Annotated in this window: 49 protein-coding genes and 1 riboswitch (1 of these 50 running past the window's edge); of the genes, 35 read left to right on the top strand and 14 right to left on the bottom strand. The window is 68.5% G+C overall.

What is annotated here, in order from left to right:
* From OX89_RS10865 to OX89_RS10845, 5 genes are all read right to left on the bottom strand, one after another.
* Positions 1-1,455 carry the 5' portion of a lysoplasmalogenase family protein gene (locus OX89_RS10865; protein WP_047350630.1) on the bottom strand. Its footprint begins 339 nt before the window's first position, so the window shows 1,455 of its 1,794 coding nt (coding positions 1-1,455); its start codon is at positions 1,453-1,455; its stop codon lies beyond the left edge, outside the window.
* A gap of 182 nt (positions 1,456-1,637) precedes the next feature.
* On the bottom strand, positions 1,638-2,438 hold the full coding sequence (locus OX89_RS10860) for an rRNA pseudouridine synthase (RefSeq protein ID WP_047350629.1): 801 nt from the start codon (positions 2,436-2,438) through the stop codon (positions 1,638-1,640).
* Positions 2,431-4,137 (bottom strand): MBL fold metallo-hydrolase, encoded by a 1,707-nt coding sequence (locus tag OX89_RS10855; RefSeq protein ID WP_047350628.1) that lies wholly within the window; start codon positions 4,135-4,137, stop codon positions 2,431-2,433. Before OX89_RS10855 ends, OX89_RS10860 begins: the two co-directional genes overlap by 8 nt.
* 34 nt (positions 4,138-4,171) lie before the next feature.
* Positions 4,172-4,372 carry a hypothetical protein gene (locus OX89_RS10850; RefSeq protein ID WP_047350627.1) on the bottom strand — a complete coding sequence of 67 codons (201 nt, stop codon included), beginning with the start codon at positions 4,370-4,372 and terminating at the stop codon, positions 4,172-4,174.
* An 82-nt stretch (positions 4,373-4,454) separates the two neighbouring features.
* Positions 4,455-4,652 carry a hypothetical protein gene (locus OX89_RS10845; RefSeq protein WP_015914278.1) on the bottom strand — a complete coding sequence of 66 codons (198 nt, stop codon included), beginning with the start codon at positions 4,650-4,652 and terminating at the stop codon, positions 4,455-4,457.
* A 194-nt stretch (positions 4,653-4,846) separates the two neighbouring features.
* Between OX89_RS10845 and dapF the strand changes: the two genes are divergently transcribed.
* From dapF to OX89_RS10720, 25 genes are all read left to right on the top strand, one after another.
* Complete coding sequence (gene dapF / locus OX89_RS10840; RefSeq protein ID WP_047350626.1) at positions 4,847-5,725, top strand: diaminopimelate epimerase; 879 nt, start codon at positions 4,847-4,849, stop codon at positions 5,723-5,725.
* Positions 5,722-6,414, top strand: a complete 693-nt coding sequence (locus OX89_RS10835; protein WP_011806781.1) for a DUF484 family protein — start codon at positions 5,722-5,724, stop codon at positions 6,412-6,414. Before dapF ends, OX89_RS10835 begins: the two co-directional genes overlap by 4 nt.
* Before the next feature lie 99 nt (positions 6,415-6,513).
* A complete protein-coding gene (locus OX89_RS10830; RefSeq protein WP_047350625.1) occupies positions 6,514-7,485 on the top strand; it encodes a tyrosine-type recombinase/integrase in 972 nt (323 codons plus the stop codon).
* A gap of 91 nt (positions 7,486-7,576) precedes the next feature.
* A complete protein-coding gene (locus OX89_RS10825) occupies positions 7,577-8,764 on the top strand; it encodes a class I SAM-dependent rRNA methyltransferase (RefSeq protein WP_047350624.1) in 1,188 nt (395 codons plus the stop codon).
* A gap of 107 nt (positions 8,765-8,871) precedes the next feature.
* Positions 8,872-9,981, top strand: coding sequence for a GTP-binding protein (locus tag OX89_RS10820; protein WP_047350623.1), 1,110 nt, complete (start codon positions 8,872-8,874; stop codon positions 9,979-9,981).
* 23 nt (positions 9,982-10,004) lie between these two features.
* Positions 10,005-10,850 carry an RNA polymerase-binding protein DksA gene (gene dksA, locus OX89_RS10815; RefSeq protein ID WP_369799279.1) on the top strand — a complete coding sequence of 282 codons (846 nt, stop codon included), beginning with the start codon at positions 10,005-10,007 and terminating at the stop codon, positions 10,848-10,850.
* Between the two features lie 53 nt (positions 10,851-10,903).
* On the top strand, positions 10,904-12,703 hold the full coding sequence (locus OX89_RS10810; protein ID WP_047350621.1) for an STAS domain-containing protein: 1,800 nt from the start codon (positions 10,904-10,906) through the stop codon (positions 12,701-12,703).
* Between the two features lie 93 nt (positions 12,704-12,796).
* Positions 12,797-13,342 carry an ATP-dependent protease subunit HslV gene (gene hslV / locus OX89_RS10805; RefSeq protein ID WP_047350620.1) on the top strand — a complete coding sequence of 182 codons (546 nt, stop codon included), beginning with the start codon at positions 12,797-12,799 and terminating at the stop codon, positions 13,340-13,342.
* A 95-nt stretch (positions 13,343-13,437) separates the two neighbouring features.
* Complete coding sequence (hslU, locus tag OX89_RS10800; protein WP_011806774.1) at positions 13,438-14,778, top strand: ATP-dependent protease ATPase subunit HslU; 1,341 nt, start codon at positions 13,438-13,440, stop codon at positions 14,776-14,778.
* A gap of 264 nt (positions 14,779-15,042) precedes the next feature.
* On the top strand, positions 15,043-15,471 hold the full coding sequence (gene mraZ / locus OX89_RS10795; protein WP_011806773.1) for a division/cell wall cluster transcriptional repressor MraZ: 429 nt from the start codon (positions 15,043-15,045) through the stop codon (positions 15,469-15,471).
* A gap of 9 nt (positions 15,472-15,480) precedes the next feature.
* Positions 15,481-16,407, top strand: a complete 927-nt coding sequence (gene rsmH, locus OX89_RS10790) for a 16S rRNA (cytosine(1402)-N(4))-methyltransferase RsmH (RefSeq protein WP_047350619.1) — start codon at positions 15,481-15,483, stop codon at positions 16,405-16,407.
* A gap of 109 nt (positions 16,408-16,516) precedes the next feature.
* Entirely contained in the window at positions 16,517-16,819 is a 303-nt protein-coding gene (gene ftsL / locus OX89_RS10785; protein ID WP_015914268.1) for a cell division protein FtsL, read from the top strand.
* Positions 16,816-18,564 carry a penicillin-binding protein 2 gene (locus tag OX89_RS10780; RefSeq protein WP_015914267.1) on the top strand — a complete coding sequence of 583 codons (1,749 nt, stop codon included), beginning with the start codon at positions 16,816-16,818 and terminating at the stop codon, positions 18,562-18,564. Before ftsL ends, OX89_RS10780 begins: the two co-directional genes overlap by 4 nt.
* Entirely contained in the window at positions 18,561-20,066 is a 1,506-nt protein-coding gene (locus OX89_RS10775; protein WP_047350618.1) for a UDP-N-acetylmuramoyl-L-alanyl-D-glutamate--2,6-diaminopimelate ligase, read from the top strand. The genes OX89_RS10780 and OX89_RS10775 overlap by 4 nt, the downstream gene beginning before the upstream one ends.
* Positions 20,063-21,526 carry a UDP-N-acetylmuramoyl-tripeptide--D-alanyl-D-alanine ligase gene (gene murF, locus OX89_RS10770; protein ID WP_047350617.1) on the top strand — a complete coding sequence of 488 codons (1,464 nt, stop codon included), beginning with the start codon at positions 20,063-20,065 and terminating at the stop codon, positions 21,524-21,526. The genes OX89_RS10775 and murF overlap by 4 nt, the downstream gene beginning before the upstream one ends.
* Positions 21,517-22,695, top strand: a complete 1,179-nt coding sequence (mraY, locus tag OX89_RS10765) for a phospho-N-acetylmuramoyl-pentapeptide-transferase (RefSeq protein ID WP_047350616.1) — start codon at positions 21,517-21,519, stop codon at positions 22,693-22,695. The genes murF and mraY overlap by 10 nt, the downstream gene beginning before the upstream one ends.
* Positions 22,692-24,584 carry a UDP-N-acetylmuramoyl-L-alanine--D-glutamate ligase gene (murD, locus tag OX89_RS10760; protein ID WP_157497424.1) on the top strand — a complete coding sequence of 631 codons (1,893 nt, stop codon included), beginning with the start codon at positions 22,692-22,694 and terminating at the stop codon, positions 24,582-24,584. Before mraY ends, murD begins: the two co-directional genes overlap by 4 nt.
* Positions 24,581-25,861: a putative lipid II flippase FtsW gene (ftsW, locus tag OX89_RS10755; protein ID WP_011806765.1), complete on the top strand. Its 1,281-nt coding sequence runs from the start codon at positions 24,581-24,583 to the stop codon at positions 25,859-25,861. The genes murD and ftsW overlap by 4 nt, the downstream gene beginning before the upstream one ends.
* A gap of 94 nt (positions 25,862-25,955) precedes the next feature.
* A complete protein-coding gene (gene murG / locus OX89_RS10750) occupies positions 25,956-27,155 on the top strand; it encodes an undecaprenyldiphospho-muramoylpentapeptide beta-N-acetylglucosaminyltransferase (RefSeq protein WP_011806764.1) in 1,200 nt (399 codons plus the stop codon).
* The gene (gene murC, locus OX89_RS10745) at positions 27,152-28,585 is read left to right on the top strand and encodes a UDP-N-acetylmuramate--L-alanine ligase (RefSeq protein WP_011806763.1); all 1,434 of its coding nucleotides are present in this window, start codon (positions 27,152-27,154) and stop codon (positions 28,583-28,585) included. Before murG ends, murC begins: the two co-directional genes overlap by 4 nt.
* On the top strand, positions 28,582-29,580 hold the full coding sequence (locus OX89_RS10740) for a D-alanine--D-alanine ligase (protein ID WP_015914261.1): 999 nt from the start codon (positions 28,582-28,584) through the stop codon (positions 29,578-29,580). Before murC ends, OX89_RS10740 begins: the two co-directional genes overlap by 4 nt.
* Positions 29,577-30,410: a cell division protein FtsQ/DivIB gene (locus OX89_RS10735; protein WP_015914260.1), complete on the top strand. Its 834-nt coding sequence runs from the start codon at positions 29,577-29,579 to the stop codon at positions 30,408-30,410. The genes OX89_RS10740 and OX89_RS10735 overlap by 4 nt, the downstream gene beginning before the upstream one ends.
* Before the next feature lie 17 nt (positions 30,411-30,427).
* Complete coding sequence (gene ftsA, locus OX89_RS10730) at positions 30,428-31,657, top strand: cell division protein FtsA (protein WP_047350614.1); 1,230 nt, start codon at positions 30,428-30,430, stop codon at positions 31,655-31,657.
* Positions 31,658-31,819: 162 nt separating this feature from the next.
* On the top strand, positions 31,820-33,049 hold the full coding sequence (gene ftsZ, locus OX89_RS10725; RefSeq protein ID WP_047350613.1) for a cell division protein FtsZ: 1,230 nt from the start codon (positions 31,820-31,822) through the stop codon (positions 33,047-33,049).
* Between the two features lie 67 nt (positions 33,050-33,116).
* Entirely contained in the window at positions 33,117-34,088 is a 972-nt protein-coding gene (locus OX89_RS10720) for a LysR family transcriptional regulator (RefSeq protein WP_047350612.1), read from the top strand.
* Here the strand turns inward: OX89_RS10720 and OX89_RS10715 are convergent.
* Positions 34,057-35,727 carry a thiamine pyrophosphate-binding protein gene (locus OX89_RS10715; protein WP_047350611.1) on the bottom strand — a complete coding sequence of 557 codons (1,671 nt, stop codon included), beginning with the start codon at positions 35,725-35,727 and terminating at the stop codon, positions 34,057-34,059. The two genes, OX89_RS10720 and OX89_RS10715, sit on opposite strands and share 32 nt — an antisense overlap.
* Before the next feature lie 44 nt (positions 35,728-35,771).
* Positions 35,772-36,740, bottom strand: a complete 969-nt coding sequence (locus tag OX89_RS10710; protein WP_047350610.1) for a tripartite tricarboxylate transporter substrate binding protein — start codon at positions 36,738-36,740, stop codon at positions 35,772-35,774.
* Positions 36,741-36,968: 228 nt separating this feature from the next.
* Here OX89_RS10710 and OX89_RS10705 point away from each other — a divergent pair, with 228 nt between their 5' ends.
* From OX89_RS10705 to thiC, 4 genes are all read left to right on the top strand, one after another.
* Positions 36,969-38,561, top strand: coding sequence for an aldehyde dehydrogenase (NADP(+)) (locus OX89_RS10705; protein ID WP_047350609.1), 1,593 nt, complete (start codon positions 36,969-36,971; stop codon positions 38,559-38,561).
* Between the two features lie 93 nt (positions 38,562-38,654).
* Positions 38,655-39,578, top strand: a complete 924-nt coding sequence (lpxC, locus tag OX89_RS10700; protein ID WP_047350608.1) for a UDP-3-O-acyl-N-acetylglucosamine deacetylase — start codon at positions 38,655-38,657, stop codon at positions 39,576-39,578.
* A gap of 9 nt (positions 39,579-39,587) precedes the next feature.
* Complete coding sequence (locus OX89_RS18835; RefSeq protein ID WP_013520487.1) at positions 39,588-39,764, top strand: hypothetical protein; 177 nt, start codon at positions 39,588-39,590, stop codon at positions 39,762-39,764.
* Positions 39,765-39,798: 34 nt separating this feature from the next.
* Positions 39,799-39,908: riboswitch (TPP riboswitch) on the top strand.
* Between the two features lie 101 nt (positions 39,909-40,009).
* Positions 40,010-41,854 (top strand): phosphomethylpyrimidine synthase ThiC, encoded by a 1,845-nt coding sequence (gene thiC, locus OX89_RS10695; RefSeq protein ID WP_011806755.1) that lies wholly within the window; start codon positions 40,010-40,012, stop codon positions 41,852-41,854.
* 51 nt (positions 41,855-41,905) lie between these two features.
* On the opposite strand, the gene OX89_RS10690 is transcribed toward thiC, so the two are convergent.
* A complete protein-coding gene (locus tag OX89_RS10690; protein ID WP_047350607.1) occupies positions 41,906-43,531 on the bottom strand; it encodes a methyl-accepting chemotaxis protein in 1,626 nt (541 codons plus the stop codon).
* A gap of 256 nt (positions 43,532-43,787) precedes the next feature.
* Here OX89_RS10690 and OX89_RS10685 point away from each other — a divergent pair, with 256 nt between their 5' ends.
* Positions 43,788-45,440, top strand: a complete 1,653-nt coding sequence (locus OX89_RS10685; protein ID WP_047350606.1) for a methyl-accepting chemotaxis protein — start codon at positions 43,788-43,790, stop codon at positions 45,438-45,440.
* 36 nt (positions 45,441-45,476) lie between these two features.
* On the opposite strand, the gene ruvC is transcribed toward OX89_RS10685, so the two are convergent.
* From ruvC to OX89_RS10660, 5 genes are all read right to left on the bottom strand, one after another.
* Positions 45,477-46,037: a crossover junction endodeoxyribonuclease RuvC gene (gene ruvC / locus OX89_RS10680; RefSeq protein WP_015914253.1), complete on the bottom strand. Its 561-nt coding sequence runs from the start codon at positions 46,035-46,037 to the stop codon at positions 45,477-45,479.
* A gap of 79 nt (positions 46,038-46,116) precedes the next feature.
* On the bottom strand, positions 46,117-46,839 hold the full coding sequence (gene mtgA / locus OX89_RS10675) for a monofunctional biosynthetic peptidoglycan transglycosylase (RefSeq protein WP_011806751.1): 723 nt from the start codon (positions 46,837-46,839) through the stop codon (positions 46,117-46,119).
* Positions 46,840-46,842: 3 nt separating this feature from the next.
* Complete coding sequence (gene aroE, locus OX89_RS10670; RefSeq protein ID WP_015914251.1) at positions 46,843-47,691, bottom strand: shikimate dehydrogenase; 849 nt, start codon at positions 47,689-47,691, stop codon at positions 46,843-46,845.
* A complete protein-coding gene (locus OX89_RS10665) occupies positions 47,691-48,551 on the bottom strand; it encodes an energy transducer TonB (RefSeq protein WP_047350605.1) in 861 nt (286 codons plus the stop codon). The genes aroE and OX89_RS10665 overlap by 1 nt, the downstream gene beginning before the upstream one ends.
* A gap of 79 nt (positions 48,552-48,630) precedes the next feature.
* On the bottom strand, positions 48,631-50,802 hold the full coding sequence (locus OX89_RS10660) for a ribonuclease catalytic domain-containing protein (protein ID WP_047350604.1): 2,172 nt from the start codon (positions 50,800-50,802) through the stop codon (positions 48,631-48,633).
* A 128-nt stretch (positions 50,803-50,930) separates the two neighbouring features.
* Here OX89_RS10660 and OX89_RS10655 point away from each other — a divergent pair, with 128 nt between their 5' ends.
* The 4 genes from OX89_RS10655 to OX89_RS10640 all read left to right on the top strand — a co-directional run bounded on the left by OX89_RS10655 (position 50,931) and on the right by OX89_RS10640 (position 54,796).
* On the top strand, positions 50,931-51,662 hold the full coding sequence (locus OX89_RS10655; protein ID WP_047350603.1) for an RNA polymerase sigma factor: 732 nt from the start codon (positions 50,931-50,933) through the stop codon (positions 51,660-51,662).
* A gap of 108 nt (positions 51,663-51,770) precedes the next feature.
* Complete coding sequence (locus tag OX89_RS10650) at positions 51,771-52,361, top strand: ferritin-like domain-containing protein (RefSeq protein ID WP_047350636.1); 591 nt, start codon at positions 51,771-51,773, stop codon at positions 52,359-52,361.
* Positions 52,362-52,432: 71 nt separating this feature from the next.
* Positions 52,433-52,828: a cytochrome c family protein gene (locus tag OX89_RS10645; RefSeq protein WP_047350602.1), complete on the top strand. Its 396-nt coding sequence runs from the start codon at positions 52,433-52,435 to the stop codon at positions 52,826-52,828.
* Positions 52,829-53,242: 414 nt separating this feature from the next.
* Positions 53,243-54,796 (top strand): Wzy polymerase domain-containing protein, encoded by a 1,554-nt coding sequence (locus OX89_RS10640; RefSeq protein ID WP_047350601.1) that lies wholly within the window; start codon positions 53,243-53,245, stop codon positions 54,794-54,796.
* Here the strand turns inward: OX89_RS10640 and OX89_RS10635 are convergent, their stop codons facing one another.
* Positions 54,797-55,384, bottom strand: a complete 588-nt coding sequence (locus OX89_RS10635; RefSeq protein WP_047350600.1) for a YqiA/YcfP family alpha/beta fold hydrolase — start codon at positions 55,382-55,384, stop codon at positions 54,797-54,799.
* Between the two features lie 91 nt (positions 55,385-55,475).
* On the opposite strand from OX89_RS10635, the gene OX89_RS10630 reads away from it, so the two are divergent.
* A complete protein-coding gene (locus tag OX89_RS10630) occupies positions 55,476-56,933 on the top strand; it encodes a serine/threonine protein kinase (RefSeq protein ID WP_084002048.1) in 1,458 nt (485 codons plus the stop codon).
* The last annotated feature ends 9 nt before the right edge of the window (positions 56,934-56,942 follow it).

Genomic DNA, 56,942 nt, shown 5'->3' with positions numbered 1-56,942 from the left:
GAAGGCGTACATGCCGATGCCCAGCGCCAGCGTACCCCCGAGTGCCCCGCGGTGGCCGAACCACCCCACGCCCTGCTTGAACAGCGCGATGTAGCACAGGTGCGCCAGCAGGAAGCTCACCAGCCCGGGAATGAACAGGTGCTCTGACAGCATCAGGAACACGTCGCCCGCCAGCGAACCCAGCAGCGCGCCCAGCAGCAGCCAGCATGATCGGTTCAAGCCAAAACGGCCTGTAGCGCTCATTGGATAAGCGTGATTAGCTGCATAAACAATAGCAATCGCCATGGTCAGCGGCTTGAACAGCAGGTGCCACGCCGTGAACCCCAGCGCGCTGGTCGCCGTGGCCAGCGCCCCGGCTTCGATCATCAGCGCCAACCCCATGCCAATGCGCCCCTGCATGGCCGCGCCCAGCGCCCACTGGCAGGCCAGCAGCGTGGCGAACCACACGGCGTTGGTCGCCAGCGGTGCGCCGTCGGCCTGCCACAGGAATGCCGCCACGCCCGCCAGCAGCAGCACGAACTGCACGCCGGCAAACCAGCGCAGCGGCGCGGACAGGGGTGGGTCGAACAGGGGCATGTCGTGGAGGTTGAAGGCCGGCTTGGGAAAGCGCTGCGCCACGTCGGCGGGGCGCCAGCCGGGGGCTTTCAGCCACACGCGCAGCTTGTCCGCCCAGCGGCGGGCGTGCCAGCTGTCGTGCAGCAGGCCCGCATACACCTGGGCGTTGGCCCAGAGCGGGTCCCAGCTGTTGAGCAGGCCGCGCGTGCCGTACACGCATTTCTCCCGGGGGTCCTCGTCCTTGAAGGTACCGAACAGCCGGTCCCACACGATCAGGATGCCGCCGTAGTTCTTGTCCAGGTAGCTGTCGTTCACGGCGTGGTGCACGCGGTGGTTGCTGGGGCTGCAGAACCAGCGGTCGAACCAGCCCAGCCGCCCCACCTGCTCGGTATGCACCCAGAACTGGTACAGCAGGTCGACCAGCCCCACCACCACGAACACCAGCGGCGGCACGCCCGCCAGCGCCATCGGCAGGTAGAACACCCAGCCCAGCACCGCGCCGGAACTGGTCTGGCGCAGCGCGGTGGACAGGTTGTAGTCCTGGCTCTGGTGGTGCACCGCATGCGCGGCCCACAGCACGGCCACTTCGTGCCCCATGCGGTGCAGCCAGTAGTAGCAGAAGTCGTAGAACACCAGCGCGATGAGCCAGCCGTACCAGGTGGTCCAGAACGCCTCGCTGCGCCACAGCGCCAGGTGCTCATAGGCCAGCGTGTACAGCCCCACGCGCAGCAGCACGGTGAACACCGCGCTGGTCTGGCTGAGCATGCCCAGGCTGACGCTGCTCACCACATCGGCCAGCCGCAACGCGGGCCGTCCGCGCCAACGGCCGATGGCCCATTCCAGCGCCATGAGGGCGAGGAACACCGGGGTGACGAGGACGATGATCTGGCTGCCGGACATGGGAACGATTGTGGGCTGCAGCCAAGTCCGCCGCGAGGAGGGCAACCCTTAAGCGCCTGCGCCTGAAAATCGGGTAGGTGGGCCTGGCTGCGCTGAAGGGGGCCGCGCCCTTCCACGCCGCCGTAAGGCGACCCGCGTCGCCGTCATCGCTGTCCGTTCCGGCCGCCGGGGCCCGCGTCCGCTCAGAACCGCTCCCACGGCTGCAGGTAGCGCCACTGCCCCTGGGGCACCTTGGCCAGGGGCACGCGGCCGATGCGGATGCGCTTGATGGTCCGCACGGACAGGCCCACGGCTTCGCACATGGCCGGGATCTGGCCGGGGCGGATGCCCTTGAGCGCGAAGCGCAAGCGTGTCTCGCTTTGCCAGCTGACCTTGATGGGCGGCAGCGGCCGGCCGTTGAAGCTCAGGCCGTGGCAGAGCTTTTGCAGGCCGCCGTCCGCGATCTGGCCTGCCACCTCCACGATGCACTCCTGTTCCAGCGTTTCGATGTCTTCCTGCAGCTTGCGGGCCACGCGCCGGTCCTGCGTGTAGACCACCAGGCCGCTGGCCTCGGTGGGCAGCGGCGTGAAGCATTCGAGCTGTTTGAAATGGCGCAGCAGCACGCGCGTGCCGGCGGCGTCTTCGGGCAGGTGCGACTGCGCGTTGAGCAGCGCGACGGCTTGCGGCGCACCCTGGCTGCGGCTGCCGTGCGCGCCCGGTGCGCCGTGCGTCGCGCCAGTGACCAGGCCCAGCCCCGCCTCGTAGCCCGGCGGCTTGTGCAGCAGCAGGGTGACGGGGGTGAGCTCCATCAGATTGGCGTCTGGCGCCAGCACCACGCTTTGCGCGGACGCCACGCGCGCACCGGGCAGCTCGACCACCTGGCCGTCCACCGACACCCATCCGCCCTCGATGTACTGCTCTGCCGTGGTGCGCGAGCACTGGAACTGCTGCGCCACGCGCTTGGACAGGCGCACCGCGTCCGTTGGATGACTGGACTCAGTCATTGCCGGGCTCCAGCATGCGGATGCGCTCCACATGCGCGAGCAGCGAGCGCTGCGCGATGGGCCACATGCGCGGCGGCACGTCGTCGTAGGCCAGGCGCACCCAGTCATCCATGCTGCCTTCGGGCTGGGCCTGCATGGCGGCCAGCACCTTGGCCTCGCGCGCCAGGCGGTGGGCCTTCAGGCGCGCGATGGCGGTGCGCGCCCCATCTTCCGGGCCTCCCAGCACGTAGCCGTGCGCGGGCAGGATGAAATCGGCGCCGTGCTCGGCGCACAGCGCGTCCAGCCGGTCCAGCGAATCCAGGTAGTCCGCCATGTTGCCGTCGGGCGGGTCGATGACCGTGGTGCTGCCGTTCAGGATGTGGTCGCCCGAGAACAGCAACCCGTCCTCGCGCAGCAGCAGGCATAGATGGTTGGCCGCGTGGCCGGGCGTGTGGATGACCTGCAGGGTATGGGTGATTTCGCCGTCCGGCCCTTGTCCAGCAAGCGTGAGCAGCTCATTATCTTGTAGCGAGCGGTCGGGCGTGAATTGGCTGGCCGCACGTGCCGTGGGCGCCGAGGGCAGGCCCAGAATGGGGGGCGCCGCGCGCCCGGCGCGCACGCACATCGCCTGCAGCGGCGCGGCGCCGGGGGAATGGTCGGCGTGCGAATGGGTGCACACGATCATGCGGATGTCCCCCCCCGCGGCGCGCCAGAGCTTGTCCAGGTGCTCGGTGTCGGCCGGACCGGGGTCGATGGCGATGTAGCCCGTGGCCGGGTCGCCCACCAGGTAGCTGTTGGTGCCGGGGCCGGTCATCACGCCGGGGTTGGGGGCGGTGAGGCGCTGCACGTTCTTCAGCAGCGGCACGGGCGTCTCGCTCTGCCAGTCCAGCGCATGCTCGCCGCGGCCCGTGGGCGTGACCAGCGCCAGCTCGCCGAAGGGCGCCTCATCCTCCATGAAGCGCGCCTCCTTGCCGCCCAGCAGGCCCGAGCGCGGGCTGCTGACCCACAGAGGCTGCTCGTGCGCGACGGCGGCGAGCACGGCGTCCACGTCCGCAAACTGCGCCAGGCGCTGCAGCGTGCGGATGGTGGGGAAGATCATGAAGAACTGCCCCGCCTCGTGGCGCGCCAGCGCGTCGGCCGGGCTCACCCACACGGGCTCGAACTGCTCGGACTCGTCGGCCACGGGCTCCTGCCCCTCGGGCATGCGCGCGACGAGAAAGGGCACGGCGAAGCGCTTCGGTAAATTGCGGTCGGCCGTCCAGTGGGCCAGCCAGTACACGCGGTCGGCCGCCAGGCGCAGGCCGCGCGCGGCGCATTGCGCGGCGAACGTGGTGCCGGCCGGTGCTTGGCGTGCGATGGCGGCGATGTCGTCGGCCCCGGCCCAGCGGCCGTCGCCGTGGCGCGCCAGCAGCACGCCCAACTCCTCGAAGCTTTCGCGGATGGCGGCCAGCGCGTCGGTCAGGCGCGCGGCGGTCTGCGCCGGGCGGTGGTCGGCCAGGGCGTGGGTGGCGGGGTCGGCGTCCTGCGTCTCGATGCCGCCGCCGGGGAACACGTAGGCGCCGGGCACGAAGCTGGCCTTGTCGGAGCGGCGCGTCATCAGCACCTGCAGCGTGCTGCCGCCGCCGGGTTGGGGCGCATCGCGCAGCAGCAGCACGGTGGCCGCGTGAAGGGGGGTGACCGGCTCGCGGTGGGGGTGTAGTTGTTGGCTCAGGCGTGGCATCGGCGCATTATCGGCAGGCGCACGCCGCCCGCCATCAGCCCTGCAGCGGGCGCAGCTGGGACAGGCGTTCCAGCACCGGGCCGATCAGCGGCTTGGCGCGCGGGATGCCCACGCTCCAGAGCATCTCCAGCAGCTCGATCAGCGCGGCGCTGTCGGCGCTGCGCTGCACGAGATGGGTGGCGGTGGCAACGTCTTCGGCATGCAGCCGGTCAAGTACGTCAACGGTCAGAGTCATGGTGGCCTCGCTATCTCTTTTCTGGGGCGATCAAAGGGACAACCTGCCCGTGCCGGCCGAACCGCATCCGCGGCGGACGTGTTCAATCCGTGGGACGCAGCTGCAGCAGCCGCTGGAGCACGGGCTCCAGCAACTGCGGCGCGCGCGGAATGCCGCAGTTCCACAGCATCTCCAGCAGTTCGATGAGCGCCACGGCGTCGGCGCTGTCTTGCACCAGTTCCGTCGCGGCATTCGGGTCGGCGGCATGCAGCCGGTCGAGTACATCCATCGTCAGGGTCATCGCACCTCCGTTGTCGTTATCGTGGCCCGCCGCGGCCGGCAGGGCGGCGCGGCGGGAACCCCGGATGCTCCCCATGCAGCCCAGGGGCGGGCTGATCGAAATCAATAGCCGAGCAAAAAACTCGGATGTCAGCCGTGCGGGGTTTCCCCGTGGTTGCACCCAGGCGACGCGCGCATGCGGCGGATAATCGCGCCATGCACATCCGCTTCACCAAGATGCAGGGCGCGGGCAACGACTTCGTGGTACTCGACGAGACGCAGGGACGCCTGGGGCTCACGCCCGCGCAGTACCGCTTTCTGGCCGACCGCCACTTCGGCGTGGGCGCCGACCAGATCCTCAGCGTGCGCCCCTCGCCCGGCGCGGGCATCGACTTCGAATACGTGATCCACAACGCCGACGGCGGCCAGGTGGAGCAGTGCGGCAACGGCGCGCGCTGCTTCGCGCGCTATGTGCGCGACAAGGGCCTCACCGCGCAGGACACGATCCGCGTGCAGACCATGGCCGGCGTGATCGCCCCGCACCTGACCGCCGACGGCCGTGTGACGGTGGACATGGGCCGCCCCGAGCTGGAGCCGGCGCGCGTGCCGTTCGACACCACGGGCCTCGCGCCCGTGTCGCAAGGTTCAGGCCAAAAATGGCCCCTGGCGCTTGATGGGCAGGCGTCAGCAGCTACGCTATTGGTAGCAGTGGTGTCCATGGGCAACCCGCACGCCGTCCAGTTGGTCGACGATGTGGACACTGCCCCCGTGGCGCAGACCGGCCCCTTGATCGAAAGCCACCCGCGCTTTCCCCAGCGCGTGAACGCGGGCTACCTGCAGATCGTGAACCGTGGTGAAGTGCGCCTGCGCGTGTACGAGCGCGGCGCGGGCGAGACGCTGGCCTGCGGCACGGGCGCCTGCGCCGCCGTGGTGGCCGGCATCCGCCTGGGGCTGCTGGATGCGCGCGTGCAGGTGCACACGCGGGGCGGCCTGCTCACCATCGACTGGGCCGGCGGCTTGCAAGACCCCGTGTTCATGACCGGCCCCGCTACCACCGTCTTCGAAGGCGAGATCGACATTCCGGACGCTTTATGACCTCTTCCTCTCCTGTATCCCCCATCACCGAAGACGACATCGCGCACTTCCTGGCGAACACGCCGGGCTTCTTCGAGCGCCATGCCGAGTTGCTGGCCAGTGTCACCATCGCCAGCCCCCACGGCCAGCGCGCCGTGAGCCTGCACGAGCGCCAGGCCGAGATGCTGCGCGAGAAGATCAAGGGCCTGGAACACCGCGTGATGGAGATGGTGCGCCACGGCACCGAGAACGCCGCCATCACCCAGAAGATCCACCAGTGGACGCGCGAGGTGGCCGCCGTGCGCGATGCGGCCCGCTTGCCGCGCGCCGTGGAGAACGGCCTGCGCACGCTGTTCGACGTGCCACAGGTCGCGCTGCGGGTGTGGAACGTCGCGCCCGAGCACGCGGGCCTCGTCGCCACCCAGCCGGTGAGCGAGGACCTGCGCCTGTTCGCCTCGTCGCTGACCATGCCGTTCTGCGGGCCCAACCTGGGTTTCGAGGCCACGGCCTGGCTGCCCGAGGCGGGCGAGGTGCAGTCGCTGGCGCTGCTGCCGCTGCGCGAAGGCGCGATCGACAGCGCCGACCAGCCGGCCTTCGGCCTGATCGTGCTGGGCTCGCACGACCCGCACCGCTTCGAGGCCACCATGGGCACGGAATTTCTCTCGCGCATGGCCGAGCTGGCCAGCTCGGCACTGTCGCGCATGCGATGAAAAAGTGAGCGGCTTGCGCTGGATGGATAAGGGTTTGCGTAGGTTTTTTGCCTGAAAACACCACGCATCAAGCGCAAGAAGCTCCTTATTCAGTAGCAAATGAACGACACGCCAGTTGCCGTGCACCTGCCGCCTGAGGCGTTGCAGTACCTGGAGCATGTGCGCGTGGAAAAGCGCCTGGCCGCGCGCACCCTCACGCTCTACACGCTGGACCTGCAGCGCCTGGCCGCCATGGCCGCGGGCGTGGATCTGCCGCTGCTGCGCCTGACCAGCGCGCACATCCGCCGCTTCGTCGCGCAGATGCATGCCGGCGGGCGCAGCGGGCGCGGCATCGCGCTCATCCTCTCGGGCTGGCGGGGTTTTTACACCTGGGCCGCGCGCCAGGGGCTGGTGCCGCACAACCCTGTGCAGGACGTGCGCGCGCCCAAGGCGCCCAAGCCCCTGCCCAAGGCCCTGCCCGTGGACGAAGCGGTGCGCCTGGCCGAGCACCAAGAGACGGGCGCCGACCCCTGGCTGGAGGCGCGCGACGCGGCCATCGTCGAGCTGCTCTACGGCTGCGGCCTGCGCGTGGGCGAACTGGTGGGCCTGGATGTGGCGCCCAGCCCCGCCGCGCACCAGCAGGGGCGCGGCTGGGTGGACCTGCAGGCGGGCGAGGCGCATGTCTTCGGCAAGGGCTCCAAGCGCCGCAGCGTGCCCGTGGGCCGCGCCGCGGCCGCGGCGCTGCAGGCCTGGCTGGCGCAGCGCGCGCTGCCGTTGGGTGCCGCGGGCGCGGCGCGGCTGGAGCCGGCGCTGTTCATCGGCCGGCGCGGTGCGCGGCTGACGGCGCAGTCCGTGTGGTCGCGCCTGCGCCAGCGCAGCCAGGTGGCGGGCCTGACCACACCCGTGCACCCGCACATGCTGCGCCACTCGTTCGCCAGCCACCTGCTGCAGTCCAGCGGCGACCTGCGCGCCGTGCAGGAGCTGCTGGGCCACGCCAACATCACCACCACCCAGGTCTACACGCGGCTGGATTTCCAGCACCTGGCGCGGGTGTACGACGCGGCGCACCCGCGCGCACGGCGCAAGCCCTAGGTGGCGGGCGGCGGGCGGTAGCCTGGTCCCGCACGCTCTGCGTCCGGCCGGGTGCGACAAAAGCGCTCACCCGCGCGCGCACAATCCAGGGATGAAAACCATTCGACTGAAACCCGGCAAGGAGCGTTCGCTGCAGCGCCGCCATCCCTGGATTTTTGAAGGTGCCATCGCCAAGGGCGGCGGCGACAGCGGCGAGACGGTGCGGGTGGAGTCGGCGGAGGGCCAGTTTCTTGCCTGGGCGGCGTTCAGCCCCCAGTCGCGCATCCGTGCCCGGGTGTGGAGCTTTGACGAGAAGCAGCGCATCGATGCTTCTTTTTTTATAGCTGCTTGCGCCCGATCCATAAGCGCTAGAGGCCGTTTTTCTGTTGAGAGCAATGGCGTGCGGCTGGTCCATGGCGAATCCGATGGGCTGCCGGGGCTGATCGTCGACCGCTACGAGGACACGCTGGTGGCCCAGTTCACCAGCGCGGGCACGGAGCGCTGGAAGGCCGTCATCGCCGATGCGTTGCTTCAGGCGACAGGCCTGTCGCGCCTGTACGAGCGCTCCGACGCCAGCGTGCGCCAGTTGGAAGGCCTGGCGCCCGCCACCGGCTGGCTGCGCGGGCAGGGGCCGCAAGAGCTGACGATCCGCGAGCATGGCTGGCGGCTCACGCTCGACATTGCCGAAGGGCACAAGACGGGCTTCTACCTGGACCAGCGCGACAGCCGGCACCATTTCTTTGGCACGGTGCAGCGCCTGGGCCTGCAGCGTGTACTCAACTGCTATTGCTATACGGGCGGCTTCACGGTGGCGGCGCTGGCCGGCGGCGCGGGGCAGGTCACGTCCATCGATTCTTCCGGCCCCGCGCTGGAGCGTGCGCGGGCGCACGTGCAATTGAACGGGTTTGACGCGGCGCGGGCCGAATTTCTGGATGCCGACGTGAATGGATCCCTGCGCCGCTTCCTGGCCGAAGGGCGGCGCTTTGACGCCATCGTGCTCGACCCGCCGAAGTTCGCCCCCACGGCGGCGCATGCCGAGCGTGCGGCGCGCGCGTACAAGGACATCAACCGCCTCGCGCTGCAACTGCTGGAGCCGGGCGGCGTGCTGTATACCTTTTCCTGCTCGGGCGGCATCAGCGCCGAGCTGTTTCACAAGATCGTGGCCTCGGCGGGGGCGGATGCGGGCGTGGACGGCTACGTGCTGGGGCGCCTGGCCGGCGCGCCCGACCACCCGATGACGCTGGAGTTCCCCGAGGGCGAGTACCTCAAGGGTCTGGCCATCATGCGCAAGCCGGCATGACGCTGCGGGCGCGAAGGTCTTGACAGGCTCTGTACACTGAAATTCGATTCCCATGCGGCGGTCGTCCAGGCCGCCGTTTTGCGTTTGCACTCCACGGAAAGCGACCCATGGCCCTGATTCCCGTCACCATCCTCACCGGCTTCCTCGGCTCCGGCAAGACCACGCTGCTCAAGCGCGTGCTGTCCGAAATGCACGGCCAGAAGATCGCCGTGATCGAAAACGAGTTCGGCGAGGAAAACATCGACACCGACATCCTCAAGACCGAGTCCAAAGAGCAGATTCTGCAGATGAGCAACGGCTGCATCTGCTGCACCATCCGCGAGGATCTGCGCGAAACCCTGCAGCTGTTGGCCGCCAAGCGTCGCAAGGGGCTGGTGGCGTTCGACCGCGTGGTGATCGAGACCACGGGGCTTGCCGACCCCGGCCCCGTGGCGCAGACTTTTTTCATGGACGATGAGATCGCCGAGACCTATCTCATCGATTCCATCATTACTTTGGTGGACGCCAAGCACGCCCAGCAGCAGCTGGACGACCGCCAGGAGGCACGCCGGCAGGTGGGCTTTGCCGACCAGATCTTCCTGTCCAAGACCGACCTGGTGAGCGAGGAGGAGAAGCACGACCTGATCCACCGCCTCAAGCACATGAACCCGCGCGCGCCCATCCGCGCGGTGCATTTTGGCGATGTGCCGCTGGCCGAGGTGCTGGACCTGCGTGGCTTCAATCTCAACGCCAAGCTGGACATCGACCCGGACTTCCTGAAGGAAGAAGACGCGCACGACCACAGCCATTGCGACCATGACCACGGGCACTGCGAACACGAGCACGACCATGGTCATGACCATGCGCACGGCGGCCACGACCATGGCCATGAGCACAAGCATGACGAGCACTGCAAGCACCCGCATCACCACCACCATGACGACGACGTCAAGAGCTTCGTCTACCGCGCCGACCGAGCCTTCGATCCGGCCAAGCTGGAGGACTTCCTGGGCGCCATCGTCAATATCTACGGCCCGCGCATGCTGCGCTACAAGGGCGTGCTGAATATGAAAGGCACCGACCGCAAGGTGATCTTCCAGGGCGTGCACCAGCTCATGGGCAGCGACCTGGGTTCCCAGTGGGCCGAAGGCGAGGCGCGCCAGAGCAAGATGGTGTTCATCGGCATCGACCTGCCGCAGGACATCCTGCAACAGGGGCTGGAGCAGTGCCTGGTGTGAGACCCGTGGTGGCTGGCGGTAAAGTGCACTACGCCTGTGTGGTATCCACAACGTTTTGCGCTCGGCCAGCGCAGGTCTATACAATCGCGCCCCGGCAAAAACGCCCCCTGGGGCGCGTGCCATTCGCACCGTGCTGCACGAGGGGCCCTGGGCCCCGCACGCAGGCGGAAAAAGCCCGAACTGCGAGGAGACAGGAAGTGAAAGCCCAGTCCAGCAAAGCCCAGGCTGCGGCCCAGGCCAAGCGCGCGGGCGACGAACCCGCGCCGGTAACCGCGCGGCGCCTCCGGCCTTCTCCTTCCGGTTCCGGGCAATTGACCGTACCATCCAAGGCCACCGCGGCGGCGCCCGGCGCCCCCGAAGCCAGCTTTACCCAAACTATGCCTACGACCCTGCAAACCTCTGTGGCGGCCGCCAAGAAAGATCCCAAGCTGGCCAACAACTGGAAGACCAAGTCTGCCGAAGACCTGACGGACGCCGAAGTGCTGGCCATGCCCGAGAGCGAGTACATGAATGAGAAGCAGCTGGCGTTCTTCCGCCACAAGCTGACTCAGCTCAAGCAGAACATGCACCACAACGCGGGTGAAACCACCGAGCACCTGCGCGAGGACACCGTGGTGGTCCCTGATCCGGCCGACCGCGCGACGATCGAGGAAGAGCACGCGCTGGAACTGCGCACGCGCGACCGCGAGCGCAAGCTGCTCAAGAAGATCGAGCAGTCCATCGCGCGCATCGACGCCGGCGACTACGGTTATTGCGACGAGACGGGCGAGCCCATCGGCGTAGGCCGCCTGCTGGCGCGCCCCACGGCCACGCTGTCGCTGGAGGCGCAGCAGCGCCGCGAACTCAAGCAGAAAATGTTTGGCGACTGATCCTGCGGTCGATTGCCGCGAGACGCCCGCACTGCGCACGCCCATTTGCATCCATGAGCAAGGAAGACACCACCACATCCGGCGGCCTGCTGTCCAAGATGGTGCGGTTCGTGCGCAATCCCACCGTCAACTGGTCCGATCTCGATGCGGTCGAGGCGGACCGCGAGAGCCAGTACAGCAAGCAGATGCTCAAGGAGATGATCGAGCGCAAGCGGCGCAACGATTTCGTGCGCCGCCGCGAGTTCGATCAGCTGCGCAAGCTGCGCCAGCGCGAGGCCTTGCACGGCCAGCGCCCTGAAGACATCACTGCGCGCACGTCGTTCTTCCAGACCAGCATGACCTCGCCCGATGAGCGGGCTGTCACGCTCAAGAAGATCGACGAGATCGAGGCGCAGATGTCGCAGCAATGGTGGAAGGGCAAAGGGTCGGGCGAAACCCCGGCCCCAACCCCTGCGGCGCCCGCGCCTGACGGTGCGGCGCTGCCCGCAGCCCCCGCGCCGCGACCCGCACCTGTGGCTGCCGCGGCTTTTGCCGCTGCACCCACCGCAGGACAACCGTCGCCTGCGGCCGCGGCCATGGCGGCGGCGCTGGCCTCCAGCGGACTGGCCGGCGACCCTGCGCGCGCCTTTGCGCCGACGGCGCCGATGAGCCTGCCGCCGACGCTCGACAAGGCGCCCGCCGTCGTGCCGATGTTCCACGACGCGAGCCCGGTGGTCGTACCCCCGCCGCTCGCGGAGGACGCGCCGCAACCCGCGCCGTCCCAACCGGAGAAGTTCGTGCACGAACCCGACCTGGAAGAGGCCGCGATCCGCTTTGCCAATGGCGACTATGCCGGCGCGGAGTCGGGCCTGAAGGAAGTGCTGGTCCAACACCAGCACAGTGACCCCCAGCAGCAGCATGACATCTGGATGACCCTGTTTGACCTGTACCGGGCCACGGGCCAGCAGGAGCCTTTCGACGCGCTGGCCATTGACTATGCCGCTCGTTTCGGTCGCTCGGCGCCGCTGTGGTTCTCGTTGCCCGAACAGCTGGGTTTGAAGGCCATGACGCCTGACGTGGGTGCACTCGCCATCCCGCAGAGGGAACTGAGCTGGAGTGCGCAATCCACCCTCACGCAGCAATCGATTGCGGCGCTGCAGGCCTCGCTGGCGCGTTCCGCGCCGCCCTGGACCCTGAACTGGACGCGGCTGACCGCGATCGATCTGCCGGCGGTCACCGCGCTGGCCGAGCTGTTCGAGGCCTGCGCGGAGCGGGATGTGCAGATCCACTTCGTTGGCACCGCCGCGCTGCAGGGGGTCCTGCAGGCCCACACCCAGTCGGGGGACCGCGGCGCCGATCCACAGTGGTGGCGGCTGCGCATGGCGGCACTGCGGCTCATGGGGCTGCCCGATGAATTCGAACTCGTCGCGCTGGACTACTGCGTCACCTACGAGGTCTCGCCGCCATCGTGGGTACCTCCGCGCTGCGGCTACAGCGGCGACGACGGTGCGCAGCCACCGGCCACGCCAGACGCGGCCGACAGCGCGCTGTACGCGTCGGGGTTCGCGCTGTCGCAGCCGGGCGGCGTGGACGAGGGGCCTGCCGCCACGCTCGAAGGCCACATCGAGGGGGATGCGGCCTCCGTCCTGGAGCCGCTGGAGCCTCTCGTGCGCCCCGGCGTGCCGCTGAACGTGGCCTGCGATCGGCTGATCCGCATCGATTTCGCTGCCGTGGGCTCGGTGCTGAACTGGGCGGCCACCCAGCAGGCGCAAGGGCATGTGGTGCAGTTCACCAACCTGCACCGGTTGGTCGCCGTGTTCTTCAACGTGATCGGCGTGAACGAGCACGCCTGGGTGGTGCCCCGCAAGAACTGAGGCCGCACCGGCTATTTGCCACTCCGAGGTCGTTGCCGAGAAGGTGCTCTGCCGTGCTTGCAAGGCGGCGCAGCGCCCCCATATGCACCAGCTATGGAACAGTACCACGGCACCACCATCCTCAGCGTCCGGCGCCAGACGGCGGACGGCATCCAGGTCGCCCTTGGCGGCGACGGCCAGGTCACCCTGGGCAACATCGTTGTCAAGGGCACGGCGCGCAAGGTGCGCAAGCTCTACCAGGGGCGGGTCCTGGCAGGCTTTGCCGGCGCCACGGCCGATGCGTTCACGCTGTTCGAACGTTTCGAGGCCAAGCTGGAAAAGCACCAGGGCCAACTGACGCGCGCGGCCATCGAACTCACCAAGGATTGGCGTACCGACCGCGTGCTGCGCCGCCTGGAGGCCATGCTGGCCGTGGCGGACCATTCCGCGTCCCTCATCATCACCGGCAACGGCGACGTGCTGGAGCCCGAGCTGGGCATCGTCGCCATCGGCTCGGGCGGCGCCTACGCCCACTCGGCCGCCAAGGCGCTCTTGAGCAACACCGACCTGCCCGCGGCCGAGATCGTCAAGAAGTCGCTGGAGATCGCGGGCGAGCTGTGCATCTACACCAACATGCACCACACCATCGAGACGTTGTAGGCGTCGTGTGGTTGGCTATCTTTTTTGTAGCTGTTTGCGCTTGTCTATCAAGCGCTAGCGGCTCATTTGACTCATAAAGACAGGCAGGCTGCAGCATGTCCTCCATGACTCCCCAGGAAATCGTCTCCGAACTCGACCGCCACATCGTCGGCCAGAACGGCGCCAAGCGCGCCGTGGCCATTGCACTGCGCAACCGCTGGCGCCGCCAGCAGGTGGACGCCAGCCTGCGGCACGAGATCACGCCCAAGAACATCCTCATGATCGGCCCCACGGGCGTGGGCAAGACCGAGATCGCGCGGCGCCTGGCGCGCCTGGCGGACGCGCCGTTCATCAAGGTCGAGGCCACCAAGTTCACCGAGGTGGGCTACGTGGGCAAGGACGTGGATTCCATCGTCCGCGATCTGGTGGAAGTGGCCGTGAAACAGACGCGCGAAGCCGACATGAAGAAGGTGCGCGTGCGTGCCGAAGACGCCGCCGAGGACCGCATCCTGGATGTGCTCATCCCTCCGGCGCGCGGCGCTGGCGTCGATACCGCGCGCACCGGCGAGCCCGCGGGTGACAGCACGGCGCGCCAGGTGTTCCGCAAGAAGCTGCGCGAGGGCCAGCTGGACGACAAGGAGATCGAAATCGACCTGGCCGATGCGCGGCCGCAGTTCGAAATCATGAGCCCGGCCGGCATGGAGGAGATGACCGAGCAGTTGCGTGGCATGTTCAGCCAGATGGGCCAGGAGCGGCGTCGCGCGCGCAAGCTCAAGATCGCCGAGGCCATGAAGCTGCTGGTCGAGGAAGAGGCCGCCAAGCTGGTCAATGAGGAAGAGGTCAAGACGCGGGCGCTGGCCAACGCCGAGCAGAACGGTATTGTTTTCATCGACGAGATCGACAAGGTCGCGTCGCGCCAGGAGGCCGGCGGCGCCGACGTCTCGCGCCAGGGCGTGCAGCGCGACCTGCTGCCGCTGGTGGAAGGCACCACGGTGTCCACCAAGTACGGCATGGTCAAGACCGACCACATCCTGTTCATCGCCTCGGGGGCGTTCCACCTGGCCAAGCCGAGCGACCTGATCCCCGAGCTGCAGGGGCGCTTCCCGATACGCGTGGAACTCACCTCGCTGTCTGTACAGGACTTCGAAGCCATCCTCACGCAGACCCACGCGTCGCTGGTCAAGCAGTACCAGGCGCTGCTGGAGACGGAAGGCGTCACCCTGGATTTCACGCCCGAGGGCATCACCCGTCTGGCCCACATTGCCTTCGAGGTGAACGAGCGCACCGAAAACATCGGCGCGCGCCGCCTGTCCACGGTGATGGAGCGGCTGCTGGACGAGGTGAGTTATGACGCCACGCGCCTGTCGGGGCAGACCGTGGTGGTGGATGCCGGCTACGTGAATGCACGGCTGCAGTCGCTGAGCCAGGACGAAGACTTGTCCCGATACATCCTGTGATGCCTGGTTGCGTGGGACGTCAAGCCTTCATAAACCACTTGCATACCTGCAGCTAAGTGCTTAATCAATAAGGACATTTGCCCGATTCTCACCTTGGAAATCGGCGCTAAGTCCTTGATTTCATTGCAAAATTTTGTTGCGGCGCCTCTTGCCTGGTGTTCTTTTCCTGCTACAGTGCAAAAAAGTGCAATTAAGTGGTGAAAAGTGCCCTTTGCACCCTCTCTCGGGGTGGAAAGCGGCAGTAGCGGGCAAGGGGTTCCATCGGTGTTTCAAGGGGCGTCATCGCTGAGTCTGGATGCAAAGGGGCGGCTGTCCGTGCCGACCCGGCATCGTGACGCCCTCACGGCGCAGGCGGGCGGCCAGCTCACGCTCACCAAGCACCCCGATGGCTGCCTGATGGTCTTCCCCCGTCCCGAGTGGGAGAAGTTCCGCGAGCGCATTGCCCAGCTGCCCATGTCCGCGCAATGGTGGAAGCGCATCTTCCTCGGCAACGCGATGGACGTGGAGATGGATGGCACCGGCCGGGTGCTGGTCTCGCCCGAATTGCGCGAGGCGGCCGGCCTGTCCAAAGACGCCATCCTGCTGGGCATGGGCAACCACTTCGAGCTGTGGGACAAGGCCACCTACGAGGCCAAGGAAGCCGCGGCCATGCAGGCCGAGATGCCCGATGTCTTCAAGGATTTCTCTTTCTAGGGGCCGCGTGTGAACCAGCCCTTGCAACACACCACGGTCCTGCTCGACGAGGCGGTGCACGCCTTGCTGGGCGAGGGCGATGCGCCTGCGGGCACCTTCGTGGACGGCACCTTTGGCAGGGGAGGGCATTCGCGGCTCATCCTGCAGCGGTTGGGGCCGCAAGGCCGCCTGGTGGCGTTCGACAAGGACACCGAAGCCATTCAAGCAGCGGCGCGCATCACGGATGCGCGCTTTTCCATTCGGCACCAGGGGTTCAGCCATCTCGGGGAACTGCCCGCCGCCAGCGTGTCCGGTGTACTGCTGGACCTGGGCGTGAGCTCCCCGCAGATCGACGACCCCCAGCGCGGGTTCAGTTTTCGTTTCGATGGTCCGCTGGACATGCGCATGGACACCACGCGTGGCCAGAGCGTGGCCGAGTGGCTGGCAGATGCCGAAGCGGCACAGATTGCGGAGGTGATACGTGACTACGGTGAAGAACGGTTTGCTGGCCCCATTGCAAAGGCGATTGTTGCTCGGCGCACGGAACGCGGCCCCATTGCAAGCACCGCCGAACTGGCCGACATCGTGGCTGGCGCGGTCAAGACCCGCGAGCCGGGCCAGAACCCTGCAACGCGCACATTTCAGGCTCTTCGGATTTTCATCAACGCCGAGCTTGAGGAGCTGCAGCAGGCGCTAGAGGGTAGCCTGCATGTGCTGCGGCCCGGTGGCCGGCTGGTGGTCATCAGCTTCCATTCGCTGGAGGACCGCATCGTCAAGCAGTTCATCGCACAGCACTCCAAGGAGGTCTACGACCGCCGTGCGCCGTTCGCGCCGCCCCAGCCGATGCGGCTCAGGGCGCTGGAGCGCATCAAGCCGAGCACGGACGAGGTGGCCGCCAACGCGCGTGCGCGCAGCGCCGTGATGCGCGTGGCGGAACGCACGGAGGTGCCCGCATGAGCGACGCGCGGATGTGCCATGTCGCCACGCCGCTGCACGCGCATGCGCGGGGCGCGCTCGCTTCGCGGCACAGTCCTTCGAGCGTTGCAGGGCACACGGGAGGCGGGCGATGACGCGCATCAGCCTTGTGCTGCTGCTGGCGGTGATGGCCAGCGCGCTATACCTCGTGCATACGCAATACCAGTCGCGAAGGCTGTTCACCGAACTCGATCGCGCGGTGGCTGAGTCGCGCCGCCTGGAGACCGAGCACCAGCGCCTGCAGGTGGACAAGCGCGCGCAGGCCACGCCGCTGCGCGTGGAGCGCCTGGCGCGCGACCGGCTGCAGATGCGTACCGCCACGCCGGCCATTACCGAATACGTGACCGACGGCGGTAACGTCGTCGTGCCAGCCGGCGAGGGGCGCGCGCCGTGAGCAGCCGCAGCGTCAACTACACCTCCAGCCCTCTGCTGGCCAGCAAGACACCTGTCTGGCGCAGCAAGTTCATCGTCGCCCTGGTGGCGCTGGGTTTCGTGGGCCTGGCGGGGCGCGCCGCCTACGTGCAGGTGATTGGCAACGACTTCTTTCAGCGCCAGGGCGAGGTACGTTTTGCGCGCACGCTGGAGCTGCCGGCCAACCGGGGCCGCATCCTCGACCGCAATGGCCTGATCCTCGCTTCCAGCGTTCCGGCGGCCAGCATCTGGGCTATCCCTGAAGATGTGGAAATGGCCAAGCCCGAGGTGCGCGCCAAGCTCAAGGACCTGGCGCGTCTCATGGACATGCCGCTGTCCACGCTGCAGGGCAAGCTGGCCGACGAGGACAAGACCTTCGTCTGGATCAAGCGCCAGCTCGACTGGGACGTGGGCCAGCAGATCACCGCCCTGGGGCTGAAGGGCATCTACCTGCGCAAGGAATACAAGCGCCAGTATCCCGAGGGCGAAGCCGCCGCGCACGTGGTGGGCTTCACGAACGTGGAAGACCATGGCCAGGAAGGCATGGAGCTGGCCTTCGACAAGGATCTGGCGGGCAAGCCGGGGTCGCGCCGCGTGATCAAGGATCGCCTGGGCCGCGTGGTGGAGGGCGTAGGCGCCGAAGTGCCGCCCGTGGATGGCAAGGACATGCAGCTGTCCATCGACAGCAAGGTGCAGTTCTTCGCCTACCAGAAGCTGCGCGACACCGTGCAGGCGCACAAGGCCAAGGCCGGCAGCGTGGTGGTGCTGGATGCGCGCACGGGCGAGGTGCTGGCCTTGGCCAACTACCCCAGCTATGTGCCCGACAAGCGCCAGAACCTGACGGGCGAGCAACTGCGCAACCGCGCGCTCACCGACGTGTTCGAACCCGGCTCCACCATCAAGCCCATCACGGTGGGGCTGGCGCTGGAGAGCGGCCGCTTCAAGCCCGAAACCAGCGTGGACACCACGCCAGGCCGCTTGACCATCACCGGCTCGACGATCAGCGATACGCACAACTACGGGCTGTTGACCGTGGAGGGCGTGATCCAGAAGTCCAGCAACGTGGGTACCACGAAGATCGCGATGCAGCTGCCGGCGCAGGAAATGTGGGAAACCTTCTCTGCCGTCGGCTTCGGGCAAAAGCCGCAGATCGCCTTTCCGGGGGTGGCGAGCGGGCGGCTGCGCCCCTACAAGAGCTGGCGGCCCATCGAGCAGGCCACCATGTCCTACGGCTACGGCCTGTCGGCCAGCCTGTTCCAGATGGCGCGCTCCTATACCGTGTTTTCCAACGGCGGCAAGGTGATTCCCGCCACCATGCTGAAGACCCACGAAGCGCCCGTGGGCGTGCCCGTGTTCTCCGAACGCACCGCCAACCAGGTGCGCAAGATGCTGCAGATGGCCGCGGGGCCCGGCGGCACGGGCCAGAAGGCGCAGACGGTGGGCTATTCCGTGGGCGGCAAGTCCGGCACGGCGCGCAAGCAGGTGGGCAAGAGCTACGCCTCGGGCAAGTACCGCGCCTGGTTCACCGGGCTTGCGCCCATCGACCAACCGCGCATCATCGTGGCCGTGATGGTCGACGAGCCCAGCAACGGCGTGATCTACGGCGGTGCGGTCGCGGCGCCGGTGTTCAGTGAAGTGGTGCAGCAGACCCTGCGCATGATGGGCGTGGCGCCCGACATGGCTGTCAAGCCGCTCATCGTCTCCAACGGTGTGGAGGAATCGCTGTGAACGCACTGCACACGCTCACCACCCTGCAGGAGGCCGTGGACTGGCTGCGCCAGCGCGTCACGGGTACGCTGCAGACGGACAGCCGCCTGATCCAGCCGGGCGATGGGTTCATCGCGTGGCCCGGCGCGGCCACGGACGGGCGCGCCCACGTGGGCGACGCCGTGGCGCGCGGCGCTGCCGCCTGCTTGGTGGAGTGCGAGGGCGTGGAGCCCTTCGCCCTCGCGGGAGACCACATCGCGGCGCTGCGCGGCCTCAAGGCCGCGACCGGCATGATTGCCTCCGAGTGGTTCGGCCACCCTACCCAGCGCCTGCAGGTGTTGGCCGTGACCGGCACAAACGGCAAGACCAGCACGGCCTGGTGGCTGGCGGATGCGCTCAATCAGCTATCAAAAGAAGAGCTGCCAGCGCTTGCTGGATGCGCGCTGGTGGGTACTTTGGGCATGGGCGTGCCGCCAGCGTTGCAGACCACGGGCATGACGACCCCCGACCCGGTGCGCCTGCAGCGCGCCTTCGCGCAGTTTGCGGAAGCGGGCCATCGCGCCTGCGCCATCGAGGCATCGTCTATCGGCCTGGCCGAGCACCGCCTGGACGGCACACGCATTCACGTGGCGCTGTTCACCAACTTCACGCAGGACCACCTGGACTACCACCCGGGCATGGCCGCCTACTGGCAAGCCAAGCGCGCACTGTTCGACTGGCCGGGGCTGCGCGCATCCGTGGTCAATGTGGACGACCCGCAGGGCGCCGCTCTGCATGCCGAGCTGCAGGGCAGTGACCTGGATCTGTGGAGCGTCTCCCTGCAGGGCCCCGCCCGCCTGCAGGCCAAGCACATCGTGCACACGGGTGCCGGCCTGGCCTTCACGGTGGCCGAAGGCGCGCATACCGAGGTGCTGCAAACCCAGGTCATCGGCCTGTACAACGTGTCCAACCTGCTGGGCGTGATTGCAGGCATGCGTGCGCTGGGGGTGCCCCTGGCGCAGGCGCTCCAGGCCTGTGCGCGCCTGCGGCCCGTGCCCGGGCGCATGGAGCAGTTGGCGGCCGCTGGCCAGCCGCTGGTGGCTGTGGACTATGCCCACACGCCCGATGCGCTGCACCAGGCGCTGGCCGCGCTCAAGCCCGTGGCGGCGCAGCGCGGAGGGCGGCTGTGGTGCGTGTTCGGCTGCGGTGGCAACCGCGACGCCGGCAAGCGTCCGCTGATGGGAGCCGTGGCACAGCGCGAGGCCGACGAGGTCATCGTCACCAGCGATAACCCGCGGGGTGAGGAGCCGCAATCCATCATCCACCAGATCCTGCTGGGCACGATTGCAGGCACCAGCGTGCGTGCCGAGGTCGACCGCGCCGCGGCCATCGCGCAAGCGCTGGCCGAGGCCGGCGCCAACGATGTGGTGCTGATTGCCGGCAAGGGCCATGAGGACTATCAGGAGACGGCGGGCCAGCGTGTGCCGTTCTCCGACATGGCGCACGCGCGTGCAGCGCTCGCGCGCCGAGGAGGCGTGGCATGAGCCACCACCAGAACAACTCCCCCATGATGACGCTGCAACAGGCGTTTGATCTGCTGCGCGCCCGCATTCCTGGTGCGCGACTGATCGGCGAAGGTGCCACGCCGCTCGCGCGCGTGCACACCGATACCCGCACGCTGGCCGCAGGTGACCTGTTCGTGGCGCTCAAGGGTGAGCGTTTCGATGCGCACCAGTTCCTGTCCCAGGCGCGAGCGGCCGGCGCCGCGGCGGCCATTGCGCATGCGGGCCTGGCCGACGCCGGTCTGCCCGGCATCGAGGTCCCCGACACCCTGGCCGCCCTGGGAGCGCTGGCCGCTGGCTGGCGCGCGCAGCGGGATCTGCCGCTGATCGCCGTGACCGGCAGCAACGGCAAGACCACGGTCACGCAAATGATCGCGGCGGTGCTGCGGGCCTGGAAAGGCGACGCCGCGCTGGCCACGCAGGGCAACTTCAATAACGACGTGGGCGTGCCCCTCACGCTGCTGCGCCTGCGGCCGGGCCACGAGGCTGCGGTGGTCGAGTTGGGCATGAACCATCCCGGCGAGATCGCGAATCTGGCGGACATTGCCCGGCCCACCGTGGCCCTGGTCAACAACGCCCAGCGCGAGCACCTGGAATTCATGCACACGGTGGAGGCCGTGGCGCGCGAGAACGGCAGCGTGCTGTCTGCCCTGACGGCCGATGGCACGGCTGTGTTCCCGGCGGCAGATGCCTTCACGCCCTTGTGGCGCGAGCTGGCCGACACGCGGCACTGCCTGACCTTTGGCGAGGCCGCGGGCGAGGTGCGCTGCGCCGCAGCGCAATGGGGCGACGGCGCATGGCAGGTGCGCATCGACACCCCCAACGGCGCATTCGATACGCGGCTGGCCATCGCAGGGCGCCACAACGTCACCAATGCCCTGGCCGCCACGGCCTGCGCGCTGGCCGCGGGGGTGCCTCTGGCGAGCATTGCGCAAGGGCTGGCGGCTTTCGCGCCGGTCAACGGGCGCTCGCGGGCGCTGGCCGTGCGTTGCGGGGGGCGTTCCATCACGGTGGTGGACGACAGCTACAACGCCAACCCCGACTCGGTGCACGCGGCCATCGAGGTGTTGGCCGCACTGCCTGGCCCGCGCCTGCTGGTGCTGGGGGACATGGGCGAGGTGGGCGACCAGGGGCCGCAGTTCCACGCCGAGGCCGGCGCGCACGCCCGTGCGCGCGGCATCGAGCAGCTGTTTGCGCTGGGCGACCTGAGCGCCCACGCCGTGCAGGCCTGCGGGCCGACGGCACGGCATTTCAAGGACATGGCTGCGCTGCAGGCCGCGGTGGTGCAGGCCCTGCCCGCCGTGGGCAGCGTGCTGGTGAAGGGATCGCGATTCATGAAGATGGAACAGGTCGTGCAGGCGCTACAGGCCTTGCATGAGGGCGGCGCTGCGGGCGTCATCGTTGCCGCCGCTGCCGGGCAAGAGGGGGCTGCATGCTTGTAATGCTGGCGCAATGGCTGCAGGGCCTGTCTCCCGAATTCAGTTTTCTGCGCGTGTTTCAGTACCTCACTTTCCGCGCGGTAATGGCAGCGTTGACGGCGCTGCTCATCGGCCTGATTGCGGGCCCCAGGGTCATTCGCATGCTCACGGCGCTGAAGATCGGCCAGCCCATCCGCGGCTACGCCATGCAGACGCACCTGTCCAAGAGCGGCACGCCCACCATGGGCGGCGTGTTGATTCTGGGTTCCATTGCCATCTCCACGCTGCTGTGGTTCGACCTGTCCAACCGTTTCGTGTGGATCGTGCTGGCCGTGACGCTGGGGTTTGGCGCCATTGGCTGGGTAGACGACTGGCGCAAGGTGGTCAACAAGGACCCCGAGGGCATGCGTTCGCGCGAGAAGTATTTCTGGCAATCGGTGATCGGGCTGCTGGCCGCGCTGTACTTGGTGTTCAGCATTTCCGAGAACTCCAACACGCGGGTGTTCGAGCTGTTCATCACCTGGGTGCAGTCCGGCTTTTCGATGGACCTGCCGCCCAAGGCAGGCCTGCTGGTGCCGTTCTTCAAGGAAGTGAGCTACCCGCTGGGGGTGCTGGGCTTCGTGATCCTGACCTACCTGGTGATCGTGGGCTCCAGCAACGCCGTGAACCTGACCGATGGCCTGGATGGCCTGGCCATCATGCCCGTGATCATGGTGGGCGCCTCGCTGGGCATCTTCGCCTACGTGACCGGTAACGCGGGCTATGCGAAATACCTGCTGTTCCCTTATATCGCCGGCTCGGGCGAGCTGTTGATCTTCTGCGCCGCCATGGCGGGCGCGGGCCTCGCCTTCCTGTGGTTCAACACCCACCCCGCCCAGGTTTTCATGGGCGACGTCGGCGCGCTGGCTTTGGGCGCTGCGCTGGGCACGATCGCGGTCATCGTGCGCCAGGAGATCGTGCTGGCCATCATGGGCGGCATCTTCGTGGTGGAAGCGCTGTCGGTGATGCTGCAGGTGACCTGGTTCAAGTACACCAAGCGCAAGTATGGCGAGGGCAGGCGCCTCCTCAAGATGGCGCCGCTGCACCACCACTTTGAAAAGAGCGGCTGGAAGGAGACGCAGGTCGTCGTGCGCTTTTGGATCATCACCATGCTGTTGTGCCTCGTGGGTCTGACCACGCTGAAGCTGCGATGAACACTGGCCACCACGATCCCCTGCACCCCGACGCATTCGGCGCCGCAGCGACGACTGTGCCGCCGGCGCCCGTGTCCGCGCCCGGGGAGCGGGACGACGCGTTGCCGCAGGATGCGGCGCACGACAGTCCGCCGCAGGATCTATCGCCCTTGCCAGCGCCCGCGCAAGATGCAGTGGCGCGCTATGACTACACCGCACCCGCGGTGTCAGCCGCGGCCGCCGCTGCCGAGTTCGTGGCGCGCATCTTTGCCGACGCGGCTCCGGCGGAGGGTGGCGCTGGCACGTCTGCTGAAGACCCCCCCGGTTCTCCGGCTGCGGACCACGCCGTTGAGGAGCCTGCCGTCGCGTCCGAGGAGGCCCCGCAGGCGCCGCCCGCGCTTGCCGGCAAGCAGGTGCTGGTGCTGGGTCTGGGCGCCTCGGGCCTGGCCATGGCGCGCTGGTGTGTGCGCTGTGGTGCGCAGGTCACCGTGGCCGACACGCGCAGCAGTCCGCCGCAGCTGGCGGTGCTGCGCGCAGAACTGCCGCAGGTGGAGTTCATCGCCGGCGCCTTCGATGAGACCCTGGTGCAGGGGCGCGCGCTGCACGCGGTATACCGCTCGCCAGGTCTGAGTCCGAATGAGATCGCTCCTGTTGTTATAGCTGCTCGCGCCCGCCAGATAAGCGTGGAAGGCGAATTGGGTTTGTATGCGCAGGCGCTACGCGAGCTGCGCGCCGGTCAGGGCTACGCGCCCGCGGTGCTGGCCATCACCGGCACCAATGGCAAGACCACCGTGACCTCCCTCACGGGGCTGCTGGTGGAGTGCGCGGACAAGCGCGTGGCGGTGGCCGGCAACATCGGCCCCACGCTGCTGGATACGCTGGCGCAGCACATCGACGCGGGCACGCTGCCCGAGGTGTGGGTGCTGGAGCTGTCGAGCTTTCAGCTCGATGGCGTGCAGGGCTTCGAGCCCACAGCCGCGGCCGTGCTCAACATCACGCAGGACCACCTGGACTGGCACGGCAGCCTGCAGGCCTACGCACAGGCCAAGGGGCGCATCTTCGGCGAAACCGGCCTCATGGTGCTCAACCGCGAGGACGCGGAAGTCATGGCCCTGCTGCCACCGCCAGTGCGCGTGAAGCTGCAAAAGCCCCAGTTGCGCGCACACGTGACCTTCGGTGGCGACATGCCGCAGCGCCCGGGGGACTTCGGCATCGAGGTGGTCAGCGGCATGGCCTGGCTGGTGCGTGCACACGAAGCGGACGAAACGGCCAAGCGCGGCAAGGCGCAGGACGCCGAGCTGCACATCCAGCGCCTGATGCCCGCCGACGCGCTGCGCATCCGCGGGCGGCACAACGCCATCAATGCCCTGGCTGCGCTGGCGCTGGCCCAGGCTGCGGGCTGCCCGCTCGCGCCCATGCTCTACGGCCTGCGCGAATACCGCGGCGAGCCGCACCGCGTGGAGCCCGTGGGCATCGTGCGCGAGGTGGAGTACTTCGACGACAGCAAGGGCACCAACGTGGGCGCCACGGTGGCTGCGCTGACCGGGCTGGGCGCCGACCGGCGCCTGGTGGTGATCCTGGGTGGCGACGGCAAGGGTCAGGACTTCTCGCCGCTGGCCGCGCCCGTGGCGCGCTATGCGCGCGCGGTGGTGTTGATCGGGCGCGACGCGCCGCAGATCCGCGCCGCGCTGCAGGGCTGCGGCGTGCCGCTGCAGGACGCCGCCACGCTGCCCGAGGCCGTGCAGTTGGCCACACAGCGCGCCCATGCGGGCGACGCCGTGCTGCTGTCGCCCGCCTGCGCCAGCCTGGACATGTTCGACAACTACGCGCACCGCGCTCGCGTTTTCTGCGAAGCCGTGCAGGCGCTGGCCGAAGACGCCGGCCAGACGCTGGAAGGAGGGACGGCATGACCGCCGCGACCGCCGCTTCCCGTCCCTCGTTGTGGCAGCGCATGCGGGCCTGGGCGGGTGCCGCGCCGGCCGCAAACGCCGACGTCCTGCCCGTGCGCGTGGGCGGCACCGAATACCGGCGCACGGCCGCCACGCCCGCGCGCGTGCTGGGCTTCGACCAGGCGCTGCTGTGGGTGGTGGTCCTGCTGCTGGCCTTCAGCGTGGTGATGGTGTATTCAGCCTCGATCGCCATGCCGGACAACCCGCGCTTTGGCAACATCGCGCCCACGCACTTCCTGCTGCGCCACGCGATTGCCATCGGCGTGGGGTTCGTCGCGGCACTGATCGCGTTCCAGGTATCGATGGACACCTGGGAGCGCATGGCGCCGTGGTTGTTCGTGGCCTCCATCGTGCTGTTGATCGCGGTGCTGATCCCGCACGTGGGCACCATGGTGAACGGCGCGCGGCGCTGGCTCAGCCTGGGGTTCATGAACTTCCAGCCGTCCGAGCTGGCGAAGTTCGCGGTGCTGATCTACGCATCGGACTACATGGTGCGCAAGATGGAGGTCAAGGAGCGGTTCTTTCGCGCCGTGCTGCCCATGGCCGCCGCCGTGGCGGTGGTGGGTGCGCTGCTGCTGGCAGAGCCCGACATGGGCGCCTTCATGGTGATCGCGGTGATCGCCATGGGCATCCTGTTCCTGGGGGGCGTGAACGCGCGCATGTTCTTCCTGATTGCGGGTGTGCTGGTGGCGGCCTTCGCCATCATGATCGCCAGCTCACCCTGGCGCCGCGAGCGCGTGTTTGCCTACCTCGATCCGTTCAGCGAGCAACACGCCCTGGGCAAGGGCTACCAGCTCTCGCATGCGCTGATCGCCATTGGCCGCGGCGAGATCTTCGGTGTGGGGCTGGGTGGCAGCGTCGAGAAGCTGCACTGGCTGCCCGAGGCGCATACCGACTTCCTGCTGGCGGTGATCGGCGAAGAATTTGGCCTGGTGGGTGTGCTCACGCTGATCGTCGCCTTCCTGTGGATGACGCGGCGCATCATGCACATCGGCCGCCAGGCCATCGCGCTGGACCGCGTGTTCTCGGGCCTCGTAGCCCAGGGCGTGGCGATATGGATGGGCTTTCAGGCCTTCATCAACATGGGAGTGAACCTGGGGGCGCTGCCCACCAAGGGGCTGACGCTGCCGCTGATGAGCTTTGGCGGATCGGCCATCCTGATGAACCTGGTCGCCATCGCGGTGGTCCTGCGTGTGGATTACGAAAACAAGCTGCTCATGCGCGGAGGCCGTGCATGAGGAACCTTATTCACCGCCTCGGGCTTGTGGCAGTGCGTCGGTACTGCCGGCTTGCCATGCCCCTGCGCGCGCGCCGCGCACCAGGAGCGCCGACATGACGTCACGTTTCGGCCACAGCCAGCACCCCCGCCGTGGGCGATCCGCGCGCGCGCGGGCCGGACGGCGCGAGGGCGTTCAGTCCAACTTTCCCGCGACGCAGGTCCTGGAGCGCTCTGCGCACTCCCTTCCCGCCCGCCAACGCACGGCGCTGGTCATGGCCGGTGGCACGGGCGGACATATCTTTCCTGGCCTGGCACTGGCCGAGGCGCTGCGCGAACGTGGCTGGCAGGTGCATTGGCTGGGCACGCCCGGCAGCATGGAAGAGCGCCTGGTGCCGCCGCGCGGTTTCGCGTTCGAGCCCATCGATTTCTCCGGCGTGCGCGGCAAGGGCCTGAAGACGCTGCTGGCCTTGCCGCTGCGGCTGGCACGCGCATGCCTGCAGGCGCGCGCGGTCGTGCGTCGGCTGCAGCCGGACGTGGTGATCGGCCTGGGCGGGTACGTCACCTTCCCTGGCGGCATTGCCGCGCGCCTGGCGCGCAAGCCGCTGCTGCTGCACGAGCAGAACTCCGTGCCCGGCATGGCCAACAAGCTGCTGTCGCGGCTGGCCACGCGGGTCTACACGGCCTTTCCCAATGTGCTGCCCGATGCGCAGTGGGTGGGCAACCCCATGCGGCGCGCCTTCACGCGCCAGCCCCGTCCCGAGCGGCGCCTTGCCGGGCGCGAAGGTCCGCTGCGCCTGCTGGTGGTGGGCGGCAGTCTGGGCGCCAAGGCGCTCAACGACATCGTGCCCCAGGCGCTGGCATGGATCCATGAGCAGGACCGACCCATCGTCACCCACCAGAGCGGAGAGTCCCAAATCGAGGCCCTGCGCCGCAGCTACGCGGCGGCGGGCGTCGAGGCCACGCTCACGCCGTTCATCGAGGACACCGCGGCCGCGTTCGCCGAAGCGGACCTGGTGCTGTGCCGCGCGGGCGCCAGCACGGTGACGGAGATTGCGGCCGTGGGGGCTGCGGCGGTCTTCGTGCCATTCCCGCACGCGGTGGACGACCACCAGACCACCAACGCGCAGTACCTGGTGAAGGTGGGCGGGGGCTGGCTGGTGCAGCAGGCCGACCTGACCGCCCACGGCCTGGCCGAGATGCTGCAGAACATGAAGCGCCAGGACCTGCTGGCCAAGGCGCAAAAGGCACGCACGATGCGAAAGATCAACGCAACCCGCGACATCGTCGCGGCATGTGAAAGGCTGGCACGATGAAGCAGGCCATTCGCCACATCCACTTCGTCGGCATCGGCGGCTCCGGCATGTGCGGCATTGCCGAGGTGTTGCACAACCTGGGCTATGTGGTTTCCGGCTCCGACCTGGCCGACAGCCCCACGCTGCGCCGCCTGCAGTCACTGGGCGTGGCCACCCATGTGGGCCACGCGGCGGCGCACATCGCTGGTGCGGACGCCGTGGTGACCTCCACCGCTGTGCAGGCCGACAACCCCGAGGTGCTGGCCGCGCGTGAGCGCAAGATTCCCGTGGTGCCGCGCGCGTTGATGCTGACCGAGCTGATGCGCCTGCGCAAGGGCATCGCCATTGCCGGCGCACACGGCAAGACCACCACCACCAGCCTGGTGGCCAGCGTGCTGGGGGAGGCGGGGCTGGACCCGACCTTCGTGATCGGCGGGCGGCTGAACAGCGCGGGCACCAATGCCAAGCTGGGCCAGGGCGAGTACATCGTGGTCGAGGCCGACGAGTCGGATGGCTCGTTCCTCAACCTGCTGCCCGTGATGGCCGTGGTCACCAACATCGATGCCGATCACATGGAGACCTACGGCCACGACTTCGGCCGGCTCAAGCAGGCATTCGTGGACTTCCTGCACCGCATGCCGTTTTACGGCACGGCCATCCTGTGCATCGACAACCCGGCGGTGCGCGACATCCTGCCGCTGGTGACCTGCCCGGTGACGAGCTACGGCCTGTCCGAAGATGCCGAGGTGCGCGCCGTGGATGTGCGTGCCGTGGGCACGCAGATGCATTTCACCGTGCAGCGGCGCAACGGCGTGACGCTGCCGGACCTGCAGGTCGTGCTCAACCTGGCCGGCGAGCACAACGTGCTCAACGCCCTGGCGGTGATCGCCGTGGCGGCCGAGCTGAACGTGCCCGACGACGCCCTGCTGCGCGCACTCGCCGGTTTCACCGGGGTGGGGCGGCGCTTCCAGCGCCACGGCGACCTGCCCGCGCAGGGTGGGGGGCACTTCACGCTCATCGAGGACTACGGGCACCACCCGGTGGAGATGGCGGCCACGCTTGCGGCCGCGCGCGGGGCGTATCCGGGGCGGCGCCTGGTGCTGGCCTTCCAGCCGCACCGCTACAGCCGCACGCGCGACTGCTTCGAGGACTTCGTCAAGGTGCTGGGCACAGCCGACGCGGTGCTGCTGACCGAGGTCTATGCCGCGGGCGAGGCGCCCATCGTGGCGGCCGACGGCCGGTCGCTGGCACGCGCACTGCGCGTGGCCGGGACGGTGGAGCCGGTGTTCATCGACAACGTGGCCGACATGCCGCAGCGCATTGCCGCGGGCGCCCGGGATGGCGATGTGGTGCTGTGCATGGGGGCGGGCTCGATCGGTGGCGTACCCGCCAAGGTGGTTGATTTGCTACAAAAAAATGAGCTGCTAGCGCAGGAAGGACGGGCGCAATGAGCCAAAACGACCCCAAGATTGATGTGAAGGCGCTGGGCAAAGTGGCCGTGCTCATGGGGGGCACGTCGGCCGAGCGTGAGGTGTCGCTGATGTCGGGCGGCGGCGTGCTGCAGGCGCTGCGCTCGCGCGGCGTGGACGCGCATGCGTTCGACCCCGCGCACAGTGATCTGTCGGAGCTCAAGGCCCACGGCTACAGCCGCTGCTTCATCGCGCTGCACGGCCGCCATGGCGAGGACGGTACGGTGCAGGGCGCGCTGGAGCTGCTGGGCATTCCGTACACCGGTCCCGGCGTGATGGCGTCCAGCATCGCCATGGACAAGATCATGACCAAGCGCATCTGGCGCGCGGACGGCCTGCCCACGCCAGACTGGCGCCTGGTGTCCAGCAGTGCGGAGACGGCCCAGGCCTTCCAGGAGCTGGGCGCGCCGATGATCGTCAAGCCCTCGCGCGAGGGCTCCACCATCGGCCTGACCAAGGTCACTTCGCTGGGGCAGTGCGAACAGGCATATCGGCTGGCCGCGCAGCATGACCCCGAGGTGCTGTGCGAGCAGTTCATTGATGGTGACGAGACCACCTGTCCCATACTGGGCCAAGGCGCCGAGGCGCGCGCGCTGCCGGTGATCCGCATCGAGGCGCCGCAAGGCAACTACGACTACCAGAACAAGTACTTCACCGACGTCACGCAGTACCACTGCCCGAGCGGCCTGCCCGAGGCCGAGGAGCGCGAGATCCAGCGCATCGTCGTGCAGGCTTACCGTACGCTGGGTTGCCGCGGCTGGGCGCGCGCCGACATCATGATCCGCGCGAGCGACCGCAAGCCCTTCCTGCTGGAAATCAACACCTCGCCCGGCATGACCGGCCACTCGCTGGTGCCGATGTCGGCCAATGCCAGCGGCATCAGCTACCCCGACCTGTGCCTGCGCATCCTGGCGAGCGCGTCGCTGGACGCGCTGCAGGGCCGGGCCGGTGCGGCAGGAGGACGGGAGCCGGTATGAACAACACGCTGCCCGCACCGCTGGACGTTCGCCTCATGAACATGACCGCTACGGTCCTGTTCCTGGGCTGCGCCCTGGCCGTGCTGGCGGTGGGCGGGGGCTGGCTGCTGCGCCACCCTGCGTTTTCGATCGGGCGCATCGTGGTGGAGGGCGACCTCGTGCACACCAGCGCGTTGAGCCTGCGTGCCAACGTTGCGCCGCAACTCGTGGGCAACTTCTTCACCATCGACTTGCAGGCCGCGCGCCGCGCCTTCGAGCAGGTGCCCTGGGTCCGGCAGGCTTATGTGCGCCGCGAGTTCCCTAGTGGACTGCGCGTGCAGCTGCAGGAGCACGACGTGGTCGCCTACTGGGGCGCCGAAGGCAGCGACACCCTGGTCAATAGCCGGGGCGAGGTCTTTGAAGCCGACGCGGGCGACCTGGAGCAGGACAACCTGCCGCGCCTGATGGGCACGCCCGAGCGCTCCGCGGAGTTGCTGCAGATGTACCGCCAGCTGGCGCCCGCGTTGGCGCCGCTGGGTTCCGGCATCGACTCGTTGCAGCTCACGGGAAATGGAGGCTGGCGGGTCACGCTGGACAGCGGGGCGGTGCTGGAGCTGGGGAGTGGCTCGACGCAACTGCTGATGCAGCGCGTGTCGCGTTTGGTGCACACGCTGCCGGACGTGGCGCAGCGGCAGGGGCGTCGCGTGGATGCGCTGGAGTACGCCGACTTGCGGCATGAAAGCGGCTATGCGCTGCGCCTGCGCGGCGTCACCACCGTGAGTACGGACGCACAGAAGGCGGCTGCGCTGCGCGCGGCGTCGCGTGCGCGCAGGGCGGGGCAGAACAACTGAGGGCAGGACAGAGAACTATGGCAAGAGAATACAAAGACGTGGTCGTGGGGCTGGACATCGGCACCGCCAAGGTCATGGCAGTCGTCGCTGAAGTGCTGCCCGGGGGCGAGCTGAAGCTGGCCGGCCTGGGCGTAGCCCCCAGCAACGGCTTGAAGCGCGGCGTGGTGGTGAACATCGACGCTACGGTGCAGAGCATCCAGCAGGCGCTGAAGGAGGCCGAGTTGATGGCCGACTGCAAGATCCAGCGCGTCTATACCGGCATCACGGGCAGCCATATCCGCGGCCTCAACTCCAGCGGCATGGTGGCCGTGAAGGACAAGGAGGTCACGCCGGCGGACGTGGCGCGCGTGGTGGAGACGGCCAAGGCCATCAACATCTCCAGCGACCAGCGGCTGCTGCTGGTGGAGCCGCAGGAGTTCGTGATCGACGGGCAGGATGTCAAAGAGCCCATCGGCATGAGCGGCATCCGCCTGGAGGCCAAGATCCACATCGTGACCGGCGCGCAGAGCGCGGCCGAGAACATCATCAAGTGCGTGCGCCGCTGCGGCCTGGAAGTGGAGCAGCTGATGCTGAACCCGCTGGCGAGCAGCCAGGCCGTCCTTACCGATGACGAGCGCGAACTGGGCGTGGCCGTGGTGGACATTGGCGCGGGCACGACCGACGTGGCCATCTTCACCGGGGGGGCGATCCGCCACACGGCGGTGATCCCGATCGCGGGCGACCTGATCACCAGCGATATCGCGATGGCGCTGCGCACACCCACCAAGGACGCCGAGGACATCAAGGTGGAGAGCGGCTACGCCAAGCAGTTGCTCGCCGACCCTGAGGCGCAGGTCGAGGTGCCGGGCCTGGGCGACCGCAGCCCGCGCATGCTGTCCAAGCAGGCGCTGGCGGGCGTGATCGAACCGCGCGTGGAGGAGATCTTCTCGCTGGTGCAGCAGGTGATCCGCGAGTCCGGCTATGAGGAGGTGCTGTCCTCGGGCATCGTGCTCACGGGCGGCAGCGCCGTCATGCCGGGCATGGTGGAGCTGGGCGAGGACATCTTCCTCAAGCCCGTGCGCCGCGGCATCCCGAAGTACTCCAGCGCGCTGGCCGACATGATTGCCCAGCCGCGCGCCGCCACGGTCATGGGCCTGCTGGAAGAGGCGCGCCTGGCGCGCCTGCGCGGCTTCAAGGTGGCAGCCAAGAGCGGCTCGGTGAAGACCGCGTTCGGCCGGTTCAAGGATTTCATCGTGGGGAACTTCTGACATGACCTTCCCCCCGCTCTGGATGGCACGCGCCAGTCCGCCGCCGCGGCGCCGCGGGCGATGGCGAAGTACCGCGCCTCCGCCCGACGGCAATGACCGTCCCCTAACAAACACCAACCTACGGCAATTGCAAATCACAACCCAAGTTTCAGGAGCACCATCATGACCATCGAAATGATCGAGTCCGAAGAGTTCAACCAGGGCACGCAGATCAAGGTGATCGGTGTCGGCGGGGGCGGCGGCAACGCCGTCGAGCACATGATCTCGCGCAACGTGCAGGGCGTGGAGTTCGTCACGGCCAACACCGACGCGCAGGCGCTCACCCGCAGCACGGCGCATCGCACCATCCAACTGGGCGCAAGCGGCTTGGGCGCGGGCAGCAAGCCCGACAAGGGCCGCGAGGCCGCCGAGGCTGCGCAGGAGGACATCCGGCAGGCCATCCAGGGCTCGCACATGCTGTTCATTACCGCCGGCATGGGCGGCGGCACGGGCACGGGCGCTGCGCCCGTGATCGCGCGCGTGGCCAAGGAGATGGGCATCCTTACGGTGGGCGTGGTCACCAAGCCCTTCGACTGGGAGGGCGGGCGCCGCATGAAGAACGCCGACGATGGACTGGCCGAGCTCGAAGCCAACGTCGACTCGCTGATCGTCGTGCTCAACGAGAAGCTGCTGGAGGTGCTGGGCGATGACATCACCCAGGAAGAAGCCTTCGCGCACGCCAACGATGTGCTCAAGAACGCGGTCGGCGGTATCGCCGAGATCATCAACGAGTACGGCCAGGTGAACGTGGACTTCGAGGACGTGCGCACCGTGATGGGTGAACCCGGCAAGGCGATGATGGGCACGGCCACGGCCAGCGGCCCGGATCGCGCGCGCATCGCGGCCGAACAGGCCATCGCCTGCCCGCTGCTCGAAGGCATCGACCTGTCGGGCGCCAAGGGCGTGCTGGTGCTGGTCACCGCAAGCAAGGGCAGCCTCAAGCTGGCCGAATCGCGGCTGGCAATGAACACCATCAACGCCTACGCCTCGCCGGACGCGCATGTGATCTTCGGCGCGGCATACGACGACACGCTGGGTGACGAGATCCGCGTGACCGTGGTGGCCACGGGCCTGTCGCGCCAGAACGCGCGCCGCCAGCCCATGCAGGTGGTGCAGGGCAGCCTGCGCACCGGCACGGACAACGTGGCGTACCAGATGCCTGCAGCCGGTGCTGCGCTGGGTGTGCCGGGCGGCATGGTGGGCGGCACAGCCCAGACCGACTACGGCAGCATGGCGGTGCCCAGCGTCTGGCGCACCAACCGCACCCAGGCCGCAGCGCGTGTCGATGCCCTGTCGTCGGGCGGCATGGACGATCTGGAGATCCCGGCCTTTTTGCGCCGGCAGGCGGACTGAGCCTTTTGCCAAAACCTGCCGCGGGGCGGGCGACCCGCCCTTGCAGCAGTGAACCTGGGTGCAGCCGATGCATTCCGACGATCTCAGCTTTTTTGCCTTGGTGGCCGATGCCGGGAGCGTATCGGCCGCCGCGCTCACTTTGGGCTGCGACACCTCCACCCTGAGCCGGCGCATCACGCAGCTGGAGACCCGGCTGGGCGTGCGCCTGTTCCACCGCAGTGGCCGGGGAATGAGCCTGACGGCCCAGGGGCAGACGCTGCGAGGCTACGCACGGCAGGTGACAGCGCTGCTGGAAGAGGCCGAAGCAGCGGTGTCCCGGGATGCCGAGCACGGGCCCCAGGCGATTCGCATTGCCGCGCAGCCGACCATTGCCAAGGTGTTGTTCGGCGATCTGTTCCATGCGCTGCGTGAGCGCTTTCCCAGGTCGCGCATTCATTTCACCGAGGCACTGGCCAGCAGCATCCTGGCCGGCCTGCATGCGGGCGAGGTGGATGTTGCGGTGCTGTACCGGCCCGAGTTCACGGGCAGCGTCGTCTATGAGCCGCTGTTGTCCGAGCAGCTGTACCTGGTGGTCCCCCCAAGCCAGGCGCTGCCGCAGGCCAGCCTGGCGGTGTCGGCACTGGCCGACCATCCCCTGGTTTTACCCAGCACCCACCACGGCCTGCGTGTCATGGTGGATGCGCTGTGCGCACGCCACGGGTTTGCCCCGCGTGTAGCGCTGGAGTGCGACAGCTCCATTGCCATGACGCTGCAATTGGTGCACCAGGGGTGCGGATCGACCGTGTTGCCGCTGGCTGCAGCGGCGCAGGACATTGCGCAGGGCCGGCTCAAGGCGTGCCCGTTGCAGGGGCCGGAGGCGCAGCGCTGCGTGGCCCTGGTGGTCGGCAAGACCCCGATCCATTCGCGAGCGCTGTGGGTGCTCAACGGAATCATTCGCGATCTGGCCCACCGCATGGTCGCCAGCGGCGGCTGGCCCGGCGCCCAATGGCTGGCTGATGGAGTGATGCTCAGGCAGCCGCCAGGCGCGCAGACGGCGTGATCTGCGCCGGATCGGTGCACAGCTCCAGCAGCGCGGCGCGGCCGCTGGTCTGGGCGCGCTCGAAGGCGGCTGCAAAGTCCTGCTCGGACGTGACCCGCTCCGCATAGGCGCCAAATGATTGGGCAAATGCCACGAAGTCCGGGTTGACCAGCGCCGTGGCCGAAACCCGGCCCGGGTACTCGCGCTCCTGGTGCATGCGAATGGTGCCCAGCATGCCGTTGTTCACCACGATCACGATGACCGCGGCGTTGTACTGCACTGCGGTGGCCAGCTCCTGCGGGTACATCATGAGGCAGCCGTCGCCTGCAAAGCACACCACCGTGCTCTGCGGCCGGGCCAGCTTGGCGGCAATGGCGGCCGGCAGCCCGTAGCCCATGGCGCCGTTGGTGGGCGCAAGTTCGGTGCCAGCCTGCTTGTACTGAAAGAACCTGTGCACCCACACGGTGTAGTTGCCTGCGCCGTTGGCAAGGATGGCGTCGTCGGCCAAGGTGCGCGACAAATGCGCCACCACGCTGGATAGCTCCACCCCGGATTGCTGAGGCGCGCGCGGCACGGGCGTGTTGTGCTGAACGTAGTCGGCGCGCGCGCTGGCGGCCCAGTCGTCCCAGGCAGGCGCACCAGTGGGCGCAGCCAGCTGGGCCAGCGACTGTATGGCAGCGGCCACCGTGGCATTGAGTGGAATGTCGGCGCGGAACACGCGGTTGAGCTCGTTGGCGTCCGCGTGGATGTGGATCAATTGCTGTGCCGGGCGCGGTGCCTGAATCAATGCATAGCTGCCCGAAGTGACTTCGGACATACGGCTGCCGATCACCAGCAACAGATCGGCCCGGCGCACGCGCTCGGCCAGGGCCGGCGAAATGCCCAGGCCCAGCTGCCCCACGTAATGCGGATCGCGGTTGTCCAGCAGATCCTGGCGCCGGAAACCGGCCGCAACAGGCAGGTTGAACCGCTGAACGAACTGCTGCAGCGCCGCGCAGGCCGCGGGGCTCCAGCCCGTGCCCCCGACGATGACCAGCGGGCGCTGTGCGTTGGCAAGCGCCTGGCCGATTTCGGCAACCGTCTGTGCGTCGGCGGCGGCTTCGCTGATGCGTGCGGGCGCCAGGTCGGCCACCGGGGCGCTGCCAAACAGCACGTCCTCGGGCAATGCCACCACCACCGGGCCCTTGCGCCCGGACATTGCCACGCTGAAGGCGCGGTTGACGATTTCGGGGATGCGCGCAATGTCCTCAATCTCCGTCGCCCACTTGCACAGGCTGCCGAACATCTGGCGGTAATCCACTTCCTGGAAGCCCTCACGCTCGCGAATGCCGGTGTCGATCTGGCCGATGAACAGAACCATCGGGGTCGAGTCCTGCATGGCGGTATGCACGCCATTGGCCGCGTGCGTGGCACCCGGGCCGCGGGTCACGAAGGCAATGCCGGGCCTGCCGGTCAATTTGCCGTAGGCGTCGGCCATGTTGGATGCCGCACCCTCGTGTCGGGTGACGATGGTCTGGATGTCATCGCGCCCCTGCAGTGCGTCGAGCACCGGCAGATAGCTTTCACCGGGCACGCAATACACGGTATCGCAGGCATGGCGGCGCAGGGCTTCGACCAGGATTTGCCCGCCGTTGCGGGGAGTGGGGGAAGAGGTTTCCATGGGGTCAGGCAGCGAGGACTAAGGGGAAGGGCAGCGGGCTGGGGTCAGTCCAGCGACAGGTTCAGCGAGGGGGCCAGCTTTTGCCAGCGCGCGGCTTCATCGTGGATGAACTTGGTGAAGGCCGCTGGGCTGGTGCCCACCTGCTCAGAGCCCGTGTCTTGCACCACGCGCTGGAACTCGGGCGTCTGCATGTACTTCAGGGTGGCAGCGTTGAGCGTATCGACCGCGCTTTGCGGTGTGCCGGCTGGCGCGAACAAGCCGTACCAGGCGTAGGACTCGAAGCCCGGCAGGCCGGATTCGTCAAACGTTGGCACGTTGGGCAGGTGCGGCGCGCGGCGCTTGCCCGATACCGCAATCGCCTTGGCTTTGCCGGCCTTGATCATGGGCACCACGGCGATCGTGCTGTCGATCAGCATCGGCACATGCCCGCCCACCAGATCAGTGATGGCGGGTGCCGAGCCCTTGTAGGGGATATGGTTCATCTGCAGGCCAGTCTGGCTTTGCAGCAGCGCGCCGGTCATGTGCTGGGTCGTGCCATTACCGGCGGATGCCCACTGAAAGTTGCCCTTGCGCTCCTTGATGTAGGCCATCAGTTCCCGCAGGTTGTTGACCGGCAGCGATGGATGCACCACCAGCACCTGGGGCACCAGCAGCAGGTTGGTGACGGGCTGCAGATCCGTCTGCGGGTTGAAAGGCATCGACTTGTACAGATGCTTGTTGATCACGATCGGGCCGCTGGCCGTGATCAGCAGGGTGTGGCCGTCGGCGGGCGCCTTGGCCACCTGGTTGGTGCCGATGTTGCCGCCCGCACCCGGGCGGTTTTCGATCACGACGGGCTGCTTGAGCAGCTCGTTCAGTCCTTTGGAAACCGGGCGGGCCGCAATGTCCGATGGGCCGCCAGCGGGCCAGGGCACCACGATGGTGATGGGCTTGTCGGGCCAGGCAGCGGCTACGGCGCAGGCGCCTGACAGGCAGGCGGCGATCAGGGATTTCTTCAGGGCATTCAGGCGCATGGTTTGTCTCTTTCTTTGTTGGCTGTGCTGTGCCGCGCGGCGGCTGTGAGGGTGTGAATGGGTGCCTGAAGTATCGGCAGTCCAGTCGCGATGGGTGTCGGCGCAGCCTGCACAGCTGGTTTGTGCCGCGTGCAAAGGCGCCCAAACCGGGCAGACCTACATTGCTTGCCTGCCGCAGGCTGGGCAATGCCACCCTGCCAATCCTGACTTTTACAGAAAGCAACCCCCATGCAGATCACCGGAGAAATGCTCATTGGCGCGCGTGCAGTGCGCGGCCAGCAGGGCGCCCAACGTGCCTTCAACCCCGCAGTCAATGAAGACATCGTGGCGCCGGTTTTCGGCATGGGCGGACATGCCGAGGTGGATGCCGCTGCATGCCTGGCGGAGCAGGCGTTCGACCCTTACCGCCAACTGCCGCTGTCAGTGCGCGCGGCTTTTTTGGAGGCCATTGCCGAGAACATCCTGGCGCTGGGCGATGCACTGATCCAGCGTGCGCACCAGGAGAGCGCCCTGCCCGTGGCCCGCCTGCAGGGCGAGCGTGGGCGCACCGTGGGCCAGCTGCGGCTGTTTGCCCAGGTCGTGCGTGACGGCCATTTTCTCGGCGCCACGCTGGATTCGGCCCAGCCGCAGCGCCAGCCGCTGCCGCGCTCTGACCTGCGTCTGGCCAAGCTGCCGCTGGGGCCGGTGGCCGTTTTTGGCGCCAGCAACTTTCCGCTGGCTTTTTCCGTGGCCGGCGGCGACACGGCCTCGGCCCTGGCGGCCGGCGCACCGGTGATCGTCAAGGCCCACAGCGCGCACCTGGGCACGTCCGAAATGGTGGGCCGCGCGGTGCAGCAGGCGGTGCGCGACCTCGGTTTGCCCGAGGGCGTTTTTTCGCTGCTTTTTGGTGCCGGTAATGCGATTGGCGAGGCCCTTGTGGCGCACCCTGCCATCAAGGCGGTGGGCTTTACCGGCTCGCGCCAGGGCGGGCTGGCCCTGGTGCGCATCGCCAATGCCCGCGCCGAGCCGATTCCTGTGTATGCCGAGATGAGCAGCATCAACCCCGTGTTCCTGCTGCCCGGTGCCCTGGCGCAGCGCGCCCAGGCTCTGGGCGCTGCTTTTGCCGAATCGCTCACCCTGGGCGTGGGGCAGTTTTGCACCAACCCCGGGCTGGTGCTGGCGCTGGAGTCGCCCCAGCTGGATCAATTCATGGCATCGGCATCTGCGGCGCTGGACGCCAAACCGGCCGCCACCATGCTCACGCCTGGTATCCACGAAGCCTACCGGCACGGGGTTGCGCGCCTGGACGCGCTGGAGGGCGTGGCGTGCCAGGCGCGGGGCGTGGCCGCAGCGCCTGGCCAGGCCAATGCTGCGCAGGCGGCGCTGTACACCACCGATGCGCAGCGCTGGCTTGAATCGGCCGACCTGGCGCAGGAGGTTTTTGGCCCCGCCTCGGTCGTGGTCGTCGCGCGTAGCGAGGACGAACTGATTGCCGTGGCGCAGCAGCTGGAGGGACAGCTCACCGCGACCTTGCACCTGGAAGAGAGCGACCATGACCTGGCGCGTCGCCTGCTGCCAGTGCTGGAACGCAAGGCAGGGCGCATTCTGGTCAACGGCTTTCCGACGGGCGTGGAGGTTTGCCATGCCATGGTGCATGGCGGGCCCTTTCCAGCCACGTCCAACGCTGCGTTCACGTCGGTGGGCGCCACAGCAATCGACCGCTTTCTGCGCCCGGTCTGCTACCAGGACATGCCTGATGCACTGCTGCCGCCCGCGTTGCAGCAAGCCAATCCGCTGGGCCTTGCGCGCCTGGTCGATGGCGTGCTGGTCTGCAACGACTGAAGCGGCGCAGCCAGCATCGGTGCGGCCTCAGGCTAATGCGGTCATAGCCATTTCAGGGGCGTTCGGCCAAACCCCTTGGCCTAAAATCAGGCGATGCTCCAGCAACGCACCATCAAAACCCTGACACGCGCCGTGGGCGTGGGTTTGCACAGCGGCCAGCGGGTCGAATTGACGTTGCGCCCCGCTGCGGCCGACACAGGCATCGTGTTTCGCCGCGTGGATCTGCCCGAGCCCGTGGACATCCCCATCAACGCCACCGCCGTGGTGGATACGCGCATGGCCTCGACCATCGGCGCGGGCGGGGCCAAGGTGCACACGGTGGAGCACCTCATGTCGGCCTGCGCCGGGCTGGGGCTGGACAACCTGTACATCGACATCACGGCCGAGGAGGTGCCCATCCTCGACGGCTCCTCGGCGTCCTTCGTGTTCCTGCTGCAGAGCGCGGGCGTCGAGTTGCAGAACGCCCCCAAGCGCTTCATCCGCGTCACGCGCCCCGTCGAGGTGCGCGAGGGCGAGGGGCACAACCTCAAGTGGGCGCGCCTGGAGCCCTACCACGGCTTCAAGCTGCGCTTCGAGATCGATTTCGCCCACCCCGCCGTCGATTCCACGGGGCAGAGCGTGGAGTTCGACCTTGGGAGCGGCAACTACGCGCGCGACATCGCCCGCGCGCGCACCTTCGGCTTCACCAAGGACGTGGAGATGCTGCGCACCAGCGGCCTGGCGCTGGGCGGGGGGCTGGACAACGCCATCGTCATGGACGACTACAAGGTGCTCAACGCCGACGGCCTGCGCTACGACGACGAGTTCGCCAAGCACAAGATCCTGGACGCCATGGGCGACCTGTACCTCGTGGGCAAGCCGCTGCTGGCGGCCTACAGCGCCTTCCGCTCGGGCCACGGCATGAACAACCAGCTGCTGCGCGCGTTGCTGGCCCAGCCCGACGCCTGGGAGGTCGTGAGCTTCGACAACGAGCGCCAGGCGCCCACGGGCTTCGCCCAGCCGGCGCGCGCCTGGTAGCGGGCCGCCATGCTGCTCTTTCGCTGGGCCGTCATGCTGCTGCTGCTCGTGGCGGCCGTGTCGTTCGCCTTCTTCGCGGCCACGGGCCAGCAGCGCTACAAGCGCTTCGGGCTCGTGACCGTCAAGTGGACCGTCATCGCGGCGGCCATGTTCTTCCTGGTGCTGATCCTCGAACGCGTGCTGTAGGGCCTGGTTGCCGTAGATCAAGTCGCCTATACTTTGCCCCGCTCCGGGGTGCACGTAACGGCGTGCTGAGATGGCGGACCTGACCGCCGGAACCGCGAACTTGATCTGGTTCATACCAGCGTAAGAAGAGCTGCAGTCGGATAGGGGGGAACGGGTACACCCGCAAGAAGGGTCGTGCTCCGTCCGTCCATCCGATCGATAGCGGAGCAATTCCATCCATCCCGCCGATGAAGGAGCTGCCCGCCATGAATGCCCCCGACAAGTTCGCCAGCCTGCTTGCGCTCACGCGCGAACCCTTTCCCGCTTCCACCAAGTCCTACCTCGCCGGCAGCCAACCCGGGCTGCGCGTGCCGGTGCGCGACATTCAGCTCACCAACGGCGAAGTGGTGAGCGTGTACGACACGTCCGGCCCCTATACCGATCCTGCCGTGCAGATCGACGTGCGCAAGGGCCTTGCGAGCGTGCGGGGCGAATGGATTGCCGCGCGCGGTGACACCGAGGGCTATGAGGGTCGCGTACGCAAGGCGCTGGACGACGGCCAGAAGGCCGAGGATGGCGACCGCCTGGCCCAGCTGCGCGCCGAGGCTGCGGCGCTGCAGCGCCAGCCGCTGCGCGCCAGGAGCGGCGCCAACGTCACGCAGATGCACTACGCGAAGAAGGGCATCGTCACTCCCGAGATGGAATACGTGGCCTTGCGCGAGAACGGTCGCCGTGAGTGGATGCAGCAATACATGCAGGACACCGCGCGCGAGCAGCGCCTGGCCGGCAACCCGCTGGGTGCGAGCATCCCGAAAATCATCACGCCCGAGTTCGTGCGCGACGAGGTCGCCCGTGGCCGCGCCATCATTCCCGCCAACATCAACCACCCCGAAGTGGAGCCCATGGCCATCGGGCGCAACTTCAAGGTGAAGATCAACGCCAACATCGGCAACTCCGCCGTCACGTCGAGCATCGAGGAAGAGGTGGAGAAGCTCGTCTGGGCCATCCGCTGGGGCGCCGACAACGTGATGGACCTGTCCACCGGCAAGAACATCCACACCACGCGCGACTGGATCGTGCGCAACTCGCCCGTGCCCATCGGCACGGTGCCTATCTACCAAGCGCTGGAAAAGGTCGGTGGCATTGCCGAGGACCTGACCTGGGAGATCTTCCGCGACACGCTGATCGAGCAGGCCGAGCAGGGCGTGGACTATTTCACCATCCACGCGGGCGTGCGCCTGGCCTACATCCAGCTCACCGCCGCGCGCCGCACGGGCATCGTGTCCCGTGGCGGCTCCATCATGGCCAAGTGGTGCATGGCGCACCACAAGGAGAGCTTCCTCTACACGCACTTCGAGGACATTTGCGACATCATGAAGGCGTACGACGTGTCGTTCAGCCTGGGCGATGGCCTGCGCCCCGGCTGCGCCTCGGACGCCAACGACGAAGCCCAGTTTGCCGAGCTGCATACGCTGGGCGAGCTGACGCAGATTGCCTGGAAGCACGACGTGCAGACCATGATCGAAGGCCCCGGCCACGTGCCCATGCACATGATCCAGGCCAACATGACGGAGCAGCTCAAGACCTGCCACGAGGCGCCGTTCTACACCCTGGGCCCGCTGACCATCGACATCGCCCCCGGCTACGACCACATCGCCAGCGCCATCGGTGCCGCCATGATCGGCTGGATGGGCACGGCCATGCTGTGCTACGTGACGCCCAAGGAGCACCTGGGCCTGCCCGACCGCGACGATGTCAAGCAGGGCATCATTGCCTACAAGATTGCCGCGCACGCGGCCGACGTGGCCAAGGGCCACCCGGGCGCCCGCGCGCGTGACGATGCGCTCAGCCAGGCGCGGTTCGACTTCCGCTGGCAGGACCAGTTCAACCTGGGCCTGGACCCCGATACGGCCAAGGAGTACCACGACGAGACCCTGCCCAAGGACAGCGCCAAGGTGGCGCACTTCTGCTCCATGTGCGGGCCGAAGTTCTGCTCGATGAAGATCACGCAGGAAGTGCGCGAATTCGCCCAACAGGGCCTGCAGTCCAAGGCAGAGGAGTTCAACCGCACGGGCGGCGAGCTCTACGTGCCCATCCACCGCGCCGACTGACCCACGCAAAGCCGCCGGCCTGTCATGCCAGGGCGGCTCCAAGTGGCCGTATCAGGCCGCGGCCAGCAGCCGGGTGGGCATGGGCGACGGCAGTGCGTGCGCCAGTTCACCCGGCAGGCGGAAGCGGCTGACCTGCGCCGCCAGCTCATGGGCCTGGCCGCGCAAATTCTCGGTGGCGGCCGCGGACTCTTCCACCAGGGCCGCGTTCTGCTGGGTCATCTGGTCCAGCCGCGACAGGGCCGAGTGGATGGAGAGGATGTCCTGCTGCTGCGCATGGTGGCTGGAGCGTATGTCGGCCATCGTGCGCGCGGCGTCCTGGATGGCCGCCACCACCTGCGCCATGGTGCGCCCCGCATCAGCGGCCAGGGTGGCGCCGGCATCCACCTGCTGCACGGACGCCTGGATCAGTGCCTTGATCTCGCGCGCGGCCTCGGCCGAGCGGTTCGCCAGGCTGCGCACCTCGCTGGCCACCACCGCGAAACCGCGGCCCTGTTCACCGGCACGTGCGGCTTCCACCGCGGCGTTCAACGCCAAGATGTTGGTCTGGAACGCGATCGAGTCGATCATGCCCGTGATGTCGCCGATCTGGTGCGCGCTGCGGGCCACTTGCTGCATGGTCTGCTCCATGCGCGTCACCACGTTGCTGCCTTCGTGCGCGGTGGCTGCCGCCTGTGCGGCGCGTGCCTCGGCATGCTCGGCGGTCTCGGCCGATTGTTGAACGGCGCGTGTCACATGCTCCAGCGCGGCGGCCGTTTCCTGCAGGCTGGCTGCGGCCTCCTCGGTGCGGGTGGACAGGTGGGCGTTGCCGTTGGCCATCTCGGACGAAGCCGTGTGCAGGCTGTGCACGGAGGTGCTCACCTGTCCGGCCAGGCTGCGCAGCGCGGACTGCATGACCGACAGGGACGTCAGCATGTGCCCGGTTTCGTCCCGGTCGTGGCCCACGATGTCCTGGCGCAGGTCCAGCCCCGCAACACGCTGCGCGGTGTCGCTGGCCAGTGCAATGGGCCGCGTGATGCTGCGCACCAGCCACAGCGCGAGCAGGGTGCCCAGCACCAGGGACAGGCTGCCGAACGCCAGCAGCGACCAGCGCGCCTGCTGGCTCCAGCCGCCCACGGCCAGGGCGGCCGTGTCGATGGACTGGCGCTGCGACTGCGTGAGCGCATCCAGCGACCCCAGCAATGCCTGGGACGCGGGCAGGAAGCGCTCGCCATACACCTGCTGAATGCGTGACGTGAGGCCGAAGTCGCGTGCCTGCACCAGTGCGGCCTGGGCCTCGTGGAAGTCGGCGGCCCGCGCCTTCACGCGGGACAGCAGTTCCTCGTCGGCTGTGCCGGCCAGCCGCTGTGCCAGGGTGGCTACCAGCCTGTCGTACTGCTGCTGCGTAGCGGCAATGTCGGCGCCGATGGCTTGCCCCACCTCGGGTTCTGAACTCAACGCCACGGCCTTGTAGCGCTCGGCATTGATGGCCTGCAGCCGATAGGCGTCGGCCACCAGCCGTTCGTTGGCCACGCTGTGCTGAACCATGTCGTCGGTCGACTGGCCGATGTGCCGCAGCGACCACACGCCGATGGCCGAGCCGACCAGACTCAGCGCCAGCACCGTCATGAACAGGCCCAGCAGCCGGCGACCCAGCGGGCCGATGGAAAGAGAGCGGGTAGGGGAAGAAGAGAAGGACATGCGCGTGTTCGGATAGACCAAAAGCCCGTGGAGCCGAACCGCACTATGGACAAAGATTGTGACAATATGTTTTCTAGGCATGCCTTGCCGCGTTCCCTAAGCCCCATCTCACCAGAGACAACGGGACCGTGATTACCCTGCCTTGGGATTGAGCGCTTGCAACACACAGTTGCATTCCGATCCGCCCACCAGGCGGTATCTCTGCCATGGCGTGGAACTTGCACACGCCGGTCATCATGTTCAGCAAAGGAATGCCATGAGGGTTCTGGGGCAGCTTTCCATTCGCGCGCGGCTGTATTTCGCCACGACTTTTTCCCTGGTCCTGCTGACTGCAGTGGGCGCTCTGGGCTACGTTGCGCTCGACCGCTCGCGCAGCACGCTGCAAGAGCTGTTTGCGCGGCAGGTGCAAACGCTCACCGACATGGCCGAACTTCGCACCGGCTTGGGGCACCTGCGCCGCGCCGAGAAGGACATCATCATCAACTTCAACAACGCCGTAGAGGTGCAGGCGCTGCGTGAGGGCTGGAGCCGCCAGTTGGATGCGCTGCGCAAGAGCATGGCGCAGGTGCGCGAGGTGCAGGCCGGCAACGCGGAATTCACGGGTGCACTGGACAAGGCGCTGGCCGAGGTCGGACAGTACGAAGGTGGGCTTGTGCCGATCTTCGACCAGATCGAGCGCGCCCTGCTCGATGGCGCGGGCGCGGGGGCGTATGCCGAGCGTTTCAAGGCCCACATGGACACCACCGATGCCCTGCTGGCCAGCCTGGCCACGCAGGCGCGCGGCCACATGGAAGAGGCGCGCGCCGCCCTGGACCAGCGCACCGCCACCATGTCCACGCTGATTGCTGCAGCCGTGCTGTTGGGGTTGGCGGTGCTGGTGCCGCTGACGTTGTTCAGCGTGCGTTCCATCACGCAATCGCTGGAGCAGGCGCGCGCGCTGGCCGAGCGCATTGCCGCGGGCGACCTGTCGCATGCGGTGCAGTCCCGCCAGCGTGACGAGATCGGCAACCTCGTCGCTGCCATGGGCCGCATGCAGGATGCGCTGCGCACCCTGGTGGGCCAGGTGCAGCAGGCTGCGGGCAGCATCGCCACGGCCAGTGACGAGATCGCCCTGGGCAACCAAGACCTGAGCCAGCGCACCGAGCAGACCGCCGCCAGCCTGCAGCAGACCGCCTCGTCCATGGAGTTGCTCACCGGCACGGTGCAGCACAGTGCCGAATCGTCCCGCCAGGCCAGCGGGCTGGCGGCCAACGCGGCCGAGGTGGCGGTGCGCGGCGGCGCGGTGGTTGCGCAGGTGGTGCAGACCATGGGCGAGATTTCCGACAGCTCGCGGCGCATCGGCGACATCACGGGCGTGATCGACTCCATCGCGTTCCAGACCAACATCCTGGCACTCAACGCCGCCGTGGAGGCCGCGCGCGCCGGCGAACAGGGCCGGGGCTTCGCCGTCGTGGCCAGCGAGGTGCGCAGCCTGGCGCAACGCAGCGCCGACGCCGCCAAGGAGATCAAGGCGCTGATCGGCGCCTCCGTCGAGCGGGTGGAGGGCGGCTCGCGCCTGGTGGCGCAGGCGGGCGAGACCATGACCGAGATCGTGGCCAGCGTGCGCCGGGTTTCCGACATCGTGGCCGAGATCACCAGCGCGGCCGCCGAGCAGGCGGGCAGCATTGGCCAGGTAGGCCAATCGGTCAGCCACCTGGATCAGATGACGCAGCAGAACGCCGCGCTGGTGGAAGAGTCCGCAGCCGCGTCGCAGTCGCTGCGCGACCAGGCCGGCCGACTGACCGAGGCGGTCAGCCGCTTCAAGCTGCAGGGCAGCGCGCCGCAGCCGGGGGCCGTGGCGTTGGCGCGCGCAACCGCCGCTCGGGAAATGGCGGACAAGGACGTTGGCTTGCCCGCGCTTGCTGCGTAGGGAAAGGCCCCAGAGGCAAGGGCTGCGTACAGTCGTTCAGTAACTGCGCCCGGCCTTGTACATGGCGTGCTGGCGCCGCGTGAGCTGCGCGACCTCGCCCACGCGGGCCATGGCCGCGCCGGCGTGCGCGTGGGTGATGGCCAGGCCCAGGGCGTCGGCGGCATCGGTGCCCGGCAGGCCGGGCAACTCCAGCAGACGGCGCACCATCTCCTGCACCTGCGACTTGGCCGCGCGGCCGTGGCCTACCACGGCCTTCTTCATCTGCAGCGCGGTGTATTCGGCCACGGGCAGATTGGCATTCACCAGCGCGGTGAGCGCCGCGCCGCGCGCCTGGCCCAGCAGCAGTGTGGACTGCGGGTTGACGTTGACGAAGATGATTTCCACCGCCGCCGTGCTGGGCTGGTAGCGCGCGGCCACCTCGCTCACGCCGTCGAACAGCACCTTGAGCCGGCCCGGCAGGTCCCCCAGCGCGAGGCCCGTGGCGCGCCCCGTGGTGCGGATGGTGCCGCTGGCCACGTAGCGCAGGCGATGGCCGTCCACGTCCACCACGCCGAAGCCCGTGGTCTGCAGTCCGGGGTCGATGCCAAGGATTCTCATGGACTATTAAATTTATAGCTGTTCGCGCTTACTGCTATTGGTTTTAAGGCCGATTTTGATTGTATGAATGACATGTGGTTCAGGGCAACTCGCTGCGCCCCATGCGCGCCAGCAGCGCGCGCGTGCGCCCGGCCAGGTAGGCCGAGCCGGGCGCCTTCTCGAAGCGTTTGGGCGCCGGCAGCATCACGGCCAGGCGCGCGGCCTCGGGCGCGGTGAGCTGGCGTGCGCTCTTGCCGAAGTAGCGCTGCGCGGCGGCCTCGGCGCCGAACACGCCTGCCCCCCATTCCACGTTGTTCAGGTAGATCTCCAGGATGCGCTGCTTGGGCAGGAGCTGCTCCAGCGCCAGGGAGAGCACGAATTCCTGCCCCTTGCGCACCAGGTTGCGCTCGCCCGACAGCAGCAGGTTCTTGGCCAGTTGCTGGGTGATGGTGGAGCCGCCGCGGATCTTGGGCGCGCGCCCCGTGGCCGACGGCCGGGCGGCCAGTTGCGCCTCGATGCGCGCATTGCGCTCCCACGCCTTTTCAATGGCATCCCAGTCCACGCCGTCGTGGTTGACGAAGTTGTCGTCCTCCGATGCGACCACCGCGCGCTTGAGGTGGTCGGATATCTGTGCGTACGGCACCCACTGCTGGCGCCAGCGCACGCCGCTGCCTTGGGACCATTGCGCCCAGGCCTCGGACCGCTGGAAGGTGGTGGATTCCGGGTCGATCACCGCCATGGCCGCGATGCGCGCCACGAAGAACAGCTGCAGCGCCAGCAGTGCCAGCAGCACCAGCATGCACCAGCGCAGTGCGCCCCGCATGCCTCAGGCCCCCGCGGCGATGGCCGCGCGCAGCTCCTGCAGCACCGGGGCCGACGGCGGGCGCACGCCGCGCCAGAGCAGGAACGCCTCGGCCGCCTGCTCCACCAGCATGCCCAGCCCGTCGCGCGCGGTGGCGCCGTGGGCCGAGGCCCAGTCCAGAAAGGGCTGCGCCGCGGGGCCGTACATCATGTCGTAGGCCAGGCTGCCGGGGCGCAGCACGCTGGCGGGCACGGGCACCGGGCCGCCTTCCAGGCTGCTGGCCGTGGCGTTGATGATCACATCGAAATCGGCCCCTGGCGCTTGCATGTCCAGCGCCAGTAGCTCTGTTTTTTGTAGCGCTGCGAGCGCGGCGTGGCTGTCCACCAGTGCCTGGGCGCGCGCGGGCGTGCGGTTCACGACGGCGATGCGCCGGGGGTGCTGCCGCAGCAGCGGGCCCAGCACGCCGGCGGCCGCGCCGCCCGCGCCCACCAGCAACACGTCGCGCCCGGCGAGCGGAACGCCCGCGCCTTGCGTGATGTCGGCCACCAGGCCCAGGCCGTCGGTGTTGTCGGCATGGATGCTGCCGCCGTCGAACACGAGGGTATTGGCCGCGCCGGCCAACTGCACGCGCTCGCTGCGCGTGGTGGCCAGCTGCGCGGCCTCCAGCTTGAACGGCACGGTGATGTTGCAGCCGCGCCCGCCTTCGGCGGCGAAGCTCTGCAGCGCCTGGGCGAAGCCGTCCAGCGGAACCAGGCGGCGCTCGTAGTGCAGCGACTGGTCCGTCAGTTGGGCAAAGCGCGCGTGGATCCACGGCGAGCGGCTATGGGCGATGGGATTGCCCATCACGCAGTAGAGGTCGGCGGCGGCGGTCATCAGCGCAGGTCGGTTTCCAGGGTCTGGTCGCGCGTGAACTTGAAGCGCGAGACCACGGCGATCTGATCGGCCTTGGCGCGCATCGCCGGGCCGAAGTGGCCAAAGGGCCCCGCGGCGCGGGCGATGGCCTCGGCGCGGCGGTCCAGCAGGCGGTTGCCCGAGCCCTGCACCACCTCGGTGGCCAGCACGCGGCCGTCATGGTTCACGGTCAGGATCATGATCAGCTCGCCGTACAGCTTCTGGCCGCCTTGCTCGGGGAAGTTCTGCGTGCCCTTGTCTTCCACCTTGCGGCGCAGCGCGTCGTAGTAGATGGCGTACACCTCCTCGCGCGTGGCGGGGCTGATGTAGCGCTTGCGCGGGCGGGCGTTTTCCTCGTTGATGCGCTTTTCGATCTCGGCCAGCAGCTTCACCAACTGGCGGCGCTTTTCGTCCTGGGCCTGGCTGTCGGTGCTCTGGCTGGGCTTGCGCGGGTCGGGCTCGGGCAGCACGGCGAGCTGCTTGCGCAGCTGGGCCAGCATCTGGGTCTGCTGCTCCAGCATCTGGTCCATCTTGCGCTGGGCTTCCTCCAGGTCGTCGCCGATCGTGGTGAGGGCCGAGTAGGGCAGGGGGCTGGTGGCGCGTCCCTTGGCGGCCTCGCCGCCACCGGCCAGCGACGCCTGCGCGATGGCCTGCGCCTTGTCGGGGCGCTCGTTGGACTGCGCGTTGACCAGGATCACCTCCAGCGGCGTGTCCTGGAACACGCGGTTGAAGCTCTCGGGGTCCACGAAGCGCACCGTGAGCAGTGCGGCATGCACGGCGATGGAGACGCCCAGCGCGATCTGCAGCGTCGTCAGGCGTTGAAGCAGGGTGGAGATTTTCATCGTCGGGCCGCCATCACTGCAGGCCGCGGCGCCCCTGTAGGGCGGCGCGCTGCATGGCGGTGGAGCAAGGGAGCGGTTGTCACGGCGCCCGATTATCAGCGGTGCCGCCGGCGCCCTCGCCCTCGGCCTCGTTGACATCGACCGCGATGGCGATCGGGCCGGCCACGGCCTCCTCGTCGCCCTCGTCCTCGTCCACCGGGCCGTCGTCGCTGGCATCCAGCGGGTCGTCCAGGCGCGCCACCAGGGTGCCCGCCACGTCCAGCGTGATCTCGTCGATCTCGCCGAGCTTGACGCGCACGCGTGCGCCGCGCGGCAGCTGCTGCGCGCCCAGCACGGGCAGCACCAGTGGCAGGGTGTCGGCGCGCACCAGGAAGCTGCCGTTCGGCCCTTCCTTGAACACGGTGGCGTCCAGCTCGGTGATCTGGTTCTGCTGCAGGTACTTGAGCGTCCAGAAGCGCTCCATGCCGGCCTGGTAGCCGTTGTAGGCGCTGTAGGCGGCATCGAAGCTGCTGATGATGGAGAACAGCTCCGCGTCCTTGGGCTTGAACGGTGCGGCCAGTGCAGCGGTCTTGCCGTGGCGCGCGCAGGCAATGATCTGCCACTGGTTCACCAGGTCCACGTAGCGGCGCAGCGGCGAGGTGGCCCAGGCGTAGCTCTTCACGCCGATGCCGGCGTGCGGCAGCGCCTTGGTGGACATGCGCACCTTCACACCGGGCGCCAGGCTCGCCTGGCTGCGGTAGATGCCGGGCACGCCGTGCTCGGCCAGCATGTTGCCCCAGGTGCTGTTGGCGACGATGGCGGCCTCGGCCACGATCAGGTCCAGCGGCGCGCCGCGCTTGCGGGTGGTGATGTCCACCGTTTCGCTGCCGTTGGGCTCGGCGCCGTCGTTGCGGGGCTTGTGGGCCCCCACGCTTGCCGCTTCGCTGGCTGCGCTGCCCCCCGCGGGGGCGTTCGCGCCTTCGGGCGGCCGGGCGGCGCTCAGGCGGAAGGTGTAGTCCGGCCGGTTGAAGGTCTCGGGCTTGCCGCGCACCACCTCGCGCTGGGCCTTCAGGCTTTTCGCCAGGCGGTGCAAAAAGGAGAGCTGCTCGCGCAGATCCAGCAAGGCCTGTGGCGTGTTTTCATGTTGAATGGTTGGGTCGGCCAACCACTCTTCCGTCACGATGTGGTCGAGCTGGTCGTGGCGCAGGTTCACCGTCACGGGCACGCGCTCCAGGCGCGTCTCGGTGGCGGTGATGGCCAGCGTGGCCTCGTCGATCGTCACATACAGCGACACGGCCGGGTTGGCGCGCCCCTCGTCCAGCGTGTAGATCTGCACCACGTCGCCCGGCAGCATGGTGATCTTGTAGCCCGGCATGTAGACGGTGGACAGGCGCGTGCGCCCCAGCTTGTCCAGGTCGCCCCCGGGTTGGATCGCCAGGCCCGGCGCTGCAATGTGGATGCCCAGCGTCACGGTGCCGGTGCCCAGGCCCTGCACCGACAGGGCGTCGTCGATCTCGGTGGTGGCCGAATCGTCGATGGAATAGGCCTGTACATCCGCCAGCGGCAGGTCGGCCGGCGGCTGGGGTGCCGCCAGCTGGGGAAAGCCCGTGCCCTTGGGGAAGTTGTCGAACAAAAAGCGCTTCCAGTGGAACTGGTAGCTGGAGTCGATCGCACCCGCGGCCTGCAACAGGTCCAGCGGAGCCTTCTGCGCGCTGCGGCTGGCCTCGACCACGGCCTTGTACTCGGGCGCGTTCTTGTCGGGGCGGAACAGGATCTTGTAGAGCTGCTCGCGCACGGGCTGCGGGCAGGTGCCGGCGACGAGTTCGGCGGCCCAGGCGTCGATCTGCGCCTGGATCTGCTTCTTCTTCTCGATGGCGGCGAGGGCCTGCTGCAGCACCTCGGCCGACGCCTTGCGAAAACGCCCCTTGCCCGCGCGGCGAAAGTAGTGCGGCGCCTCGAACAGCGCCACCAGCATGCCGGCTTGCTCGGTCACTGGCGCCTGGGCAGAAAAATAGTCGCGCGCCAACTCGGCGAAGCCGAACTCCTCCTCGGGCGCGAACTCCCAGGCCAGCGGAAGCTCCACGCCGGCGGCGATCTCGCGCGCCCGCGCCAGCAGCTCGGCCGGGGCGGGCTTGTCGAACTTCAACAGGATGTTGGCGGCCTTGACCTTGACGCGTTTACCCGAGTCGAGCTCAATCTGTGCCGAGCTTTCGGCTTCGGAGAGGATGCGGCCGGCCAGGAACTTGCCGGCTTCGTCGAACAGTGCATGCATAGGGGCGCGATTTTCCCATGGCGGCGGGCAGCGCCCCTGTTCGTGGCAGGTGATTGCGGGTGTTTGTCACGCCAGGCCTTCGGCGTGCGTCCAATGGGCAAAGGGTCTCAACGAAAGCGAGGCGAGCCATGCACCCATCCGAGGACCTGCCGCAGGCGGCGGTTGCCACTGCCATCCCGATCGCCGACCGTGCGGCGGACGCGGCCTTGGTGACGCGCGCCCTCGCCGGCGAGGCGGGAGCCTTCGCCGCCATCATGCGGCGCCACAACCGGCTGATGTTTCGCGCCGCGCGCGGCGTGGTGCATGACGACGCCGAGGCGCAGGACGTGGTGCAGGAGGCCTATTTGCGCGCCTTCACGCGGCTGCGGGCCTTCCGCGGCGATGCCGCGCTGGGCACCTGGCTGGCGCGCATCTGCCTGCGCACGGCCTTGGACGTCTTGCGCCGGCGTGCGCGCAGCGTGGCCATCGACCCCGCGCAGGCCAGCGACCAGGAGCCGCAGCCGGAGGATGCCATGTCCTATTTCGCCCCGCCCGACGACGCGCCCGACCAGGCACTTGCGCGTGCCCAGTTGCGCGCCCTGCTGGAGTCGGCCGTGCACAGCCTGCCGCCGCTGTACCGCAGCGTGTTCCTCCTGCGTGCCGTGCAGGAGATGAGCGTGCAGGAGGCGGCCTTTTGCCTGGACATCAGCGAAGAGCTGGTGCGCACCCGCTACCTGCGCTCGCGCGCCATGTTGCGCGACGCGCTGGGCGCGCGGGCGGAGGCCTGCGCCGACAGCGTCTTTCCGTTTGCGCTCGCGCGCTGCGACCAGGTCGTGCAGCAGGTGCTGGACGCACTGGCGCGGCGCGGGCTGCTGGCCTGACGGGCCGGCGCCACCCCGCCCACGCCTATGGCCTGCGCGCCGCTGTGCGCCGCGCCGATTACCCGCGCCGCCGGCGCGGCCCTTGTCCCTTTCTTCAAGGAGATGACCATGAACCGCTCTTCCTTCTTCCTGCCTCCTTCTTCTACTTCTGCACTGCTCGCGCGCCGCCGCACGGTGGGCGCGGCCGTGCTCTCGGCCTCGGCCGTGGCGTTGCTGGGTGGGCGCGACGCGCTTGCCGCCGCTGCCAAGACCGATGCGCGGCAGCACGAGGCCGACGTACGCATCCTCAACACCGCGCTGGCGGCGGAGTACGAGGCCGTGGCCGCCTACCAGGTGGGCGCCGAGAGCGGTCTGCTCACCTCCGGCGTGCTGCCGCTGGCGCAGCAGTTCCAGGGCCACCACAAGGAGCATGCCGACGCGATCGCCGGCGCCGTGCAGAAGATGGGCGGCAAGCCCGTGCAGGCCAAGGCGCAGTACGGCTTTCCGACCGACAAGCTCAAGGCCGAAGCCGACGTGCTGCGCTTTGCCGCCGGACTGGAGCGCGGCGCCGTGTCGGCCTACCTGGGCGCGGTGCCGCTGTTTGCCGACCGTGCCCTGGCGCAAGTGGCCGCCAGCATCCTGGGCGACGAGGCCATGCACTGGGCCGTGCTGCGCCAGGCCCTGGGTGAGGCGCCGGTGCCCTCGGCGTTCCTGTCATGACCCGCGTCCAGGCAGGTGGGCGTAGGCGGGCCTGGGCGTTGGTGGGCGGATTGGCGCTTGGTGCTGCGGGCATGGCGGTCGCCGGGCCCGCACCGGCAACGCCAGCGCTGGCCGCGCCCCAGCCCATGGCGCCTGACGCGGCCCAGCTGGCGCGCGGCCAGCAGATCTACGCGCGCTGCGCGGGGTGCCACGCCATCGAGGGCCACCGCACGGGACCGCAGCACTGCGGCCTGTTCGGCCGCCGCGCGGGCACGGCGCCGGGGTTCGACGGCTACTCCCCGGCCATGAAGGCCAGCGGCATCGTCTGGGACGAGCGCACGCTGCAGCGCTTCCTGAAGGACCCGCCAGCCACCGTGCCCGGCACGTCCATGGGCTACGCGGGCGTGAAGGACGATGGCGAGCGTGCGGCGCTCATCGCCTGGCTGCGCCAGGCTACGCAGCCGGGGAGTGCCTGCACGCCCAGGTAGTCCATTGCTCTGCCTTTGATAGCTGTCAGCGCTTGCTGCAAAAGCGCTGGAGGCATTTTTGGCTTGAAGTGCGGCTAGGGCCTGTTCACACTATTTTTGCCAGTGCGAATGGCGTGAAAACCGCGCCAATCTAGGCGCGTGACGACGCCAAGGCCGGGGCCTTGGCTAGGAGGGCAACGACGAATGGCGCGGTTTTCACTCCGTTCCCTCCGGGTTGCGATCAAAAAGGGCCATTCGCGGCGTTGCCAAGCCTCGCTGGGGTAGCACCCCAGCTTCGTTTGGCGCCTTGCGCCTGGCCCTTTTTGATCGCAACGCATCTGGCAAAAATAGTGTGAACAGGCCCTATTGCCATGGCGGCGCCTATGATGGGTGCCACCATGACGCCCACGATCGCCTTTGCACCACCACCCCGCCATGCGTCCTGATTTCGCGCCGCTGGCGGTCCTGGCGATGGCGCTGCCCTTCGTCTTTGGCATTACCGAGGCTCCGTATTCCAACTTTTGGCCGCTGCTGGCCAGCGGCGCCTGCGCCTGGCTGCTGGCGGCGCTGGCCTGGTGCGGCGCCTGGCGTCCCAGTGCCGCGCGCCTGGGCGCCCATCTGGCGGCGGGTCTGCTGCTGGCGGCGCTGGTGGCCGCGGCCATCGGCCTGGTGCAGTTCTTCATGGGCGACCCGGGGTGGGCGCCGTGGGTGCATGCCTCCAGCCCGGGCCTGGCCTTCGGCAACTTGCGCCAGCGCAACCAGCAGGCCACGTTGCTGGCGCTGGGCGTGTGGGCGCTGCTGTGGTGGGTGGCGCGCCTGCAGGAGCAGGTGGACGGCAACCCGGTGCTGGGAGGGCGCGGCGCGCGCTGGCCGGTGCTGGCGGCGGTCGCGGTGCCCTGGGCCATGGTGCTGCTGGCCACTGCGGGCGCGGCCACGGCCTCGCGCACGGGGGCGCTGGAGTGGCTGGTGGTGTTGGCGCTGCTCGTCGTGTGGCGGCGCAGCAGCGGCGCACTGGCGCTCGGCATGGCCGGCGTGGGGCTGGCGGTCTATGCGGTGGCCGCGTGGGGCTTGCCGCAGCTGCTGCTGCGGTGGACGGGCATGCGCATGGACGGCCTGTTCATGCGGATGGCCGATGGCTCCCAGACCTGCGTCGGCCGCGCTACGCTGTGGTCCAACGTGCTGGAGCTGATCGCCCAGCGGCCCTGGGCCGGCTGGGGCTGGGGCGAGCTGGACTACGCGCACTACATCCACCCGTTTGCGGGAGAGCGTTTTTGCGTGCTGCTGGACAACGCCCACAACCTGCCGCTGCATCTGGCAGTGGAGCTGGGCCTGCCGGCCGCGCTGCTGCTGTGCGGCGTACCGCTGTGGGCCGCGCTGCGCGCGCGCCCCTGGCGAGAGGCGCAGCCCCACCGCCAACTGGCCTGGGGCGTGCTGGCCCTTGTGGGCGTGCACAGCCTGCTGGAGTTCCCGCTGTGGTACGGGCCGTTCCAGCTGGCCACCGCGCTGGCCGTGCTGGTGCTGCTGGCGCCCTGGCTGTCGCGTGCGGCGCGCTGGCGCCCCGTGGGTGCGGTGGTGGCGGGCGTGGCACTGCTGGCGGCACCGGCCATGGGGTTCGTGCTGGTGCGCGACTACGCGCGCGTGAGCGCGCTGTACCGTCCCACGGTAGAGCGGCCCGCGGCGCTGCGCGCGCTGACGGCTGCCGACGCGGCGCGGCAGGTGTGGTTCTTCCGCGCGCCAGCGCAGTTCGCGCAGCTCACCACTGTGGTGGTCACGCCCGCCAATGCGGCCGAGATGCATGCCCTGGCGCTGCAACTGCTGCACTACTCGCCCGAGCCGCGCGTGATCGAGAAGCTCATCGCCAGCGCGCGGCTGCTGGGCCGCGAGGACGAGGTGGCGCTGCACACCGACCGCTACCGCCGCGCCTATCCGTACGACTTCGGGCGCTGGCAGCGCGGCCAGCCTTCCGGTGGCCCGCCGCTGGAGCGCTGATCAGGCCAGGTCGCAGAATGCCAGCACCTCGGGCAGGTGCTGGGCGAAGTCGCTCAGCGCGTGGTCGCCGCCGGGCAGTACGCGCTGGGTGGCTTGCGGGTAGCGCGCGACCATCTCGCGCCAGTCCAGCAGTTCGTCACCCTGCGCGGCGATCAGCAGCTCCGGCCCCGCGGGCGGCAGGTGGCGCACGTCCAGCGCTTGCAGCTCGGCGATGTACTCGGGGCGGAAGAAGAACCGCTCTTCGGGGTTGTGCCACGCGGTCTGCTCGCCGATGTGGCGTTCCAGGTCGCGCGCGGGGTGGACGGCGGGGTTGAGCAGCACGCTGGTGCAGCGCGCCTGTTGCGCCACCCAACTGGCGTAGTAGCCGCCGAGCGACGAGCCGACCACCGCCATGCCCGGTCCCTGCGGCCAGGTGGCGATGCCGCCTGCGACCAGCGCCATCGCCGCGCGCGGCGAAGGGGGCAGCTGTGGGCACCAGAACGTTACGCCCGGGTGGTGCTGGGCCACGTGCGCGGCCACTTGGCGGGCCTTGGTGGACTGGGGCGAGGAGCGAAAGCCGTGCAGGTACAGCAGGTGGGTGGTGGGCATGGCTGTCAGCGTCGGCGCTGTCGAAAGGCAAATGCCGGTCCGGCAACGGTTTTTGGTGGATGATGCGTAGATCTTGTAGCCAGCTTACGCCATGCCCGATTCCGTTTCCCGTCCGGCCACCCTGGGCGCTGCAGCGGGCGCCATGCCCGCTCGCCAGCGCCTGGGGCGATTCGAGTTGCAGCACGTGCTGGGCCGGGGCGCGCAGGCGACCGTATGGCTGGCGCGGGACACGCGCCTGCACCGCGAGGTCGCGATCAAGTGGCTGGCCGACGGCGGCGACGCGCAGGCGCAGGAGCAGTGTCTGCGCGAGGCGCGCCATGTGGGCCGGCTGTCGCACCCGCGCATCGTGCCGGTGTTCGAGGCCGACGTGCACGAAGGCCAGCCCTACCTGGTGTTCGAATATGTGCCGGGCTGCACGCTGGCCGAGCATCTGGCGCATCAGGGCCGCTGTGCGGTGCACGACGCGGTGGAGCTGATGGTGGACCTGCTCGAAGGGCTGCAGGCGGCGCATGAGGCCGGCATCGTGCACTGCGACCTGAAGCCGTCGAACGTGATGGTGGATGCCCAGCGCCATGCGCGGATCATGGATTTCGGCATCGCCGCGGCCATGGCCAGCCCTGCGGGCGGCCCCATTGCGCGCGGCACGCCGGCCTACATGGCGCCAGAAGCGGTGGCGGGCGCGGCGCCCGCGCCCGCGTCGGACATCTACGCCGCTGCGCTGGTGCTCGTGGAACTGCTCACCGGCAGGCGTTTGATTACTGAGCGTGACCCGGTGCAGGCGCTCGCGCATGTCGCCCGCCACGCGCCGCAGCTGCCCGACGATCTGGGGGCAGGCGTGGACGATGGGCTGCGCTCCATCCTGCGCCGGGCCCTGGCGCGCGACCCTGCCGAGCGTTACGCCAGCGCGCAGGAAATGTGCGATGCCTTGCGTGCCTGGGCGGCGCCGGTGAGCGCCCCTACGGCGGCAAGCAATGCCGCGCTGGACTTCCTGCTGCGGCGCATGCGCCACAAGAGTGACTTTCCGGCGCTGTCCGATTCGGTGGCGCGCATCCAGCGCATGACCCACTCGGAGGACGACAGCATTGCCGATCTGACCAACGAGATCCTCAAGAGCGTTGCCCTCACCAACAAGCTGCTGCGATTGGTCAACAGCGCCCCCTTTTCCCACCTGGGGGGCGGCATCGGCACGGTTTCGCGCGCTGTGAGCCTGGTAGGCTTCAATGCGGTGCGCAACATGGCGCTGTCGCTGGTGCTGTTGGAGCACATGCAGGACCGGGGGCATGCCAAGCAGATGCGCGAGGAATTCTTGCGCACCATGATGGCCGGCGCCGTGGCGGCGCAGCTGTGCGGGCCGAGCGACCAGCGCGAGGAAGCGTTTCTCGGCGCGATGTTCCAGGGCCTGGGGCGCATGCTGTGCTCGTTTTATTTCCCGGAGGAGGCGGCCCGGATCCGTGCGCTGGTGGCCTCTGACCGGCCGTCGGGGGGCGATGAAGCCGCGGCTTTGCAGGTGCTAGGACTGAGTAACCGTCTTCGAAGTCAAGCGCAATGAAGCGACTTG

Origin of the sequence: Diaphorobacter sp. J5-51 (genome assembly GCF_001023515.1) — a bacterium.
GTDB lineage: Bacteria > Pseudomonadota > Gammaproteobacteria > Burkholderiales > Burkholderiaceae_C > Diaphorobacter > Diaphorobacter nitroreducens.
The sequence above is the reverse complement of the archived record's forward strand: the minus strand, read 5'-3'. Positions and strand labels throughout refer to the sequence as shown.

What these genes read in the sequence shown, in the direction of transcription:
- OX89_RS10860 (WP_047350629.1), bottom strand. Translation starts at nt 2,438, where the DNA reads ATGACTGAGTCCAGTCATCCAACGGACGCGGTGCGCCTGTCCAAGCGC.
- OX89_RS10855 (WP_047350628.1), bottom strand. Translation starts at nt 4,137, where the DNA reads ATGCCACGCCTGAGCCAACAACTACACCCCCACCGCGAGCCGGTCACC.
- OX89_RS10850 (WP_047350627.1), bottom strand. Translation starts at nt 4,372, where the DNA reads ATGACTCTGACCGTTGACGTACTTGACCGGCTGCATGCCGAAGACGTT.
- OX89_RS10845 (WP_015914278.1), bottom strand. Translation starts at nt 4,652, where the DNA reads ATGACCCTGACGATGGATGTACTCGACCGGCTGCATGCCGCCGACCCG.
- dapF (WP_047350626.1), top strand. Translation starts at nt 4,847, where the DNA reads ATGCACATCCGCTTCACCAAGATGCAGGGCGCGGGCAACGACTTCGTG.
- OX89_RS10835 (WP_011806781.1), top strand. Translation starts at nt 5,722, where the DNA reads ATGACCTCTTCCTCTCCTGTATCCCCCATCACCGAAGACGACATCGCG.
- OX89_RS10830 (WP_047350625.1), top strand. Translation starts at nt 6,514, where the DNA reads ATGAACGACACGCCAGTTGCCGTGCACCTGCCGCCTGAGGCGTTGCAG.
- OX89_RS10825 (WP_047350624.1), top strand. Translation starts at nt 7,577, where the DNA reads ATGAAAACCATTCGACTGAAACCCGGCAAGGAGCGTTCGCTGCAGCGC.
- OX89_RS10820 (WP_047350623.1), top strand. Translation starts at nt 8,872, where the DNA reads ATGGCCCTGATTCCCGTCACCATCCTCACCGGCTTCCTCGGCTCCGGC.
- OX89_RS10810 (WP_047350621.1), top strand. Translation starts at nt 10,904, where the DNA reads ATGAGCAAGGAAGACACCACCACATCCGGCGGCCTGCTGTCCAAGATG.
- hslV (WP_047350620.1), top strand. Translation starts at nt 12,797, where the DNA reads ATGGAACAGTACCACGGCACCACCATCCTCAGCGTCCGGCGCCAGACG.
- hslU (WP_011806774.1), top strand. Translation starts at nt 13,438, where the DNA reads ATGTCCTCCATGACTCCCCAGGAAATCGTCTCCGAACTCGACCGCCAC.
- ftsL (WP_015914268.1), top strand. Translation starts at nt 16,517, where the DNA reads ATGACGCGCATCAGCCTTGTGCTGCTGCTGGCGGTGATGGCCAGCGCG.
- murF (WP_047350617.1), top strand. Translation starts at nt 20,063, where the DNA reads ATGAGCCACCACCAGAACAACTCCCCCATGATGACGCTGCAACAGGCG.
- mraY (WP_047350616.1), top strand. Translation starts at nt 21,517, where the DNA reads ATGCTTGTAATGCTGGCGCAATGGCTGCAGGGCCTGTCTCCCGAATTC.
- murD (WP_157497424.1), top strand. Translation starts at nt 22,692, where the DNA reads ATGAACACTGGCCACCACGATCCCCTGCACCCCGACGCATTCGGCGCC.
- ftsW (WP_011806765.1), top strand. Translation starts at nt 24,581, where the DNA reads ATGACCGCCGCGACCGCCGCTTCCCGTCCCTCGTTGTGGCAGCGCATG.
- murG (WP_011806764.1), top strand. Translation starts at nt 25,956, where the DNA reads ATGACGTCACGTTTCGGCCACAGCCAGCACCCCCGCCGTGGGCGATCC.
- murC (WP_011806763.1), top strand. Translation starts at nt 27,152, where the DNA reads ATGAAGCAGGCCATTCGCCACATCCACTTCGTCGGCATCGGCGGCTCC.
- OX89_RS10740 (WP_015914261.1), top strand. Translation starts at nt 28,582, where the DNA reads ATGAGCCAAAACGACCCCAAGATTGATGTGAAGGCGCTGGGCAAAGTG.
- OX89_RS10735 (WP_015914260.1), top strand. Translation starts at nt 29,577, where the DNA reads ATGAACAACACGCTGCCCGCACCGCTGGACGTTCGCCTCATGAACATG.
- ftsA (WP_047350614.1), top strand. Translation starts at nt 30,428, where the DNA reads ATGGCAAGAGAATACAAAGACGTGGTCGTGGGGCTGGACATCGGCACC.
- ftsZ (WP_047350613.1), top strand. Translation starts at nt 31,820, where the DNA reads ATGACCATCGAAATGATCGAGTCCGAAGAGTTCAACCAGGGCACGCAG.
- OX89_RS10720 (WP_047350612.1), top strand. Translation starts at nt 33,117, where the DNA reads ATGCATTCCGACGATCTCAGCTTTTTTGCCTTGGTGGCCGATGCCGGG.
- OX89_RS10715 (WP_047350611.1), bottom strand. Translation starts at nt 35,727, where the DNA reads ATGGAAACCTCTTCCCCCACTCCCCGCAACGGCGGGCAAATCCTGGTC.
- OX89_RS10710 (WP_047350610.1), bottom strand. Translation starts at nt 36,740, where the DNA reads ATGCGCCTGAATGCCCTGAAGAAATCCCTGATCGCCGCCTGCCTGTCA.
- OX89_RS10705 (WP_047350609.1), top strand. Translation starts at nt 36,969, where the DNA reads ATGCAGATCACCGGAGAAATGCTCATTGGCGCGCGTGCAGTGCGCGGC.
- lpxC (WP_047350608.1), top strand. Translation starts at nt 38,655, where the DNA reads ATGCTCCAGCAACGCACCATCAAAACCCTGACACGCGCCGTGGGCGTG.
- OX89_RS18835 (WP_013520487.1), top strand. Translation starts at nt 39,588, where the DNA reads ATGCTGCTCTTTCGCTGGGCCGTCATGCTGCTGCTGCTCGTGGCGGCC.
- thiC (WP_011806755.1), top strand. Translation starts at nt 40,010, where the DNA reads ATGAATGCCCCCGACAAGTTCGCCAGCCTGCTTGCGCTCACGCGCGAA.
- OX89_RS10690 (WP_047350607.1), bottom strand. Translation starts at nt 43,531, where the DNA reads ATGTCCTTCTCTTCTTCCCCTACCCGCTCTCTTTCCATCGGCCCGCTG.
- OX89_RS10685 (WP_047350606.1), top strand. Translation starts at nt 43,788, where the DNA reads ATGAGGGTTCTGGGGCAGCTTTCCATTCGCGCGCGGCTGTATTTCGCC.
- ruvC (WP_015914253.1), bottom strand. Translation starts at nt 46,037, where the DNA reads ATGAGAATCCTTGGCATCGACCCCGGACTGCAGACCACGGGCTTCGGC.
- mtgA (WP_011806751.1), bottom strand. Translation starts at nt 46,839, where the DNA reads ATGCGGGGCGCACTGCGCTGGTGCATGCTGGTGCTGCTGGCACTGCTG.
- aroE (WP_015914251.1), bottom strand. Translation starts at nt 47,691, where the DNA reads ATGACCGCCGCCGCCGACCTCTACTGCGTGATGGGCAATCCCATCGCC.
- OX89_RS10665 (WP_047350605.1), bottom strand. Translation starts at nt 48,551, where the DNA reads ATGAAAATCTCCACCCTGCTTCAACGCCTGACGACGCTGCAGATCGCG.
- OX89_RS10660 (WP_047350604.1), bottom strand. Translation starts at nt 50,802, where the DNA reads ATGCATGCACTGTTCGACGAAGCCGGCAAGTTCCTGGCCGGCCGCATC.
- OX89_RS10655 (WP_047350603.1), top strand. Translation starts at nt 50,931, where the DNA reads ATGCACCCATCCGAGGACCTGCCGCAGGCGGCGGTTGCCACTGCCATC.
- OX89_RS10650 (WP_047350636.1), top strand. Translation starts at nt 51,771, where the DNA reads ATGAACCGCTCTTCCTTCTTCCTGCCTCCTTCTTCTACTTCTGCACTG.
- OX89_RS10645 (WP_047350602.1), top strand. Translation starts at nt 52,433, where the DNA reads ATGGCGGTCGCCGGGCCCGCACCGGCAACGCCAGCGCTGGCCGCGCCC.
- OX89_RS10640 (WP_047350601.1), top strand. Translation starts at nt 53,243, where the DNA reads ATGCGTCCTGATTTCGCGCCGCTGGCGGTCCTGGCGATGGCGCTGCCC.
- OX89_RS10635 (WP_047350600.1), bottom strand. Translation starts at nt 55,384, where the DNA reads ATGCCCACCACCCACCTGCTGTACCTGCACGGCTTTCGCTCCTCGCCC.
- OX89_RS10630 (WP_084002048.1), top strand. Translation starts at nt 55,476, where the DNA reads ATGCCCGATTCCGTTTCCCGTCCGGCCACCCTGGGCGCTGCAGCGGGC.